The sequence below is a fragment of the Haemophilus haemolyticus genome (genome assembly GCF_003493605.1).
Classification (GTDB): Bacteria; Pseudomonadota; Gammaproteobacteria; order Enterobacterales; family Pasteurellaceae; genus Haemophilus; species Haemophilus haemolyticus_J.
On the sequence record NZ_QQKA01000008.1, the window covers coordinates 1 to 57,671 of the forward strand.

Annotated in this window: 53 protein-coding genes, 1 tRNA gene, 1 rRNA gene and 2 pseudogenes (1 of these 57 running past the window's edge); 36 read left to right on the forward strand and 21 right to left on the reverse strand. The window is 37.6% G+C overall.

What is annotated here, in order from left to right:
* Positions 1-109, reverse strand: a 16S ribosomal RNA gene (locus tag DV424_RS06415); the annotation flags it as partial.
* 294 nt (positions 110-403) lie between these two features.
* The gene (gene tfoX, locus DV424_RS06420) at positions 404-1,057 is read right to left on the reverse strand and encodes a DNA transformation protein TfoX (protein ID WP_118776328.1); all 654 of its coding nucleotides are present in this window, start codon (positions 1,055-1,057) and stop codon (positions 404-406) included.
* A gap of 386 nt (positions 1,058-1,443) precedes the next feature.
* Here tfoX and recA point away from each other — a divergent pair, with 386 nt between their 5' ends.
* Positions 1,444-2,508 (forward strand): recombinase RecA, encoded by a 1,065-nt coding sequence (recA, locus tag DV424_RS06425; protein WP_118859471.1) that lies wholly within the window; start codon positions 1,444-1,446, stop codon positions 2,506-2,508.
* Between the two features lie 79 nt (positions 2,509-2,587).
* A complete protein-coding gene (gene recX, locus DV424_RS06430; RefSeq protein WP_118859472.1) occupies positions 2,588-3,046 on the forward strand; it encodes a recombination regulator RecX in 459 nt (152 codons plus the stop codon).
* On the opposite strand, the gene crcB is transcribed toward recX, so the two are convergent.
* Entirely contained in the window at positions 3,043-3,429 is a 387-nt protein-coding gene (crcB, locus tag DV424_RS06435; RefSeq protein WP_105904809.1) for a fluoride efflux transporter CrcB, read from the reverse strand. The genes recX and crcB overlap by 4 nt on opposite strands.
* The gene (locus DV424_RS06440; protein ID WP_118859473.1) at positions 3,429-4,247 is read right to left on the reverse strand and encodes a Cof-type HAD-IIB family hydrolase; all 819 of its coding nucleotides are present in this window, start codon (positions 4,245-4,247) and stop codon (positions 3,429-3,431) included. Before DV424_RS06440 ends, crcB begins: the two co-directional genes overlap by 1 nt.
* 413 nt (positions 4,248-4,660) lie before the next feature.
* Here DV424_RS06440 and DV424_RS06445 point away from each other — a divergent pair, with 413 nt between their 5' ends.
* From DV424_RS06445 to cpdB, 8 genes are all read left to right on the forward strand, one after another.
* A complete protein-coding gene (locus DV424_RS06445) occupies positions 4,661-5,665 on the forward strand; it encodes an ornithine carbamoyltransferase (protein ID WP_118859474.1) in 1,005 nt (334 codons plus the stop codon).
* A 9-nt stretch (positions 5,666-5,674) separates the two neighbouring features.
* The gene (gene arcC / locus DV424_RS06450) at positions 5,675-6,607 is read left to right on the forward strand and encodes a carbamate kinase (protein WP_046953375.1); all 933 of its coding nucleotides are present in this window, start codon (positions 5,675-5,677) and stop codon (positions 6,605-6,607) included.
* Positions 6,608-6,712: 105 nt separating this feature from the next.
* The gene (locus DV424_RS06455) at positions 6,713-8,242 is read left to right on the forward strand and encodes a YfcC family protein (RefSeq protein ID WP_005658950.1); all 1,530 of its coding nucleotides are present in this window, start codon (positions 6,713-6,715) and stop codon (positions 8,240-8,242) included.
* A gap of 89 nt (positions 8,243-8,331) precedes the next feature.
* Positions 8,332-8,799 carry an Lrp/AsnC family transcriptional regulator gene (locus DV424_RS06460; protein ID WP_046949263.1) on the forward strand — a complete coding sequence of 156 codons (468 nt, stop codon included), beginning with the start codon at positions 8,332-8,334 and terminating at the stop codon, positions 8,797-8,799.
* Positions 8,800-8,880: 81 nt separating this feature from the next.
* Complete coding sequence (gene pepE, locus DV424_RS06465; protein WP_162790760.1) at positions 8,881-9,585, forward strand: dipeptidase PepE; 705 nt, start codon at positions 8,881-8,883, stop codon at positions 9,583-9,585.
* 17 nt (positions 9,586-9,602) lie between these two features.
* The gene (dcuC, locus tag DV424_RS06470) at positions 9,603-10,898 is read left to right on the forward strand and encodes a C4-dicarboxylate transporter DcuC (protein WP_118859475.1); all 1,296 of its coding nucleotides are present in this window, start codon (positions 9,603-9,605) and stop codon (positions 10,896-10,898) included.
* Between the two features lie 71 nt (positions 10,899-10,969).
* Complete coding sequence (locus DV424_RS06475) at positions 10,970-12,241, forward strand: M20 family metallo-hydrolase (RefSeq protein WP_118859476.1); 1,272 nt, start codon at positions 10,970-10,972, stop codon at positions 12,239-12,241.
* 92 nt (positions 12,242-12,333) lie between these two features.
* Complete coding sequence (cpdB, locus tag DV424_RS06480; RefSeq protein ID WP_118859477.1) at positions 12,334-14,307, forward strand: 2',3'-cyclic-nucleotide 2'-phosphodiesterase; 1,974 nt, start codon at positions 12,334-12,336, stop codon at positions 14,305-14,307.
* A gap of 86 nt (positions 14,308-14,393) precedes the next feature.
* Here the strand turns inward: cpdB and DV424_RS06485 are convergent, their stop codons facing one another.
* Both DV424_RS06485 and DV424_RS06490 read right to left on the reverse strand, forming a co-directional pair.
* Positions 14,394-14,786, reverse strand: a complete 393-nt coding sequence (locus DV424_RS06485) for a MerR family transcriptional regulator (protein ID WP_105904805.1) — start codon at positions 14,784-14,786, stop codon at positions 14,394-14,396.
* Positions 14,787-14,810: 24 nt separating this feature from the next.
* Complete coding sequence (locus DV424_RS06490; RefSeq protein WP_118859478.1) at positions 14,811-15,488, reverse strand: cation diffusion facilitator family transporter; 678 nt, start codon at positions 15,486-15,488, stop codon at positions 14,811-14,813.
* A 509-nt stretch (positions 15,489-15,997) separates the two neighbouring features.
* On the opposite strand from DV424_RS06490, the gene mnmG reads away from it, so the two are divergent.
* Positions 15,998-17,887 carry a tRNA uridine-5-carboxymethylaminomethyl(34) synthesis enzyme MnmG gene (gene mnmG / locus DV424_RS06495; protein ID WP_118859479.1) on the forward strand — a complete coding sequence of 630 codons (1,890 nt, stop codon included), beginning with the start codon at positions 15,998-16,000 and terminating at the stop codon, positions 17,885-17,887.
* A gap of 74 nt (positions 17,888-17,961) precedes the next feature.
* On the opposite strand, the gene DV424_RS06500 is transcribed toward mnmG, so the two are convergent.
* Complete coding sequence (locus DV424_RS06500) at positions 17,962-18,813, reverse strand: SDR family oxidoreductase (protein WP_118859480.1); 852 nt, start codon at positions 18,811-18,813, stop codon at positions 17,962-17,964.
* Positions 18,814-18,980: 167 nt separating this feature from the next.
* On the opposite strand from DV424_RS06500, the gene DV424_RS06505 reads away from it, so the two are divergent.
* The 11 genes from DV424_RS06505 (at position 18,981) to DV424_RS06555 (ending at position 26,985) form a co-directional block, all read left to right on the forward strand.
* Entirely contained in the window at positions 18,981-19,340 is a 360-nt protein-coding gene (locus DV424_RS06505) for a winged helix-turn-helix transcriptional regulator (RefSeq protein ID WP_118859481.1), read from the forward strand.
* A 56-nt stretch (positions 19,341-19,396) separates the two neighbouring features.
* A complete protein-coding gene (gene rsmG / locus DV424_RS06510) occupies positions 19,397-20,008 on the forward strand; it encodes a 16S rRNA (guanine(527)-N(7))-methyltransferase RsmG (protein WP_118859482.1) in 612 nt (203 codons plus the stop codon).
* 125 nt (positions 20,009-20,133) lie between these two features.
* A complete protein-coding gene (locus DV424_RS06515) occupies positions 20,134-20,508 on the forward strand; it encodes an ATP synthase subunit I (protein WP_118859483.1) in 375 nt (124 codons plus the stop codon).
* 33 nt (positions 20,509-20,541) lie between these two features.
* On the forward strand, positions 20,542-21,339 hold the full coding sequence (atpB, locus tag DV424_RS06520; protein ID WP_005632216.1) for a F0F1 ATP synthase subunit A: 798 nt from the start codon (positions 20,542-20,544) through the stop codon (positions 21,337-21,339).
* A 48-nt stretch (positions 21,340-21,387) separates the two neighbouring features.
* Complete coding sequence (gene atpE / locus DV424_RS06525) at positions 21,388-21,642, forward strand: F0F1 ATP synthase subunit C (RefSeq protein WP_005632219.1); 255 nt, start codon at positions 21,388-21,390, stop codon at positions 21,640-21,642.
* Between the two features lie 38 nt (positions 21,643-21,680).
* Positions 21,681-22,151 (forward strand): F0F1 ATP synthase subunit B, encoded by a 471-nt coding sequence (atpF, locus tag DV424_RS06530; protein WP_005638363.1) that lies wholly within the window; start codon positions 21,681-21,683, stop codon positions 22,149-22,151.
* Between the two features lie 12 nt (positions 22,152-22,163).
* Entirely contained in the window at positions 22,164-22,697 is a 534-nt protein-coding gene (gene atpH / locus DV424_RS06535) for a F0F1 ATP synthase subunit delta (protein ID WP_005649413.1), read from the forward strand.
* Between the two features lie 12 nt (positions 22,698-22,709).
* On the forward strand, positions 22,710-24,251 hold the full coding sequence (atpA, locus tag DV424_RS06540) for a F0F1 ATP synthase subunit alpha (protein WP_114908422.1): 1,542 nt from the start codon (positions 22,710-22,712) through the stop codon (positions 24,249-24,251).
* Between the two features lie 15 nt (positions 24,252-24,266).
* Positions 24,267-25,136 (forward strand): F0F1 ATP synthase subunit gamma, encoded by an 870-nt coding sequence (gene atpG, locus DV424_RS06545; RefSeq protein ID WP_118859484.1) that lies wholly within the window; start codon positions 24,267-24,269, stop codon positions 25,134-25,136.
* A gap of 16 nt (positions 25,137-25,152) precedes the next feature.
* Entirely contained in the window at positions 25,153-26,526 is a 1,374-nt protein-coding gene (gene atpD / locus DV424_RS06550; RefSeq protein ID WP_005629235.1) for a F0F1 ATP synthase subunit beta, read from the forward strand.
* 30 nt (positions 26,527-26,556) lie between these two features.
* Positions 26,557-26,985 carry a F0F1 ATP synthase subunit epsilon gene (locus DV424_RS06555; protein WP_118859485.1) on the forward strand — a complete coding sequence of 143 codons (429 nt, stop codon included), beginning with the start codon at positions 26,557-26,559 and terminating at the stop codon, positions 26,983-26,985.
* 44 nt (positions 26,986-27,029) lie between these two features.
* Here the strand turns inward: DV424_RS06555 and DV424_RS06560 are convergent, their stop codons facing one another.
* The 3 genes from DV424_RS06560 to selA are packed head-to-tail and all read right to left on the reverse strand — an operon-like array spanning position 27,030 to position 31,153.
* Positions 27,030-27,893, reverse strand: a complete 864-nt coding sequence (locus tag DV424_RS06560) for a DUF3298 domain-containing protein (protein WP_118859486.1) — start codon at positions 27,891-27,893, stop codon at positions 27,030-27,032.
* 18 nt (positions 27,894-27,911) lie between these two features.
* The gene (selB, locus tag DV424_RS06565; RefSeq protein ID WP_118859487.1) at positions 27,912-29,771 is read right to left on the reverse strand and encodes a selenocysteine-specific translation elongation factor; all 1,860 of its coding nucleotides are present in this window, start codon (positions 29,769-29,771) and stop codon (positions 27,912-27,914) included.
* On the reverse strand, positions 29,768-31,153 hold the full coding sequence (gene selA / locus DV424_RS06570; RefSeq protein ID WP_118859488.1) for an L-seryl-tRNA(Sec) selenium transferase: 1,386 nt from the start codon (positions 31,151-31,153) through the stop codon (positions 29,768-29,770). Before selA ends, selB begins: the two co-directional genes overlap by 4 nt.
* A gap of 70 nt (positions 31,154-31,223) precedes the next feature.
* On the opposite strand from selA, the gene DV424_RS06575 reads away from it, so the two are divergent.
* The 6 genes from DV424_RS06575 to DV424_RS06605 all read left to right on the forward strand — a co-directional run bounded on the left by DV424_RS06575 (position 31,224) and on the right by DV424_RS06605 (position 35,462).
* Positions 31,224-31,318: transfer RNA gene (locus tag DV424_RS06575), tRNA-Sec, on the forward strand.
* A 142-nt stretch (positions 31,319-31,460) separates the two neighbouring features.
* A complete protein-coding gene (locus tag DV424_RS06580; RefSeq protein WP_239993576.1) occupies positions 31,461-32,348 on the forward strand; it encodes a DUF927 domain-containing protein in 888 nt (295 codons plus the stop codon).
* A gap of 710 nt (positions 32,349-33,058) precedes the next feature.
* Positions 33,059-33,373, forward strand: a complete 315-nt coding sequence (locus DV424_RS06590; protein ID WP_118859489.1) for a helix-turn-helix domain-containing protein — start codon at positions 33,059-33,061, stop codon at positions 33,371-33,373.
* Between the two features lie 162 nt (positions 33,374-33,535).
* The gene (locus DV424_RS06595; RefSeq protein ID WP_118859490.1) at positions 33,536-33,874 is read left to right on the forward strand and encodes a type II toxin-antitoxin system RelE/ParE family toxin; all 339 of its coding nucleotides are present in this window, start codon (positions 33,536-33,538) and stop codon (positions 33,872-33,874) included.
* Positions 33,871-34,179, forward strand: a complete 309-nt coding sequence (locus DV424_RS06600) for a helix-turn-helix domain-containing protein (RefSeq protein ID WP_118859491.1) — start codon at positions 33,871-33,873, stop codon at positions 34,177-34,179. Before DV424_RS06595 ends, DV424_RS06600 begins: the two co-directional genes overlap by 4 nt.
* Before the next feature lie 194 nt (positions 34,180-34,373).
* The gene (locus DV424_RS06605; RefSeq protein WP_118859492.1) at positions 34,374-35,462 is read left to right on the forward strand and encodes an ATP-binding protein; all 1,089 of its coding nucleotides are present in this window, start codon (positions 34,374-34,376) and stop codon (positions 35,460-35,462) included.
* A 359-nt stretch (positions 35,463-35,821) separates the two neighbouring features.
* Here DV424_RS06605 and pepD read toward each other — a convergent pair whose 3' ends face one another.
* On the reverse strand, positions 35,822-37,276 hold the full coding sequence (gene pepD / locus DV424_RS06610; protein WP_118859493.1) for an aminoacyl-histidine dipeptidase: 1,455 nt from the start codon (positions 37,274-37,276) through the stop codon (positions 35,822-35,824).
* A 110-nt stretch (positions 37,277-37,386) separates the two neighbouring features.
* On the opposite strand from pepD, the gene gpt reads away from it, so the two are divergent.
* On the forward strand, positions 37,387-37,854 hold the full coding sequence (gene gpt / locus DV424_RS06615; RefSeq protein ID WP_005632242.1) for a xanthine phosphoribosyltransferase: 468 nt from the start codon (positions 37,387-37,389) through the stop codon (positions 37,852-37,854).
* Positions 37,855-37,936: 82 nt separating this feature from the next.
* Here gpt and DV424_RS06620 read toward each other — a convergent pair.
* The 5 genes and pseudogenes from DV424_RS06620 to glpT all read right to left on the reverse strand — a co-directional run.
* Positions 37,937-38,101 (reverse strand): annotated as a pseudogene (locus DV424_RS06620) (glycerol kinase); the annotation flags it as partial.
* Positions 38,095-38,634, reverse strand: a pseudogene (locus tag DV424_RS06625) (MIP/aquaporin family protein); the annotation flags it as partial. The pseudogenes DV424_RS06625 and DV424_RS06620, both read right to left, overlap by 7 nt.
* Positions 38,635-38,865: 231 nt before the next feature.
* Complete coding sequence (gene glpQ, locus DV424_RS06630; protein ID WP_005626929.1) at positions 38,866-39,960, reverse strand: glycerophosphodiester phosphodiesterase; 1,095 nt, start codon at positions 39,958-39,960, stop codon at positions 38,866-38,868.
* A gap of 18 nt (positions 39,961-39,978) precedes the next feature.
* Entirely contained in the window at positions 39,979-40,890 is a 912-nt protein-coding gene (locus DV424_RS06635; RefSeq protein ID WP_118859494.1) for a hypothetical protein, read from the reverse strand.
* Between the two features lie 131 nt (positions 40,891-41,021).
* A complete protein-coding gene (glpT, locus tag DV424_RS06640) occupies positions 41,022-42,464 on the reverse strand; it encodes a glycerol-3-phosphate transporter (RefSeq protein ID WP_118859495.1) in 1,443 nt (480 codons plus the stop codon).
* A 292-nt stretch (positions 42,465-42,756) separates the two neighbouring features.
* On the opposite strand from glpT, the gene glpA reads away from it, so the two are divergent.
* The 6 genes from glpA (at position 42,757) to cydC (ending at position 53,201) form a co-directional block, all read left to right on the forward strand.
* Positions 42,757-44,448 (forward strand): anaerobic glycerol-3-phosphate dehydrogenase subunit A, encoded by a 1,692-nt coding sequence (gene glpA, locus DV424_RS06645; protein ID WP_118859496.1) that lies wholly within the window; start codon positions 42,757-42,759, stop codon positions 44,446-44,448.
* Positions 44,438-45,736, forward strand: coding sequence for a glycerol-3-phosphate dehydrogenase subunit GlpB (gene glpB / locus DV424_RS06650; RefSeq protein WP_118859497.1), 1,299 nt, complete (start codon positions 44,438-44,440; stop codon positions 45,734-45,736). Before glpA ends, glpB begins: the two co-directional genes overlap by 11 nt.
* Positions 45,737-45,747: 11 nt before the next feature.
* Positions 45,748-47,028, forward strand: a complete 1,281-nt coding sequence (gene glpC, locus DV424_RS06655) for an anaerobic glycerol-3-phosphate dehydrogenase subunit GlpC (RefSeq protein ID WP_118859498.1) — start codon at positions 45,748-45,750, stop codon at positions 47,026-47,028.
* A gap of 231 nt (positions 47,029-47,259) precedes the next feature.
* The gene (locus tag DV424_RS06660; protein WP_118859499.1) at positions 47,260-49,677 is read left to right on the forward strand and encodes a TonB-dependent hemoglobin/transferrin/lactoferrin family receptor; all 2,418 of its coding nucleotides are present in this window, start codon (positions 47,260-47,262) and stop codon (positions 49,675-49,677) included.
* 127 nt (positions 49,678-49,804) lie between these two features.
* Positions 49,805-51,550, forward strand: coding sequence for an ABC transporter ATP-binding protein/permease (locus DV424_RS06665; protein WP_118859500.1), 1,746 nt, complete (start codon positions 49,805-49,807; stop codon positions 51,548-51,550).
* Positions 51,543-53,201 carry a thiol reductant ABC exporter subunit CydC gene (gene cydC / locus DV424_RS06670; RefSeq protein WP_118859501.1) on the forward strand — a complete coding sequence of 553 codons (1,659 nt, stop codon included), beginning with the start codon at positions 51,543-51,545 and terminating at the stop codon, positions 53,199-53,201. The genes DV424_RS06665 and cydC overlap by 8 nt, the downstream gene beginning before the upstream one ends.
* Positions 53,202-53,300: 99 nt before the next feature.
* Here cydC and DV424_RS06675 read toward each other — a convergent pair whose 3' ends face one another.
* The 3 genes from DV424_RS06675 to DV424_RS06685 all read right to left on the reverse strand — a co-directional run bounded on the left by DV424_RS06675 (position 53,301) and on the right by DV424_RS06685 (position 55,968).
* On the reverse strand, positions 53,301-53,768 hold the full coding sequence (locus DV424_RS06675) for a hypothetical protein (RefSeq protein WP_118859502.1): 468 nt from the start codon (positions 53,766-53,768) through the stop codon (positions 53,301-53,303).
* Positions 53,769-53,834: 66 nt separating this feature from the next.
* Positions 53,835-55,244 carry a multicopper oxidase domain-containing protein gene (locus DV424_RS06680; RefSeq protein WP_118859503.1) on the reverse strand — a complete coding sequence of 470 codons (1,410 nt, stop codon included), beginning with the start codon at positions 55,242-55,244 and terminating at the stop codon, positions 53,835-53,837.
* A gap of 1 nt (position 55,245) precedes the next feature.
* Positions 55,246-55,968 (reverse strand): 1-acylglycerol-3-phosphate O-acyltransferase, encoded by a 723-nt coding sequence (locus DV424_RS06685; RefSeq protein ID WP_118788576.1) that lies wholly within the window; start codon positions 55,966-55,968, stop codon positions 55,246-55,248.
* An 85-nt stretch (positions 55,969-56,053) separates the two neighbouring features.
* Between DV424_RS06685 and lpxH the strand changes: the two genes are divergently transcribed.
* Positions 56,054-56,767, forward strand: a complete 714-nt coding sequence (gene lpxH, locus DV424_RS06690) for a UDP-2,3-diacylglucosamine diphosphatase (protein ID WP_118859504.1) — start codon at positions 56,054-56,056, stop codon at positions 56,765-56,767.
* A gap of 32 nt (positions 56,768-56,799) precedes the next feature.
* On the opposite strand, the gene DV424_RS06695 is transcribed toward lpxH, so the two are convergent.
* Both DV424_RS06695 and cysE read right to left on the reverse strand, forming a co-directional pair.
* The gene (locus DV424_RS06695) at positions 56,800-57,615 is read right to left on the reverse strand and encodes a shikimate 5-dehydrogenase (protein ID WP_118859505.1); all 816 of its coding nucleotides are present in this window, start codon (positions 57,613-57,615) and stop codon (positions 56,800-56,802) included.
* Positions 57,616-57,624: 9 nt separating this feature from the next.
* Positions 57,625-57,671, reverse strand: the 3' end of a protein-coding gene (gene cysE / locus DV424_RS06700) for a serine O-acetyltransferase (protein ID WP_005692742.1). 757 nt of this gene lie beyond the right edge of the window; the window shows 47 of its 804 coding nt (coding positions 758-804); its start codon lies off the right edge, out of view; its stop codon occupies positions 57,625-57,627.

The window sequence follows — 57,671 nt, forward strand, 5'->3', positions numbered from 1 at the left end:
TCCGCCACTCGTCAGCAAGAAAGCAAGCTTTCTCCTGCTACCGTTCGACTTGCATGTGTTAAGCCTGCCGCCAGCGTTCAATCTGAGCCATGATCAAACTCTTCAATTCAAGTTCAATCGCTCAATAAACTGCTTAGCTATAAATAAAAACACTACTTAAAAAAGTAATGATGAATTTTCAGTTAAGCACCTATTAAGACTTCAAAATTAAAAATATTTTAAAACAAGTCAATCAACAAGTGCCCACACAGATTGTCTGATACATTGTTAAAGAGCAAAAAACAACGACGCACTTGTAAATTTAAATACTTCACAACAGTGCGTCGTTGTGTGCGGTGCATTATAGGGATTTTCAAATCCCTTGCAAGTACTTTTTGCAAAAAATTATTTGAATGAACAAATTTTATTCGTCATCTAATTTTCTATAGCCTTTCAAGCCATTCTTTCTCAATATTTCGTTTAATTTCTTTAATAAACGCTCTTTTTCCGATTGACTTAAAAATTGACTATTTTTATTTTGCAAAGCACATACTAACTTCCAATAAAAATCTAAAGTTGCTCCGCTGCCGCTTTTCTTTAATTCCACCAATGCATTTTCTGCACCAATTTCTCTTAGCATTGCAACATCAGTAATGCCAACTTTTATTAGCGCTCTTTCATGCTTGATAGTTAAATTGGGTAAATCCTTTAATCTATTTAGCTTTCTTAAAGTACGATCTAACTTCTGATTGCGAATTTGCTGAATAGAAAGAATAATCAACTTTCTACACAACATATTATTACGCATCACCTGATCTGAAAGTGCATAATATTGAGAAAGTACAAATCGCTTATTCAACTCATTTGTTGTAAACGGTTCACAGCCTAATTTACTTAATTGAATTGCAAGTTCATCCTCACCACGTAGATAAAGTTTTTTATTCTGCCAAATGGCAAACATTGTCTCTTCCTTGTGAAACAAACCGTAACCTGTAAAAAGATTTTTAAAGGTAACATTTCCTACTAACTGATCTAATATAGAGCAAACATTATCTATATGCTCGTCTTTTATATTCATATAAATCTCCTATGAATAACAATTTTAAAGATGGTCAGTAGAAGTACTTCTGATTTGGTTTATACCATGAAGTTTTTAATCTGACTAAGAATAAATTTCAGATTTGTGAAGCTGATCGTAAATTTGAAATTTATTTTTATGTAAACAATTGGTTTATATATAAATATACTATATTTAAAAATTTTCTTACCATTATGCTTTATATATAATTTAACCTAAAAAGTCAATTAACAAGCTTTTATCATAACCTCCTCATTTTAAGGTTTAGATCTGCTTTTTTTGGAATACATATCCCATATTTTTCCAAATATGAATATTTTTCTTGACCTGTACATCAATACAGATATAATCACAAAAAACTTGAACATTCAAACAGGAATTCACTTATGGCGACTAAAGAAGAAAAACAAAAAGCACTAGCTGCAGCATTAGGACAAATCGAAAAACAATTTGGTAAAGGCTCAATTATGAAATTAGGCGATACCAAAACGTTGGATGTAGAATCTATTTCTACCGGATCACTTGGCTTAGATGTTGCACTAGGAATTGGTGGTTTACCAATGGGACGAATTGTAGAAATTTTCGGGCCTGAATCATCTGGTAAAACCACATTAACTCTTTCCGTCATTGCTCAAGCGCAAAAAGCGGGAAAAACCTGTGCATTTATTGATGCAGAACACGCCCTTGATCCTATTTATGCAGCAAAACTTGGGGTAGATGTAAAAGAACTTTTTGTTTCTCAACCAGATAATGGTGAACAAGCACTTGAAATCTGCGATGCATTAGTTCGCTCTGGCGCAATTGATGTAATCATTGTGGACTCCGTCGCCGCACTGACACCAAAAGCTGAAATTGAAGGGGATATGGGTGATTCCCATATGGGGCTACAAGCTCGTTTAATGTCACAAGCTTTACGTAAACTTACTGGCCAAATTAAAAATGCAAACTGTTTAGTTGTATTTATTAACCAAATCCGAATGAAAATAGGTGTGATGTTTGGTAACCCTGAAACCACCACTGGCGGTAATGCATTAAAATTCTATTCTTCTGTTCGCTTAGATATTCGTCGCACAGGTTCTGTAAAAGATGGCGAAAATATTATTGGAAATGAAACCCGCGTAAAAGTAGTAAAAAACAAACTAGCGGCACCATTCCGTCAAGTAGATTTCCAAATTCTTTATGGCGAAGGTATCTCAAAAGCAGGGGAATTATTAGAACTTGGTGTAAAACACAAGCTTGTAGAGAAATCAGGTGCATGGTATGCCTATAATGGAGAAAAAATTGGCCAAGGTAAAACTAACTCAATGAAATGGCTCAATGAAAATCCAGAAAAAGCTGATGAATTAGAAGCACGTTTACGCGCAGAATTAGTGGCTAATCCAGAACAAGCTTTAATGGCTGACATTGAACAATCTGAAAATAGTTCAGAATCAGAAATTGATTTTGAATAAATCAAATCATCAACGCCAAAAGTGCGGTCATTTTTAACCGCACTTTATATCAACTCAATAAAAATAAAGGAATCATTCCTTGTCATCTCTTACTTTTAATTACATAGTTAATCTTCTTTCTCGCAGAGAATATAGTGAATTCGAGCTCCGCAATAAAATGCAGGAAAAGAACTTTTCGGAAGAAGAAATTGATGATGCATTATCTTTATGCCAGGCAAAAAATTGGCAAAGTGATCGTCGTTTTTCAGAAAATTATATAAATTCACGCGCACAAAAAGGTTATGGTGTAGGAAGAATTCGACAAGAATTACTCCAATTAAAAGGTGTGTCTTCTGATATTATTGATGAAGTTTTAATGGAATCAGAAATTGATTGGTATGAAATAGCTGAGAACTTGTTACGTAAAAAATTCCCAAATTACAACGAACAGCAAACGCCTAGAATGAAACAAAAAATTTGGCAATATATGCTATCACATGGATTTCGTAGCGATGAATTTGCTGATTTAATTGGGCAAAACCAAAATGAATGGGATTAATGTAAAAGTTGAGAACAAATTTTATATATCCAAATGCCCAACACAGTCATAGCTAAACATCCGAATAAATGCATCATCAATACACAAAATCCATTTAACCACTTGTCATTAAAAAATAATTCCACAACTTCGGAAGAAAAAGAAGAAAATGTGGTTAGCGATCCTAAAAAACCGGTAATTAAAAATAACCGCCATTCAGCACTAATTTGTGGGAATTGCCAAAAAAGCCCAAGCAATACACCAATAATTAAACAACCAAGCAAATTAGCGATTAAAGTTCCAAAAGCAAATGAGGAAAATAAAGGATTAAATAACAATCCTATAGTCCAACGCAATGACGCTCCTAATATTGCACCACAACTTATGAATAATAATGCCTGCATTAATAATCTAATCCAAATTGGGTTCGCAAATAACGAGCGACAGATTCTTCTTTATTTGAGCCAATAACTTCTAACTCTGGACAAGCTTTTTTTAAACGAGCATCTGCATCTTGCATGATACAGCCTTTACCAGACCAAGAAAGCATTTCTACATCATTCATTCCATCACCAAAAGCAATACAGTCCTTTAACTCATATTCTCGCGATTCGAGTAAATGTTTTAATGCATCCCCTTTTGAAACATTCTTATTCATTACTTCCAAACAAGCTAATGCAGAATAAACAATTGTGGTTACGTCACCAAACTTATCTCGTAAATAAGTTTCTACTTCAACTAAATCCTCAGGAGTTTTACCAATAAAAAAGACTTTTTCTGTCCCACGTCCATGATGTTTAGAGAAATCGACAACGTTATAATCAAATCCAGATTCTTTGTGGAACTGACGCATTGCAGGAATATCTTTATTAGTAAACCAACCTTCATCTTGATAGCTATTCATGCATACTTTGGAAGTATCAAATGGCGTTTTGTAAAGCTCGAGAACTAATTCTTCAGGCAAGCTGTTGCTATAAAGCAAATTACCCTGTAAATCCCGTACACGAGCACCATTTGATGTAATCATAATCGCACGTTCCGCACCAATTTTTCCAAGAATGGATAACACATCGGTATGGTTACGCCCCGTTGCCAAAATTATATCCACGCCATTTTGCTCTAATGCTCTCAGCGTATCAATGGTAAGATCACCGACTAAATGTTCAGGAGTTAAAAGTGTGCCATCTAAATCAGACACCATTGCTTGAAAAGGTAAATTCATAAAAACCTCAAAAAATAAACTATGTTTATCATATCACTAAATATACAAATGGTACTTGTTGAAGATCAATGTATTAAAACTGTAATAAAAATAACCGCACTTTTATTAAGCATCAATAGACACATCACTCTTTGTCTAATAATAAGCTAAAACATATTTTCGTTTAAATTCATCTACTGTTAGAAATCAAACAAATACCAATAAAGAGTTAGGTTATTTTTATTGAAATGAATATAAATTCTAATAAAGCTAAAAACCTCGCAATAAAATTCGATATCTTTACATTAACAGCTGAAATTTGATAACAAATTTCATTTTACCTCTCTTATAATGCAACTGTTCGAACAACAAGCAGTATCTCGAATGATGTATGTTTATTCCCTAATAGATAGTCAAAACACAAGGAGATTATTATGGCTTTCAATATGAAAAACAGACATTTACTCAGTCTTGTTCATCACACAGAACGTGAAATTAAATATCTCTTAGATCTCTCTCGAGATTTGAAACGAGCCAAATATGCAGGCACAGAGCAACAAAAATTAAAAGGCAAAAATATCGCGCTCATCTTTGAAAAAACCTCCACTCGCACACGCTGTGCATTCGAAGTCGCCGCTCATGACCAAGGCGCACAAGTCACCTACATCGACCCTAACTCCTCCCAAATTGGCCACAAAGAAAGTATGAAAGATACCGCTCGCGTATTAGGCAGAATGTATGATGGCATTGAATATCGTGGCTTTAAACAAAGTATCGTTCAAGAACTTGCTGATTATGCTGGTGTTCCAGTATTCAATGGTTTAACCGATGAATTCCACCCAACACAAATGCTTGCCGACGTACTTACCATGATTGAATATTGTGACAAACCATTAAGCGAAATTAGCTATGTATATATTGGGGATGCTCGCAATAACATGGGTAATTCACTTTTATTAATTGGTGCAAAATTAGGTATGGATGTGCGGATTTGTGGACCTAAAGCATTATTACCAGAAGCAAGTCTTGTGGAAATGTGCGAAAAATTTGCTAAAGAAAGTGGTGCTCGTATTACTGTAACTGAAGATATCGACAAAGCTGTTAAAGGTGTAGATTTTGTCCATACTGATGTGTGGGTTTCAATGGGTGAACCATTAGAAACCTGGGGCGAACGCATTAAATTATTACTTCCTTATCAAGTCACACCTGAATTAATGAAACGCACTGGTAATCCAAAAGTGAAATTTATGCACTGCTTGCCAGCTTTCCATAACAGCGAAACCAAAGTTGGTCGTCAAATTGCTGAAAAATATCCAGAATTAGCGAATGGTATTGAAGTGACTGAAGATGTATTTGAATCGCCAATGAACATTGCTTTTGAACAAGCAGAAAACCGTATGCACACAATTAAAGCGGTAATGGTAGCAAGTTTGGCATAAGGAGGCTGTATGAGAATAGTTATTGCATTAGGCGGTAATGCGTTATTAAGACGCGGAGAACCGCTGACAGCCGAAAATCAACGACAAAATGTTCGCATTGCTTGTGAACAAATTGCTAAAGTTTGGCCAAACAATGAATTAGTTATTGCGCACGGTAATGGCCCACAAGTGGGTTTGCTCGCTTTACAAGGTGCAGCTTATACTGATGTGCCAACCTATCCTTTAGATGTATTAGGTGCAGAGTCAGTAGGAATGATTGGTTATATGATTCAACAAGAACTCGGTAATTTAGTTCCATTTGAAGTGCCATTTGCAACCTTATTATCTCAAGTAGAAGTTGATATCAACGACCCAGCTTTTAAAAATCCAACTAAACCAATTGGCCCTGTTTATACGAAAGAAGAAGCTGAACGTTTGGCAAAAGAAAAAAATTGGTCTATCGCACAAGATGGCGATAAATATCGTCGAGTTGTGCCAAGCCCATTGCCAAAACGTATTTTTGAAATTCGTCCAGTCAAATGGTTGCTTGAAAAAGGCAGTATCGTAATTTGTGCGGGTGGCGGTGGTATCCCGACCTATTATGATGAAAACCATAATTTACAAGGTGTTGAAGCCGTTATCGACAAAGATTTATGTTCTGCTTTACTTGCAGAAAATCTTGATGCGGACTTATTCATCATCGCAACTGATGTTTCCGCAACCTTTGTAGATTGGGGAAAACCAACTCAAAAAGCAATTTCAGTTGCATCACCTGAAGCAATTTCAGAACTTGGTTTTGCAGCAGGTTCTATGGGGCCAAAAGTACAAGCGGCAATCAACTTTGCGAAACAAACAGGAAAAGATGCGGTCATCGGCTCTTTATCCGATATTGTGGACATTGTAAAAGGTAAAGCTGGTACACGTATTACGAAAAAAGCTGAAGGCATTTCTTACTATGCTTAAATAATAAAGGAACTTTGAGAAGCTATTCTCAAGGTAAAAAGTGCGGTTGGTTTAACCAATGTTTTTATCAACCGCGCTTTAAACGTTAAACATAAGGAGCTCGCTATGGATGCGTCCAAAAAGAAAAAAACGTTTAATTTCCCATCAGCGTTTACAATTTTATTTGCAATATTAATTCTCGCTGTTGGATTGACCTGGGTTATTCCATCCGGTTCATATTCAAAATTAACATATAACTCCACTGATAATGTTTTTGTAGTCAAAGCTTATGGCGTTGACGATAAGACTTATCCCGCCACAACAGACACTCTTGATAATCTCAATATCAAAATTAAACTCTCCAATTTCACCGAAGGCGTGATCAAAAAACCAATCGCTATTCCTGGTACTTATCAACGTGTAGAACAACACCATAAAGGCATTGAAGATATCACCAAAAGTATGGTTGAAGGTACAATTGAAGCCGTTGATGTTATGGTCTTTATCTTTGTATTAGGTGGTATGATTGGTGTCATTAACCGCACTGGTTCTTTTAATGCCGGTTTAATGGCTCTAGCGAAGAAAACCAAAGGCAATGAGTTTTTTATTGTATTCAGCGTATCCGTCTTAATGGTGTTAGGCGGCACGACCTGTGGTATTGAAGAAGAAGCAGTGGCATTCTATCCGATTCTGGTGCCAGTATTCTTGGCCCTGGGATATGATGCGATAGTCTGCGTAGGGGCAATATTCCTTGCTTCATCTATGGGAACTGCATTCTCTACAATTAACCCATTCTCCGTTGTTATCGCATCAAATGCAGCTGGTATTCAATTTACTGAAGGTATTGGTTTCCGTGCTCTAGGTTTAGTTTTAGGGGCAACTTGTGTAATCGCATATCTTTATTGGTACTGTAAAAAAATCAAAGCTGACCCAAGTTTTTCTTTCACTTACGACGATCGCGAAGAATTTCGCCAACGTTATATGAAGAACTTTGATCCAAATGCAACTATCGCATTCTCAGCTCGTCGCAAATTAATCTTAACGCTTTTCTGTATTGCATTCCCTATTATGATTTGGGGTGTAATGGTGGGCGGATGGTGGTTCCCTCAAATGGCTGCATCTTTCCTTGCCATTACTATCATCATTATGTTTATCAGTGGCTTGTCTGAAAAAGATATTGTGGAATCCTTCACAGAAGGTGCATCAGAATTAGTAGGTGTGTCCTTAATCATTGGTCTTGCTCGTGGCGTAAACTTAGTGCTCGAACAAGGTATGATTTCTGACACCATCCTTGATTATATGTCTAATGTAGTTAGTGGTATGCCAGGTAGCGTATTCATCTTAGGTCAATTAGTCGTATTTATTTTCCTAGGATTAATCGTGCCGTCTTCTTCAGGCTTAGCCGTGCTTTCAATGCCAATAATGGCTCCACTTGCTGACTCAGTGGGTATTCCACGCGATATCGTGGTTTCCGCTTACAACTGGGGACAATATGCAATGCTATTCTTAGCTCCAACAGGATTAGTGTTGGTGACACTCCAAATGTTGCATATTCCATTTGATAGATGGGTTAAATTCGTCATGCCAATGATTGGATGCTTATTACTAATCGGATCTATTTTACTGGTAGTACAAGTATCCTTATATAGCGTTTAATTAGTCAAATTGCCGCCTAGATCACAGTTTTTCTAGGCGGTTTATTTTATACTAGGTTATCTTTTTTGTTAGCATAAAAAGGATTTACTATGCTTAAAAAACGCTTTGATAATATTGATACCCGTATTCTTAAAGCATTGCAACGCAATGGTCGATTACAAAATAATGAACTTGCCAACGAAATAGGGCTTTCAAATTCAGCTTGCTTACGCCGAGTAAATCAACTGGAAGAAAGCGGCGTAATTGATAGTTATGTTGCCTTATTGAATCCCAAGAAAGTAAATTGTAATCTCATCGTTTATGCATTAGGCTCTTTCTTTGAAGAAGATCCTGAATTAAAAGAGCGGTTTATTTTTGAGGTAAAATTAATCCCACAGATCATCGAATGTCATTTTATGGCAGGAACTTTCGATTTTCTTCTGAAACTTTGTGTATCAGATTTAGAAGAATTTAACCACATTAAAACCACTTATCTCAATTCTAGGCTTGGCATTAAAACATTAAAATCAGAAGTAACACTAAAAACGGTTAAATCAACAACTGAGTTACCTTTATAAAAATCCAGCTTTTATGCTGGATTTTGTTTTTAGCTTCGGCATAATAGCAATAATGTTTCATCCCTAAAAAGGATTATAAATATGAAAAACATGTTACTGCTCAGTAGCTCAAAATACAAGAACACAGGTTATCTTGAACACACCATACCTTGGTTACAAAATTTCCTGACTGATTATCGTGGTAAAACAATTGCTTTTGTGCCTTATGCTGGGGTACGCCGCACTTTTGATGAATATGAAAAAACTGTGCAAAATGCACTTTCTGATTTAGGGATGAATATTGTTTCCGTTCATCATGGTAAACAGCATCGAGATATCATTGAACAAGCAGATGTCATCGCTATTGGCGGCGGGAATACATTTTGTTTGTTAAAACAACTTTATGAACACAATTTGATTGATATCATTCGTGAAAAAGTAAATAACGGTACGCCTTATTTTGGTTGGAGTGCTGGAGCCAATGTAGCTGGCGCATCTATTATGACAACTAATGATATGCCGATTACTTATCCTCCTTCATTTCAAGCATTACAACTTTTTCCTCATCAAATTAATCCGCACTTTATTTCAGGTAAAATGCAAGGCCACAATGGTGAAAGCCGAGAAGAACGTTTGGCAGAATTTTTACTCGTTAATCCAACTGCATTTGTATATGCCTTACCTGAAGGTTCAGCACTTCATATACAAAATGAAATGGCAACCGTATTGGGTGAAAATCCTATTTTGTGCTTCAGTGAAAATATGGAATGTGGCACATTTGATATCAATACAACTTTTTCTTATTAACTTAAAGGGAACATATAATGGAATTATTTAAATCCATCGTTGCAGTGATTGGCATTATTGCCACAATTTATTTTCTGATTAAAAAAGCCGAAACCCGAACTGTTTTGATTGGTGTAGGCTTAATTATGTCCATTCTGACGCTTAATCCAATGGGCGCATTAGATGCTTTTGCCAAAAGCATGACATCTGGCGGATTAATTATGGCTATCTGTTCTAGTATGGGTTTTGCTTATGTAATGAAATACACTCAATGTGATACTCATCTAGTGCATTTACTTACCAAACCATTAAGCGGATTAAAATTCTTCTTAATTCCGATTGCAACCGTCATCACCTTTTTCATCAATATTGCTATTCCTTCTGCTGCTGGTTGTGCAGCTGCGGTTGGCGCAACATTGATTCCTGTTTTAAAAAGTGCGGGTGTTCGACCAGCTACTGCTGGGGCAGCTATTTTAGCAGGTACTTTTGGATCAATGATGAGCCCGGGTTCTTCTCACTCAGCAATGATTAGTGAAATGTCAGGCTTAACTATCACTCAAGTAAACCTTTCACATGCGCCATATAGCATGATTGCGGGAGCAATAGGTGCGGTTGTTTTAACAATTCTTGCGCTTGTTTTTAAAGATTATGGTGAACAACATCGCCAAGCTTATCTTGCAGAACAAAAAGAAAGTGAAATTAAAATTGTTGAAGGCGTCAATGTACTTTATGCCCTTGCACCATTAATACCATTAGTTATTTTAGTAATTGGTGGAACATCATTACAACAAGTGCCAGGTCTTGAATGGACTAAAATGGGCGTTCCTCAAGCGATGCTGATTGGTGCAATTTACGGCATTATCGTCACTCGTATTTCCCCAGTAAAAATCACTGAAGAATTTTTCAATGGTATGGGAAATTCTTATGCAAACGTACTTGGTATCATCATTGCAGCCAGCGTATTTGTAGCAGGATTAAAATCTACGGGCGCAGTTGATGCTGCAATTTCTTTCTTAAAAGAATCTAACGAATTTGTACGTTGGGGTGCAACAATTGGACCATTCTTAATGGGGTTAATTACAGGTTCTGGCGATGCAGCAGCGATTGCCTTTAACAGTGCCGTCACACCACATGCTGTAGAACTCGGCTACATTCATGTAAATCTTGGTATGGCAGCAGCCATTGCTGGTGCAATCGGTCGTACAGCTTCACCAATTGCAGGTGTAACCATTGTTTGTGCAGGTCTTGCGATGGTAAGCCCAGTAGAAATGGTAAAACGTACCGCACCAGGCATGATACTTGCTGTTTTATTCTTAGCATTATTTATGTTGTAGAAATAGTAAAAAATTGACCGCACTTTATTTAAGTGCGGTCTGTTTTTATAGACTTTTAAAGGAGAAAAAAAATGAACTTAGATTTAAATCAACTTGTTAAATGGCGTCGTGAATTTCATCGTTTTCCAGAAATTGGTTGGAGTGAATTTTGGACAACTTCTCGCATTGCGGATTACTTAGAAGACTTAGGTTGTTTTGAAATTTTTCTTGGTAAACAAATTATAAACCCTGACTTTGTTCGTGGACGAAAACAAGCCGTAGTAGATAAAGGCTTAGCTAATGCAAAAGCCTATGGAGCCAATGAAAAATGGCTCGAAAAAATGGAAGGGTATACTGGTTGTGTGGCATTATTTGATTCAGGTAAACCAGGAAAAACCATCGCGTTACGTTTTGATATCGACTGTGTGAATGTAACTGAAACTCGCTCATCCGAACATATTCCAAATAAAGAAGGTTTTGCCTCAATTAACGATGGATTTATGCATGCTTGTGGACATGATTCACACATTACAATAGGTTTAGGCGTTGCATTATGGATCGCTCAGAACAAAGATAAACTCACTGGAAAAGTAAAAATTGTATTCCAACCAGCAGAAGAAGGTGTTCGTGGTGCAGCAGCCATTGCACAAAGTGGCATAATTGATGATGCAGATTATTTTGCTTCTTCACACATTAGTTTTTGCGCGAATACAGGCACAGTTATTGCTAATCCAAGAAATTTTCTTTCCACTACAAAAATTGATATTCGCTATAAAGGTAAACCTGCGCACGCAGGTGCTGCGCCCCATTTAGGTCGTAATGCTTTATTAGCTGCAGCGCATACAGTCACTCAACTTCATGGTATTGCACGCCATGGTGAAGGCATGACAAGAATTAATGTGGGGGTGCTAAAAGCGGGTGAAGGACGAAATGTCATTCCATCCTCTGCTGAATTACAATTAGAAGTGAGGGGAGAAAATAAAGCAATTAATGAATACATGACTGAACAAGTCATGCAAATAGCCAAAGGTATCTCCATAAGTTTTGATGTAGCGTATGAAACTGAAATTGTAGGTGAAGCAGTGGATATGAATAATGATGTTGAACTTATAAAACTCATCGAAGAAATATCTCTTGAACAACCACAAATAAATAACGTAAATTCAGATTATGCTTTCAATGCAAGTGAAGATGCGACTATCTTAGGTAGACGTGTACAAGAACACGGAGGCAAAGCAATTTACTTCATTCTTGGCGCAGATCGCACAGCAGGTCATCATGAAACTGAATTTGATTTCGATGAAAATCAATTGCTTACTGGGGTTAATATTTATACTTCTTTAGTACAAAGATTATTAGCTTAATTAAATAAAAATATTTTTACTCCTTTCTTTTAAGAATCCTCTATTTTTCTTAGAATAAAGGCAATATTTACCCACCTTATAAGGAAAACTCAATGATTAATAGACGTCATTTTATTCAAATCGGTGCAAGCAGTATTCTTGCATTAAGTGCAAGCCGTTTTGCGACAGCAAAAGGTAAACATGATGTAGATTTACGTATTGTTGCTACTACTGACGTTCACAGCTTTTTAACAGACTTTGATTATTACAAAGACGCCCCAACCGAGAAATTCGGATTTACTCGTGCAGCAAGCCTTATTCGTCAAGCACGTGCTGAAGTAAAAAATAGCGTATTGGTTGATAACGGGGATTTAATTCAAGGTAACCCTATTGCAGACTATCAAGCTGCACAAGGCTATAAAGAGGGTAAATCTAACCCTGCGGTCGATTGTTTAAATGCGATGAATTATGAAGTGGGTACATTAGGTAACCATGAATTTAACTATGGTCTCAATTATCTTGCAGATGCCATCAAACAAGCTAAATTCCCGATTGTGAATGCGAACGTAGTAAAAGCAGGAACAGAAGAACCTTATTTCACACCTTATGTCATTCAAGAAAAATCTGTGGTGGATAATAGTGGCAAAACACATAAATTAAGAATCGGTTATATTGGTTTTGTACCGCCACAAATTATAGTTTGGGATAAAGCGAACCTTCAAGGCAAAGTGGAAACCCGTGATATTGTAAAAACAGCACAAAAATATGTCCCTGAAATGAAGAAAAAAGGGGCTGATATTATCGTTGCATTAGCTCACACTGGCCCGTCTGATGAACCATACAAAGAAGGTGCTGAAAACTCGGCATTCTATTTAGCGGATGTTCCACATATTGATGCGGTTATTTTTGGTCACTCACACCGTTTATTCCCAAATAAAGAATTTGCGAAATCACCAAATGCAGATATCGTAAATGGTACAGTAAAAGGTGTACCAGAAAGTATGGCTGGTTACTGGGCAAATAATATCAGCGTGGTAGATTTAGGATTAACAGAACACAAAGGCAAATGGATTGTTACCTCTGGAAAAGCGGTTCTTCGTCCAATTTATGATGTAGAAACCAAAAAAGCACTTGCAAAAAATGACCCAGAAATCACCGCTCTTTTAGCACCAGTTCACGAAGCAACACGTAAGTTTGTGTCTCAACCTATCGGCAAAGCTACAGACAATATGTATAGTTACCTTGCATTAGTGCAAGATGATCCAACCATTCAAATTGTAAACCAAGCACAAAAAGCATACGTTGAAAAAGTGGCATCCAGTGTGGCAGAAATGGCTGGTTTGCCTATTTTAAGTGCAGGTGCTCCATTTAAAGCGGGTGGTCGTAAAAATGACCCAACGGGATATACCGAAGTGAACAAAGGTGAATTAACTTTCCGTAATGCGGCAGACTTATACCTTTATCCAAATACGCTAGTGGTTGTTAAAGCGACAGGCGAACAATTAAAAGAATGGTTAGAATGTAGTGCTGGTATGTTTAAACAAATTGACCCTACAAGTGATAAACCACAATCATTAATCGACTGGGAAGGTTTCCGCACTTATAACTTTGATGTGATTGATGGTGTCAATTATGAATACGATCTAACCAAACCTGCTCGTTACGATGGTGAATGTAAATTAATTAACCCAGAATCGCATCGTGTAGTAAATCTCACTTATCAAGGCAAACCAGTTGATCCAAAAGCAGAATTCTTGATCGCAACGAATAACTATCGTGCTTACGGTAATAAATTCCCAGGTACTGGTGATAAACATATTGTTTACGCTTCGCCTGATGAAAGCCGTCAAATTTTGGCTGATTATATTAAAGCAACCAGTGAGAAAGAGGGTTCAGTCAATCCAAATGCGGATAAAAACTGGCGTTTTGTGCCTATCACAGGTAACGATAAATTAGATGTCCGTTTTGAAACCTCGCCAAGCGAACAAGCGGCGAAATTTATCGCTGAAAAAGCACAATATCCGATGAAACAGGTGGGTACTGACGAAATCGGTTTTGCAGTGTATCAAATTGATTTGTCTAAATAATAGCTAGAAAAATAAAATGCCGTCTAAATATTAAAATTTAAGCGGCATTTTTTCTTCCTAAAGAGCGGTCAAATTTCTGAGTATTTTTACAAATTGCATTCGCTTTTCAATCCTTCTATTGCTTTACATTCCTCTTCATTATGTTCACTTTCGGTAACAATAGACTGTAAAAAATCTTTGATTTCTAATAATTGAGATATTTTATTTTCCACTTGAATCAGTTGATTAAGTACTAATTGATCTGCTTGATAATGATCTTTCATACTAAATTTAATACGATTGAGTACCTTAATATTCTCTAAAGAGAAACCCAACGTTCGACATTTTTTGATGAATTTTAATTGTTCTACACTTTCTTCATCATAATATCGATAACCATTAGACAATCGCTTAGATGGCTGCAATACTCCTTGCTTTTCATAGTAGCGGATAGTTTCAATATTAGTATGCGTAGATTTACTTAATTCACTAATTTTCATTATTTCCTCAAGCAATTTTTTACTTTAATGAGAATGATCATCTAATAAGAAATGTGTATTACTATCATACAATGATTTAACAGCTTGAAAAACTGTAGAAATACCGCTGTATAAGACAAAAAGACTTAAAATACCACTAGCGACTACATCAACCCACTGCCAATTTAACCACCAAGCACTTATTCCTGCAATAATAGCAACAACCGAACCAAATAAATCTACTAAAACATGCAAATATGCTGCACTAATATTCAAATTATGGCGATTACTTTTTAGCATTATAAAAGCTACCAACAAATTAATCCCAAACCCTAGTAAAGCTACACCTAACATTGGCAAAGCAGCTATTTCTATCGGAGCCTGCCAACGTGTTACAGCCTCGATAAAAATCCAAATAGCGACCCAAACTAATGAAATTCCATTGATTAAAGCCAACCATTTTTGCCATTTTAGACTTAAAAATAACCCAATCCATGCTAAAAAAATAGATAAACTATCATTTGCCATATGCCCAGCATCAGCCATCAAAGTAAGACTGTTAAACCAATATCCCCCTAGAAATTCAACAACCATATAAAAGGTAATAATTGCAAAACTAATGCCTAATACCATTTTATTTTTAGATATTTGACTATGAGGGCAAGATGCATGCTGCTGATATTCTTTAGGGGGATTATTTTGTACTGTAGAAATTTTTTTCATTTTGCTTCCTTTACTATTTGATTTACTTTACAAGAAGCATAAAATCTGTAGTAACTACAATGTCAAGTCATAAAACGTACATTTAATAAAATTAATTGTTTAAAAAAACTAAATTATAGGGATTTCAATAAAAATTCATTTTTATCTGTGGATAACTCATAAATAATCTGTCATAAAACTGTTTTTACTCACTTGGTAACTTTGAGAAAAAATAAAGTTGTTAATAACTTTCCATTTTACACACAAGATTTTTAAAGAAAATGATCGCATTTTCACAAGATCTTTGGATCCTATAACACCAGTTTCCATAAGGATCGAATAAGGTTACTCACAACCAAAAAAGATCTTAATAGTAACAATAATAAGATCTTTCTATATAAAAAGAGATCTTATTTACTAATACAAATCTGATCTTTCAAAGGATCAATAGATCCATTCTTTTTTTGTCAGGTGTTTTAAATTTCTGTAGAATAACGCCAATTTTTTAATCCGAATAAATAGAGATAGATATGTTTTACACTGAAACTTATGATGTGATTGTGATCGGTGGTGGTCATGCGGGTACAGAAGCTGCGCTTGCACCAGCTCGAATGGGATTAAAAACCCTTTTATTAACGCATAATGTAGATACTTTAGGGCAAATGTCTTGTAACCCTGCAATTGGTGGGATCGGTAAAGGTCATTTAGTAAAAGAAGTAGATGCAATGGGCGGATTAATGGCCCATGCTGCAGATAAAGCAGGGATCCAATTTCGTACTTTAAATAGCAGTAAAGGCCCAGCAGTGCGTGCTACTCGAGCTCAAGCTGACAGAGTTCTATATCGTCAAGCTGTTCGTACAGCATTAGAAAATCAACCCAATTTAGATATTTTCCAACAAGAGGCGACAGATATTCTAATTGAGCAAGATCGAGTTACAGGCGTTAGCACAAAAATGGGATTAACTTTTCGTGCTAAATCAGTGGTATTAACTGCAGGTACTTTCTTAGCTGGTAAAATTCATATTGGTTTGGAAAATTATGAAGGTGGTCGAGCTGGAGATCCTGCTTCTGTAAATCTTTCACATCGGTTAAGAGATCTAGGATTACGTGTAGATCGCCTTAAAACAGGTACACCGCCGCGTATTGATGCACGCACGATCAATTTCGATATATTGGCTAAACAACATGGTGATGCCGTATTACCGGTATTCTCTTTTATGGGATCAGTAGATGATCACCCTCAACAAATTCCTTGTTATATAACTCATACCAATGAACAAACCCATGAAGTGATCCGTAATAACTTGGATCGCAGTCCAATGTATACCGGTGTGATTGAAGGGATAGGCCCACGTTATTGCCCATCCATTGAAGATAAAGTGATGCGTTTTGCAGATCGTAATTCACATCAAATTTATTTGGAACCAGAAGGCTTAACCAGTAATGAAGTCTATCCAAACGGGATCTCTACCAGTTTGCCATTTGACGTACAAATGGGCATTGTGAATTCTATGAAAGGTTTGGAAAAAGCTCGCATCATTAAACCAGGTTATGCCATTGAATATGATTATTTTGATCCACGCGATTTAAAACCAACATTAGAAACTAAAGCTATTTCTGGTTTATTTTTTGCGGGTCAAATTAACGGTACAACAGGTTATGAAGAGGCGGCGGCACAAGGCTTATTGGCGGGGATTAACGCAGGTCTTTACGTACAAGAGAAAGAGGCATGGTATCCACGTCGCGATCAATCTTATACAGGCGTATTGGTGGATGACCTTTGCACGCTTGGTACCAAAGAACCGTATCGTGTATTCACTTCTCGTGCAGAATACCGTTTGTTATTACGTGAAGATAATGCAGATATTCGTTTAACGCCAATTGCCCATGAATTAGGTTTGATTGATGAGGCTCGTTGGGCGCGCTTTAATCAAAAAATGGAAAATATTGAACAGGAACGCCAACGCTTACGCAGTATTTGGTTGCATCCGCGTTCTGAATATTTAGAAGAAGCGAATAAAGTGCTTGGTAGTCCACTTGTGCGTGAGGCCAGCGGTGAAGATTTATTACGCCGTCCAGAAATGACCTACGATATTTTGACTTCTTTAACGCCATATCAACCGGCAATGGAAGATAGAGAAGCTGTAGAACAAGTGGAAATTGCCATTAAGTATCAAGGCTATATTGAGCATCAACAAGAAGAAATTGAAAAACAAAAACGCCATGAAAATACGGCAATTCCGACTAACTTTGATTACAGCAAAGTGTCTGGTTTATCTAATGAAGTACGTGCGAAGTTGGAACAGCATCGTCCAGTTTCCATTGGTCAAGCAAGCCGAATTTCAGGTATAACGCCTGCTGCTATTTCAATTATTCTGGTGAATTTGAAAAAACAAGGTATGCTGAAGCGTGGGGAATAATGTTTTCTTAATTTAAATGTAAAAGTGCGGTGAATTTTCACCGCATTTTTTATAGACTAATTTAAAAAATATAATTAATGGTCAAGAGCCTTTTTTACTGCTACATCCAATCCTGCTGTTGGGCGACCAAGCAATTTCTCAAGGGTTTTGTCTTCTGATAATAATGCACCGTTTGATGCATCTACATCCCATTGTGCAATTAAGCCTGCAAAACCTTCATCTAATCCTGCTTGCACAAGTGCTGCGGCATAATCTGCTGCAGGAATATCCACGTAAGTAATATCTTTACCTGTTTGTTTGCTGATTTCTGCTGCAAGATCAGCTAATGCCCAGCTGCTTGATCCAGCAAGCTCGTAAGTTTGGTTTTTATGACCTTCACCTAGTGCCACATTTACTGCAGCTTCAGCAAGTTCTGCACGAAGTGCGGATGAAATTTTGCCGTTTTTTGCTGAACCATAGAAAGCATTGTTTGCTAATGCAGCTAGAACTGATTCAGTGTAGTTTTCGGTGTACCAACCATTGCGTAAAATGGTGTAAGTAATGCCCGAAGCTTTTAATGCGGCTTCAGTTTCAACATGCTCACCGGCAAGAGATTTCACTGTGTTGTCGTTGGTGGCACCGAGTAAGCTGGTGTAGATAATATGTTTCACGCCTGCTTTTTTCGCTGATTCAATCACGTTGTTGTGTTGTACTGCTCGCTGACCGACTTCATTACTTGAAACAAGAATTAAAGTATCTACGCCTTGTAATGCTTCTACTTGACCTTCTGTTTTTGAATAATCAAATTTGCGAGTTTCTACACCTGAAATTTTTGCAGGATTACGTACAAGCGCGATGACGTTTGCGTGTTTTGCTTTTAATAAGTCTAATGCGATTGCGCCAAATTGACCTGTTGCACCAGTAATTGCGATAGTTTTAGTTATCATGGTATTTTCCTTCTTGTTAAGTTGAAATGATATTTGAACATTTGATTGTTCGCTTGATGTGGCGTATTATATTTTAATACTTACTTTTGAGAAGTACTTACATAAACGTAAGTTTTGGGATTTTTTTTAAAATAAATTTTAACCTGTTGATTTTTAAGGAATTAAAAATGGAAAAAAATTTAAATCGTGGGAATATTCTGGCTTCAGCTTGCCCTTCTCGCCAAATTTTGCAGCATTTAACCAGTCGTTGGGGCGCATTGGTATTAGTAAGTTTACATTCAGGCACCAAGCGTTTTAGTGAACTTCGTCGTGCGATTGATGGTGTGAGTGAGCGTATGTTGACTAAAACCTTGCAGGAATTGGAGGCTGATGGCATGTTAATTCGTAAATCCTATAATACCGTGCCACCGCAAGTGGATTACACATTAACAGAATTTGGGACAGAAGCATCTAATAAGATGTTTGAGTTGGTGGATTGGTTGGAAACAAATTTGACAGGAATTTTGGCTGCAACAAAAAAACATTAAGGAAATCTACCGCACTTTTAAGTAAAATAGCGCAATTTTCCAAAGAGACAATAAATATGAAAGCCAAATTAGTCAGTTTACTTGCGCAAGCAAATATAAAAATAAGTGATCAACAAATTCAGCAGCTTATTGATCTGGTCAATTTACTCAATAAATGGAATAAAGCTTATAACTTAACCTCTGTACGTGATCCGCAAGAAATGTTAGTCAAACATATTTTAGATAGTCTTGTAGTAAGTCCTTATTTACAGGGTGATCGTTTTATTGATGTCGGTACTGGCCCTGGATTGCCTGGTTTACCTTTGGCAATTATTAATCCTTCCAAACAATTTGTCCTCTTAGATAGCTTAGGCAAGCGCATTAGTTTTATTCGAAATACTATACGTGAGCTTGGACTAACTAATGTAATCCCTGTTTTAAGTCGAGTAGAAGAATACCAACCTGAAGATAAATTTGATGGTGTATTAAGTCGTGCTTTTGCTTCGTTAAAAGATATGACAGATTGGTGTCATCATTTACCAAAAGAAAATGGATATTTTTATGCATTAAAAGGTATTTATCAGGAAGATGAAATTAATGAATTGAATGAAAAATATACTATTCAAGAAGTGATTGAATTACATGTTCCAGAACTTATAGGTGAACGACATTTAATCGTTTTGCGTTAAATAGTTACAATTTTGTAAAAAAATTTCTAAAAGTGTGATTTATATAACACTTTTTATGTGTTTTTAAGTTGAATCTAAAGCCAGCAAAGGTATAATCAGCGGGCTAAAATTATTTTGTAAAAGTGATGTCGCGCATTTTATCTCACGCTAAAAAAAACTACAGAAAAGCTATTGTTATTGAGAGTCTTTTGCTTGTAGTTTTTTATTTGCTTATTTATGGATGGCAACGCCAAAGTGCGGTAGATTTTAGCTATGGTTTTTTTAGTGCCTTTTTGCCTTTTTGTACATTTATATTTATCATTTTTTACAGAAAACAAAATTTTTCAACAAAACTGACCGCACTTTATCGTGCTGAAGCAATAAAGTTTATTTTAACGATGGTTTTTATCATTATTGCCATCAAATGGTTATTCGTTATCAATTTTATTGCGTTTTTTGTTGGTTTTTTATTGGCATTAGTGCTGAATAATATTATTCCACTTATTCTCAATAAAATTTAACTTTGGGTTATTCTTCAGAACAAAGGATCGATTATGTCTGGACAAACTTCAATTGAATATATCCAACACCATTTAACTTATCTTACAGCAGGTGAAGGTTTTTGGACGTTTAATCTTGATACGTTTTTCTTCTCTGTGTTGTGCGGTTTCCTTTTCTTAGCTATTTTTCGTAAAGTGGCTAAAAAAGCAACAGCAGGTGTGCCGAGTAAACTACAATGTGCTGTTGAAATGGCTGTAGAATGGATTGATGGTGTGGTAAAAGAAAATTATCACGGTAAACGAGATGTGATAGCGCCATTGGCTTTAACCATTTTCGTATGGGTGATGATTATGAATACTATTGATTTGGTACCTGTGGATTATATTCCTCAGTTGTTTGCTATTATTACAGGTGATCATCATATTCCTGTACGAGCTGTGCCGACTACGGATATGAATATGACATTTGCAATGTCGATTTCAGTATTTGTATTGATCCTTTTTTATACGATTAAATCTAAGGGTATTAAAGGTCTTGCAAAAGAATACACTTTACACCCGTTCAATCATTGGGCATTTATCCCTGTTAATCTTCTTCTTGAATCCGTGACGTTGATCTCAAAGCCTGTTTCATTAGCACTTCGTTTATTCGGAAATATGTATGCTGGTGAGCTGATCTTTATTTTGATTGCCGTGATGTATTCAGCCAATGCGTTTGTGGCTGCACTGGGTGTGCCATTGCAGTTGGTGTGGGCGATTTTCCATATTTTGGTTATCGCATTACAAGCCTTCGTCTTTATGATGCTTACTGTGGTTTACCTGAGTATTGCATATAATAAAGCGGAACATTAATTTTTATTTTTTATTTAACAACTCAACTCTCAACAACGGAGAAAATTTATGGAAACTGTAATTAGTGCAACAATCATTGCTTCTGCGATTATGCTTGCTTTTGCTGCGTTAGGTACTGCAATTGGCTTTGGTCTTCTTGGCGGTAAATATCTTGAGTCTGCCGCTCGTCAGCCTGAATTAGCTAATTCACTACTTACTAAGATGTTTATTGTTGCAGGTCTTCTTGATGCGATTGCGATGATCGCGGTAGGTATCGGTTTATATTTCGCATTCGCAAATCCATTTGCTGCATTATTAGGTTAATAAACAACAAATTTCCTAATTAACGAAGGAGGTATGTTGTGAATATTAATGCAACATTAATTGGTCAAACCATCGCCTTTATTATTTTTGTATGGTTTTGTGTGAAATTTGTTTGGCCACCAATTATTAATGCGATTGAAACACGTCAAAGCCAAATTGCGAACGCTTTAGCGTCAGCTGAAGCAGCTAAAAAAGAGCAAGCAGATACGAAAAATCTTGTTGAACAAGAACTTTCAGCTGCAAAAGTACAAGCTCAAGACATTTTAGATGCTGCGAATAAACGTCGCAATGAAGTATTAGACGAAGTGAAGGCAGAAGCCGAAGAACTAAAAGCAAAAATTATTGCTCAAGGTTATGCAGAAGTAGAAGCAGAACGTAAACGTGTTCAAGAAGAATTACGTCTTAAAGTGGCTTCATTGGCAGTGGCTGGTGCTGAGAAAATTGTGGGTCGTTCTATTGACGAAGCGGCAAACAATGACATTATTGATAAATTAGTTGCAGAGTTATAAGAGGCTTAGCTTATGTCAGAATTAACTACAATAGCTCGCCCTTATGCAAAAGCTGCATTTGACTTTGCCATTGAACAAAGTGCGGTCGAAAAATGGACTGAAATGTTAGGTTTTGCTGCAGCCGTAGCTGAAGATGAAACGGTAAAAGCTTACTTAAGTAGTTCTCTTTCTGCACAGAAATTAGCTGATACAGTAATTTCTATTTGTGGCGAACAATTGGATCAATATGGGCAAAATCTTATTCGGTTAATGGCTGAAAATAAGCGTTTGAGTGCTATTCCTGCGGTGTTTGAAGAATTTAAACATCACGTAGAGGAACACCAAGCTATTGCAGAAGTTGAAGTAACGTCTGCGCAACCATTGAATGCAACACAAATCGAAAAAATTGCAGCTGCAATGGAAAAAAGATTAGCTCGCAAAGTGAAATTAAATTGCAACGTGGATAACGCACTTATTGCTGGTGTGATTATTCGTACTGAAGACTTTGTGATTGACGGAAGTAGCCGTGGGCAACTTACTCGTCTCGCAAACGAGTTGCAATTATAAGAGGAATACAAGATGCAACTAAATTCAACTGAAATTAGTGAATTGATTAAAAAACGCATCGCTCAATTCGACGTGGTCAGTGAAGCGCGTAATACAGGGACAATTGTTTCTGTAAGCGATGGTATTATTCGCATCCACGGTTTAAGCGATGTGATGCAAGGTGAAATGATCGCCTTACCAGGTAATCGTTATGCGATGGCACTTAACCTTGAACGCGATTCTGTTGGTGCTGTAGTTATGGGACCTTACGCAGATTTAGCGGAAGGTATGGAAGTTCAATGTACAGGTCGTATTCTTGAAGTACCAGTTGGTCGTGGTTTATTAGGTCGTGTAGTTAATACGCTTGGTCAACCAATCGATGGTAAAGGCGAAATTGAAAATGATGGTTTCTCACCAGTAGAAGTTATTGCTCCAGGTGTTATCGATCGTCGTTCTGTTGATCAACCTGTTCAAACCGGTTATAAAGCCGTTGACTCAATGGTGCCAATCGGCCGTGGTCAACGTGAATTAATCATCGGTGACCGTCAAACTGGTAAAACTGCGTTAGCAATCGACGCTATTATTAACCAACGTAATTCAGGTATTAAATGTATCTATGTTGCGATTGGTCAAAAAGCCTCTACTATCGCAAACGTCGTGCGTAAATTAGAAGAACATGGTGCGCTTTCAAATACTATCGTGGTAGCTGCATCAGCATCTGAATCAGCAGCGTTACAATATTTAGCACCTTATGCTGGTTGTGCGATGGGTGAATATTTCCGTGATCGCGGTGAAGATGCGTTAATTGTTTATGATGATTTATCAAAACAAGCCGTAGCTTATCGTCAAATTTCATTATTATTACGCCGTCCACCAGGTCGTGAAGCCTATCCAGGTGATGTATTCTATTTACATTCTCGTTTACTAGAACGTGCTTCTCGTGTAAACGAAGATTACGTAGAAAAATTTACTAAAGGTGAAGTGAAAGGAAAAACTGGTTCTTTAACCGCACTTCCTATTATTGAAACCCAAGCTGGTGACGTTTCTGCGTTTGTTCCAACCAACGTAATTTCTATTACTGATGGTCAGATCTTCTTAGAATCTAACTTGTTTAACTCAGGTATTCGTCCTGCGGTAAACCCAGGTATTTCGGTATCTCGTGTTGGTGGTTCAGCGCAAACTAAAGTTATCAAGAAATTAGCGGGTGGTATTCGTACCGCGCTAGCTCAATATCGTGAATTAGCAGCGTTTGCACAGTTTGCATCAGATCTTGATGATGCGACTCGTAAGCAACTTTCTCACGGTGAAAAAGTAACTGAATTATTAAAACAAAAACAATTTGCTCCATTATCTGTTGCAGAACAAGCGGTTGTATTGTTTGCTGTTGAATTTGGTTATTTGGATGACGTGGAATTATCAAAAATTGCAAGTTTTGAGACCGCACTTTTAGATTATTCTAACCGTAATCACGCTGAGTTTATGCAAGAGCTTACTAAAACCGGTAACTATAATGACGAAATCAAAGATACATTAAAAGGTATTTTAGATAGTTTTAAAGCGAATAGTGCTTGGTAGTAACGGAGAGATAAGATGGCAGGTGCAAAAGAGATAAAAACCAAAATTGCCAGTGTACAAAGTACACAAAAAATTACTAAGGCAATGGAAATGGTGGCGACCTCGAAAATGCGTAAAACGCAGGATCGTATGGCTGCATCTCGTCCGTATTCTGAAACTATCCGTAACGTTATTAGTCATGTGTCTAAAGCAAGTGTCGGTTATAAACATCCGTTCTTAGTTGAGCGTGAAGTGAAGAAAATCGGTATCTTGGTTATTTCAACAGATCGTGGTATGTGTGGTGGTTTAAATATTAATTTATTCAAAACCACACTTAACCAAATCAAAAATTGGAAAGAACAAAATATTTCTACAGATTTGGGTTTAATAGGTTCAAAAGGGATTAGTTTTTTCCGTTCCTTTGGATTTAATATCAAAGGTCAACTTTCTGGTTTAGGCGATACGCCCGCTCTAGAAGAATTAATTGGTGTTGCAAATACAATGTTTGATGCTTATCGTAATGGTGAAATTGATGCAGTTTATATTGCATACAATAAATTTGTTAATACGATGTCGCAAAAACCTGTTGTACAACAATTAGTTCCTTTACCAGAATCTAAAAACGATCATTTAAATGAAAGACAACAGACTTGGGATTATCTTTATGAGCCAGAACCAAAAGTACTATTGGATAGCCTTTTAGTTCGTTATTTAGAATCCCAAATTTATCAAGCGGTTGTAGATAATTTAGCTTCAGAACAAGCGGCTCGAATGGTAGCAATGAAAGCAGCAACTGATAATGCAGGTAATTTAATTAATGATCTGCGGTTGGTGTATAACAAAGCTCGTCAAGCAAGTATCACAAATGAATTGAATGAAATCGTAGCCGGTGCGGCAGCGATTTAAGAAAAGAGGAACGGTAATGTCAGCAGGAAAAATTGTACAAATCATCGGTGCGGTGATTGACGTTGAATTTCCACAAGATGCAGTGCCAAAAGTTTACGATGCATTAAAAGTTGAATCAGGTTTAACACTTGAGGTGCAACAACAATTAGGTGGCGGTGTGGTACGTTGTATCGCATTAGGTGCTTCTGACGGTTTAAAACGTGGTTTAAAAGTAGAAAACACGAATGATCCGATTCAAGTACCGGTAGGAACAAAAACCCTTGGTCGTATAATGAATGTATTGGGTGAACCAATTGACGAACAAGGTCCAATCGGTGAAGAAGAGCGTTGGGCTATCCACCGTTCTGCACCAAGCTATGAAGAACAATCAAACAGTACGGAATTATTAGAAACTGGTATCAAAGTTATCGACTTAATTTGTCCATTCGCAAAAGGTGGTAAAGTTGGTTTATTCGGTGGTGCTGGTGTAGGTAAAACCGTTAACATGATGGAATTAATCCGTAACATCGCGATCGAGCACTCAGGTTACTCTGTATTTGCGGGTGTAGGTGAACGTACTCGTGAGGGTAACGACTTCTATCATGAAATGAAAGATTCTAACGTATTAGATAAAGTATCTTTGGTTTATGGTCAGATGAATGAGCCACCAGGTAACCGTTTACGTGTTGCGTTAACCGGTTTAACCATGGCAGAAAAATTCCGTGATGAAGGTCGTGATGTATTATTCTTCGTGGATAATATCTATCGTTATACCCTTGCTGGTACTGAAGTATCTGCGTTATTAGGTCGTATGCCATCAGCGGTAGGTTATCAACCAACCTTAGCTGAAGAAATGGGTGTGTTACAAGAACGTATTACATCAACCAAAACAGGTTCTATTACCTCTGTACAAGCGGTATATGTACCTGCGGATGACTTAACTGACCCATCTCCAGCAACAACCTTTGCGCACTTAGACTCAACCGTTGTATTAAGTCGTCAAATTGCATCTTTAGGTATCTACCCAGCTGTTGATCCATTAGATTCAACTTCACGTCAGTTAGACCCACTTGTTGTTGGTCAAGAGCATTATGATATTGCTCGTGGTGTACAAGGTATTTTACAACGTTATAAAGAATTGAAAGATATTATCGCAATTCTTGGTATGGACGAATTATCTGAAGAAGATAAATTAGTGGTAGCACGTGCACGTAAAATTGAACGTTTCTTATCACAACCGTTCTTCGTTGCTGAAGTATTTAACGGTACTCCGGGTAAATATGTTCCATTAAAAGAAACCATTCGCGGCTTTAAAGGTATTTTAAGCGGTGATTACGACCATATCCCAGAACAAGCGTTCTATATGGTAGGTTCAATCGACGAAGCGCTAGAAAAAGCCAAAAATATGTAATCACTTCAAGTCATTTGAAGGAGAACAAAAATGGCGACATTTAATTTAACAATAGTAAGCGCAGAGCGAAAAATCTTTGAAGGTGAAGTAAAACAAATCCAAGCAACAGGTGTTGAGGGGGAATTAGGCATTCTCCTTGGACACACCCCATTGTTAACGGCAATTAAGCCAGGGATTGTTAAATTTACCCTTCAAGATGGAAATGAAGAAGTTATCTATGTTTCCGGTGGTTTTTTAGAGGTTCAACCAAATATTGTTACGGTACTAGCAGATGTTGCTATCCGTGGTAGTGAATTAGATGCTAATCGTATTCGCGAAGCAAAACGTAAAGCTGAAGAGAACATTGTATCTCATGCATCAGATGTAGATCATGATTTACTGGTTGCGAAACTTTCTAAAGAGTTAGCAAAACTTCGAGCTTATGAATTGACTGAAAAACTCTTGAAAACAAGACGGTAATAAAAAAGTGCGGTGAATTTTCACCGCACTTTTTGTTTGTTTCCTTAAAGAAATTTTACATAGTTACTTTGCTTAAATTCTGGTTTAAATAATTCTTCTAGTTGCCCAAAATAGAGCAATAAATCCTGCTCTCCTGCTGCGTAAGGGGCGATTTCATAGACATCATAAATAAAATGTACACCTCTAGAATCTAAGTAAATATTGTTCGATAAATTAAAACTATCGACTCCAATAATAGGTTCATATTCCTTATTGCTATTATTATATTGCTCCCATAAAAGTGTTTTTACTTTCGGTAAATCTTTTTCATTAAATAAATCATTTAATGTCAAAATATGGCGTGTAGTTAGATCAATCGTGAAATAGCGATTACCTTCTATTCCATGAGCACCGCCTTCATAGTCATAAAAACTAATAGAAAAGGTTGCAAGTTTTTCTTTTTGTCCGACAAAATTTGTCCACATGGAATGAGAAATACCAAGAGATGGTGTTTCTTTTACTTCTTTTTTATCTTCCTCAAAAGCTGTTTGATAACGTGCTACAAATTGTTCACGAGAAATATTTTTCGTTTCTTCGTTTTCAGTCAATTTTTTCCACAATAGATCATTAAGCCAATCAATATTAGTTTTTATTGTTGAAATTGAATACTCAATTTTGGTTTCTTCAGGCTGGTAATCTTCTTTTGATTTAGGATGTTTAATAATTTCAGATTGATTAAATATTTCATCATTTTCCACAAAAATTGCGGGGACTGTTTTTTCTATTTGCTCTTTTAATTTAGTATTTTCAGCACTGAGTTGTGCTACTGTTTGATTTAGTTGTTTTATTTTTGCTTCAGTATCTTTATCTTGGCAGCCTGCGAGTAATATGACAGAACTAATTAATGCAGCAACGAGCGTTTTTTTCATACTCTTTTCCTTTTTAAATCATAAATCAAAAACATTCTTATCGCGCAGAATATGGTCATTGCCTTTGCGACGCAAAAATCCCATTCGGTCGAAATATTCCATCAGTTGAACGGTAAGTTTGCGCCCGAAATTCAATTTATCACGTATTTCATTTACTGAAACTTTACCTTGTTCTTCCGCTATTTGTTTGATGAGTCTTGCATAAGCATAGATGGTTTCAGTTAAGAAAAATCTATCTTTCACGATTGGCGTGAGGTAACCAAGTTTCCCCGATTTATACATAAAATTACGCATAATTGATTCATCAATAGCGAGTGCATTTGCCATATCGCGCACCCAAATTGCTTGACCATTTGCTTTTTCAAACTCGTTTAATACATCCGTCCAACGTGATTTTTCTTCAGTATTAAACTGAATTTTATGCTCTGGTAGATGAATCCAGCCACGCGTTTGTTGTAATCGTCCATCATCAAGCATTTCATCGATAAAATGATGAATTAGATTTTCTGGCTGGTTCAATGTTGCCATTCGATATAATCTGGCTTTGCTTACACCAAGTTGATCATTATGTTGCTCGTGATAGGTATTAAGCGCGGTTAAAATTTGCTGCGTTTTTTCTTGTACGTAATTAGTATTAAAACACCAATCTTGATAACATACAGCGTCCCGCTCAGCGAGTGCTTTATCTAATTGCAAGGAAGTCAGTTGTTCCGTCCACATTAATTGGCGTGCTGTTGTCGCCTTATGTTGAAGGGTAAGAGCAATACGTTGCGAAGCATTCTCTGCCAATGCTAAATTGGCTAAGAAATTTAACCGAACTTCAGTACGTTTATGACGTTTTGGCGAGTTAATTTCCAATACTCTTGCGCCGGCAATTAAGGTTTTTGTATCGCCACTGCGTAAAATAAGTTTGTCTCCGAAAGACAAGAATAATGGTGAATCTAATATGATTTCAGCCAAAGTGCGGTCATTTTTAGCGGCATTTTTTCCCTGTAATAAGGTGAGCTTACCCGTAGTGCGACTCGCGCCGTGATAAATATGCACAGGTTGGCTTTCATTTAATGGTATTTCAGCCAAAATTTGTACACTAATGCGATCTGTTGGTGGGAGGGGTTCATCCTGCAATAACCAATCGCCTCGTTTCATTGGTGTGCGGTCTAAATCAGCATTTAAATTTAACGCTAAACGTTGCCCCGCAATACCTTGTTCGCTTGATGTATTTTGTGCGTGAATCGCTTTTATACGAACTTTCTGTCCTGTGGAAAGATAAATTTCATCGTTGACTTTCACTGTTCCTGAAAAGGCTGTGCCTGTCACGACGGTACCCGCTCCTTTTACGCTGAATACTCGGTCTATTGCATAGCGGAAAGGTTTCTGGGTATCAGATAATTCAGGTAGATTCGCTAAGTAATGACGTAATTCACTAATTCCTTGTCCCGTTTCTGCAGAGGTAACGAAGTAATTAGCATCACGTAAAAAACTATAATTTTGTTTAATTGCTTGGATTAACGATTCAATTTGCTCTGGATTTGTACGATCTGCTTTTGTGATGACAACAATAATTTCGTGGAATTGAAGTTGGCGTAAGATTGCTAAGTGTTCTTTCGTTTGCGCTGCAATACCTTCATCCGCAGCCACAATTAACATTGCATAATGCACACCACCTAAACCCGCCAGCATATTTGACAAGAATTTCTCGTGCCCAGGTACATCAATAAAGCCAAGTACTTTGTTTTCTAAAGGCAGATAGGCGTACCCCAAATCAATGGTCATCCCGCGTTTTTTTTCTTCTGGTAAATGCGCGGTACTTGTACCAGTTAATGCTTTTAATAATGCTGTTTTGCCGTGATCAACGTGACCTGAAGTAACAATAATCATAGTTCATCCAATGTATTTAATAATGTTTCAATATCTGCAAGGCTACGTAAGTCTAGCCAAATTTTTCCATTTTCCATTCGCCCAATAATAGGTTGAGAAAGTTGTTTAAAACGAGCTGAAAGTGCGGAAAGTTTTACGTTTGTTTTTTCTGCAATAGTAACAGCCACAGAAGGGATTCTTTCCATTGGTTGTGAGCCACTACCGATTTGTGCCTGGCTATCTTCAATTTGAATTTCAAATTGTGAATTCAAGCAAGATTCTAACCGCTCTTTTAGACGCGTAGCATTTATTTTGAGTTGTTCTAATGGTTGCGTGAGTAAGCGCAGAGTTGGTAATTTTTCAGTTAATTTTTCAGGATTTAAATATAAACGTAATGTGGCTTCTAAGCCGGCTAAAATGACTTTATCGCAACGTAATGCACGCTTGAGAGGATGGGCTTGTAATTGTTCGATCCATTCTTTTTTACCCACAATAATGCCTGCTTGCACGCCACCAAGCAATTTATCGCCAGAGAAAGAGACCAAATCCACACCTTGTGCGACTTTTTCTTGCACGGTTGGTTCTTTTGGTAAACCATATTGGCTTAAATCAACTAATGCGCCGCTGCCTAAATCAGTGACTACGGGTACATTCATTTCTTGACCTAGTTCCGCAAGCTCTTCTTCTGAAACTGAAGAGGTAAAACCACAAATTTGATAATTGCTGCTATGCACTTTCATTAAAAAAGCCGTATTTTCAGTGATAGCATTACGATAATCTTTCAGATGGGTACGATTAGTGGTGCCCACTTCCACTAAATAGCATCCAGCTTGTTCCATAATATCTGGAATACGAAATGCGCCGCCGATTTCAATTAATTCGCCACGAGAAATAATTACTTCTTTACCTTGAGCAAATGTTGCCAGCATTAACAATACCGCAGCCGCGTTGTTATTCACTATACAGGCAGCTTCAGCACCTGTGAGTTTGCATAATAATTCACTGATGTAATTATCGCGATGACTACGCTTACCTTCATCTAAATCATATTCAAGCGAAACATTTTTTTGCATCGCAGAAAGCACAGCCTGTTGTGCTGCTTCAGACCAAAGTGCCCGCCCAAGATTTGTGTGTAACACCGTACCAGTCAGATTATGCACAGCTTTGATTTGTACTTGGTTTTGTTTTTGTAAGTGAGAATGAATTTCTACAAAAGTGCGGTCAAAATTGGAAAAATATTCAGGAAGTTGATTATTTTTTTGAATAAATTGACGAGCTTGCGTTAATAATTCTCGACACGTTACCACGACGGCAGTGTGACCAAATTCGGTAATGAGTTGTAAGCCTTGAGGTGTTTTGAGAATTTTATCAACGGAAGGAAGTTGTTGAAAAAGTGCGGTCATTTTTGAATCCGTTTAAAATAACGTTGAATTGCCGATTAATTTACGCTAAAGTAACTGCAATTTCAACCACGGAGGGGCGTCATCTCCGGTGAGGTGGCAGGATTTCAAATCCTGTTGAGGACGCCAGCGTTCTTGGGTGGGTTCGACTCCCATTCCCCTCCGCCAATCCATATAAACCTACATAAATCCACGTAAATAATCCACCAGCAAAACTCAGTTAGAATAAGGCTTTATTCCTCTTGATGAAATCGGACAAGGGGCAAGCAAAAAGCACGTAGAGCAAACCGCCTACACGTTATTTAATGGCGTGGGAAAAATACAAGGCGCAAAAGACGGTGGAAATAGAGAATTAAACCGCTGGCGCATTTTGGCATTTTCTACAGGCGAGCAAGATTTAGAGCTTTATTTAAAGCAAGACAATATCAAAACCAACGCAGGGCAATTAGTCCGCTTGTTAAATATCCCTATTACACCGTCTGGCACGTTTTATCATTTTGGCAATGGTAAAGCCCACGCTGACCATTTAAACGCAATGGCGAGACGTTACTACGGCACAATGGGTAGAGCATGGATAGAATGGTTACTTGAAAATAAAAGTGCGGTAACGGTTGAATATGAGCGTTTAAGCGAACAATGGCAAGCGATGCTACCAAATGACGCAAGCTCACAAGTAAAACGAGTAGCGGGGCGATTTGCCATTTTAGAAACCGCTTTACAGCTGGCAGCGCATTTAACAGGCTGGGAAACGAGCGAAAATAAAACCGCACTTCTGCATGGATTTAATGAATGGATAAATGAATATGGGCTATATTCTCGAGAAGAAAATCAAATCATTGAACAAGTGAATGGCTGGCTTTTGCGTAATGGGGCGAGATTTTTAGATTTTCCTTTCAATCCGAACCAGAAAGAACCGAACGATACGGCAGGTTATCGCCAGTTAGCCGACAGTAAAGAACAGCAAGAGGGCGATAAATATTGGGTATTTCCGAAAGTTTATATTCAAGATGTCATTAAAGGCTTTAATGAAAAGCAGGCAAATGAAATCTTATTGGGTGCAGGAATGTTAATACAAAGAAAAGAGAGAGGCCGTAAATACCTCAACCGTTTACCCAAAACAATAAGCGGAGGGAAAACTATCCGATGCTATGTACTGGAAATCTTAAACGAGGACGAGGAAAGCGAAGATATAGAATAAAAAGCCTATTTTGAATAGGTGTAGGCTATCAATAATAAAGAGCAGATCATAATCGATTTGCTCTTTTTTTTATTCCACTGACGGAAAGAACAAGAAAAATTTTTTCCGTGTGTAGATGAGTTAAAAAATATTGGGCATTTTGGGCACGGAAACAACAAAATATAGATATATCAATCATTTATAAAAAATAGCGTGCCCAAATTACCCCTTTCCGTGCCCAATTTTAGGGCTTCCGTGCCCAGTCAAAAAATAACCAATTTACCATCGTGCCCAATTTGTGCCCAGCCGTGCCCAGTGCGTTGGGCACGAAAATCACATTTAAGTTATTGATTTTAAAGGTGCGTGCCCAAATGCCCAGCGTGCCCAGCGTGCCCAGTGTTTTTTAGTTATCTATACACTTTTTTATTTTTTAGGTGGTGGATAGCTCTGGTTGATCTATAGGTAAAACTTTAAATACTTTCATTGCTTATATACTATTAACGAGTATAATAAATAAAAACTTAATAATGAGAATAAAAAATGAAACTGGCTTTTGTAGAACTTCCATTTTTTGAAAAGTATCGGGCCGAGTATTTATCAGATGATGAATATAGGGCTTTGTAAAATGAACTATTAGATAATCCTGAAAAAGGCGATTTAATCCAAGGTTCAAACGGCTTGAGAAAAATCCGAGTTGCTAATAGCATCAAGAAAATAACAGGAGCAACACAATGACAAAGCGCAATTTATTTGAGGAATTAAAACAAGGTTTTGAAGAAATGGGGCTGCACTTAGAGGGAAAAATCACGCTAAGAACAGAAACATTAGAAAAGCCCTCTCCTATCACGATCACACCTGAAGAAGTTAAGGCTATTCGCCAACGCCTGAATTTATCTCAAGCAGTATTTGCACGAAAATTAAGAACCAGCGTAAGAACCTTTCAAGCGTGGGAACAAGGACAAACCAAACCAAGCCAACAAGCCGCCCTGCTTTTGCGAATGGTGGAGCGTTCGCCGCAGATTTTTGAAGAATTGGCAAGAGTATAGAATAACGATTAACAAGGCTTAGTGAAATGCATTGAGCCTTTTTTATTGAGTTTTGTCATCAGTACGCGCGTACGCGCGCGAGGAAATGAGCATTGAATAAAATGTTTACTTCATACCCTTAAAGCGTATAATGAGCAACAAATAACATTTAGCTTATTTATCGTGAAACTATCGTTTATTGAATTACCGCCCTTTGAGCGTTACAGAAAAGCACATTTATCTGATGATGAATATCGGGCTTTCCAGAATGAGCTATTAGAAAACCCCGAAAAGGGAGACGTGATACAGAACACGAGCGGATTGAGAAAAATTAGAATCGCTGACAGTGAGAGAAACAAAGGTAAACGTGGTGGCGCACGAGTGATTTATTACTATCTCATACGTAAATCGCGGATATTACTCGTTACCGCTTACAGTAAAAACAGATGCGAAGATTTAAGCACAGAGCAATATAAAATTTTAGCTAAACTGGTGAAAGAGATAGAGGAGCTAGAGCAATGAGTGAATTATTTGATGAGCTTATAGAGGGGCTAAATGCCTATAAAGACTTTACACAGGGGAAAATAACGCTCAGAGTAGAGACGCGTGAACGAATTGAGCCTGCAAGCATTACGGCAGAGGAAGTGAAAGCAATTAGAGAGAAATTAAACCTTTCTCAAGCTGTTTTTGCGCAGAAATTACGAACCAGTGTAAGAACCTATCAAGGCTGGGAGCAAGGCAAAACTAAACCTAGCGCGCACGCCTCTTTATTGTTGCGCATGGTGGATAAAGCCCCGCAAACATTTGAACTTATTGCAGGGGTATAATAATCAATTATCAACGCAATTAATGATAGAACGCCTAATTTAGGCGTTTTTTTTATTGATTTTTGCGACCAGTACGCGCGCGAGGGGAATAAATGCATGACAGCCAACAGAAACAGTATAAAGTTTTATACATTTTTATACGTTAAACGTATAATTATACATAGAGAGTATAAAACAATATAAAGAGGCTAAAAATGACACAGGTAGACCCGCTTTATTTCCCCCGTTCTGAATTAGCAGAGCGATTACTATCAAGCCTAAAAGACGGAATATTACACGCCATAACCCTTTTTGCTCCCCGTAGAATGGGAAAAACCCAATTCTTGCTTAATGACGTAAAGCCGAAAGCAGAGAAATTAGGGTTTAATGTGTTCTATTTTAGTTTTATGGATAGGACTAGTAACGAATTGAGCCATGTTTTTACACGTGAGCTAATACACTTTCTTGATGTGGTGGACGGCAAAACCAATAATTTGTTTGATAAACTAAAAGCCATTGACTTAATGGGCGTAGGCATTGAATTACAAGATAAAAATCAAACTAAACTTGATGAATTAAGCCTTGTTCAGATTATTAATGCCATTACAGAATCTAGCGATAAACCTATTTTAATGTTACTTGATGAAGTTCAAGAACTGGCAAGAGTGAGCCATACTATAGGGTTAATCCGTTCATTGCGCACTGGTTTAGATATAAATCAACAAAAGATAAAAGTGATTTTCACAGGGAGTAGCACAAATGGATTACGGGCAATGTTTAATGATAACAAAGCACCGTTTTTTCATTTCGCACACCCTTTAGATTTCCCAAATTTAGGCAAGGATTTTACTGATTTTCTAGCTGATATTTATCACAGCAGAACAGGGCAAGAAATCGACAAGCATCAGTTTTATGAACTCTTTGAACGATTTAATTTTACCCCTCTTTATATGCGTTCAATTGCTCAAGATATGATTATCAACCCTAATCTATCACTTAAACAGGCATCAGAATATAGACTTGCTCAAATGAGTGAATTAGGCGACAGTGTGAAGATATGGCGCGAATTAAGCTCAATAGAACGGGAAATATTAAAGAGCGTTGTAAATGGTGAAAATGCGCTATATAGCAAAGAAAAACGCGCCTATTTTGCTAAAGTGTTAGGGGTAGAAGATATTAGCTCAAGCACAATACAAGGGAAAGTGCGAAAGCTAGAGAGAAAAGAGCTGATTACACGTAACACGAACGGTACAATAAAAATAAACAGCCCACATTTTCAAACGTGGATTAAGGAAAACAGCTAGAGCAAATATTAAGTAATAAAGTGCGGTCAAATAGATCGCATTTTTCTTTTTTGCTGGTGGCTTTTAGATGTTTAAAGTTTGATTTTGGGCATTGGTAAATCATCATTTAAGGTTGCTTTTAGGTTTGGTTAAAAAGTAATCAAAAATCAACGAAAAAAATTTTTTAGTACCATATTTTGTACTATATTTTTGATGCTAAAAAATAATATCCTTATTTTTCATAAAGTTACATTTGAAATTCAACTCCCATTCCCTCCGCCAACTCTATATATTTCATTTTTATCATTTCTATTATCTATAAAAATAAAAGCGGTCAAAACTGTTTTTAATTTTAACCGCTCTTTAGGACTAATGCCTAATTACTTTGCTGGAATGTCTGCAAGTACTCTTGTCAATAAATCCCAATAGGTTTGTACCGTTGCAATTTCCACTTTTTCATCTGGTGAGTGAGCATTTCGGATTGTTGGCCCAACAGAAATCATTTCTATGTGTGGATAATGTTCTTTTAAAAGACCACATTCTAATCCTGCGTGAATGACTTTCACTACAGGTTGCTCGCCTAGCACTTCAGCATAATGTTTGCGAGTAACGTCTAAGATAGTTGAGTCATTTACTGGTTGCCAGCCTGGATAAGGTGCAGAAAACTCGACTTTTGCATTTGCTAAGATTGCAAGTGAGCTAAGCATTTCAGTCACGTAATATTTACCGCTTTCAATTAATGAACGAATTAAAATGGTGCTTTTTACAACATTACCTTCTGTTTTCAATACGCCAACGCTTAATGAACTTTCTACAACATTTTTAACTACATCACTATTGCGGATTACGCCGTTTGGCAATACGTTGAGTGCGTTAATTACCGTTTGAGTACTTTGTGCTGTGAATACTGTTACAGATTTTTCTACAAATTCTACAAAAAGTGTGAGATTTGGTTCGGCAATGGCTAATTCTTCTTTAAGCACAACTGCGAGATTTTCTACCGCACTTTCTATGGCTTTTACATCGCCATTAAAGGATAATACAGCCACAGCTTCTCGTGGAATTGCATTACGAATTGAGCCGCCACGAATTTCAGAGAGAGCAAAGTGCGGTTGATTTTGAGAGAGTTTTGCTAATACTCGTGCTAACACTTTAATTGCATTTGCACGCCCTGTATGAATATCAACACCAGAATGACCGCCGCGTAAACCTTTAAGCGTAATTTGTACACTATGCTCAAACGTATTGGTTTCATATTGAACAGGAATTTCAAAGTTTGCGTTAATCCCGCCCGCACAACCAATGTAAATTTCGCCAATTTCTTCGGTATCTGTATTGATTAAAATTTCAGATTGTAACCAGTTATGACGCAGGTCTTTCGCACCATCCATCCCCGTTTCTTCTGTCATTGTTAAAAGCACTTCAAGAGGTGGATGCACTAAATCATTGCTTTCTAACACAGCTAGAGTAGAGGCTAAACCGATACCATTGTCAGATCCTAATGTTGTACCTCGCGCTTTTACCCATTCTCCATCAATATAAGGTTGAATAGGATCTTTGGTAAAATCATGCGGGTTACCTTCATTAGCCTGTGGCACCATATCTAAGTGCGCTTGTAGAACAACAGGTGTGTGATTTTCCATTCCTTTCGTTGCGGGTTTACGAATGAGAACATTGCCTACTTCATCGCGTTCCACAAAAAAATGCTTTTCTTTCGCCCAATTTACAATAAAGTTAGCCAACGTATCTTCATAATGAGAAGGATGAGGGATTGCACAAATTTGATCAAACCATTTCCATAACAATGAGGGTTGAAGTGTTGTAATTTCAGACATAATTGCTCCTTTTTACTGAAAAAATTTACGAAATAATAGCATAAAACGCCATTTCAGGTTATCCTTACGCAATTTTTTATTTCTCGATAAATTTAAACTAAGGTGCAATTATGAGCGAAAAATATGTGGTGACTTGGGATATGTTTCAAATGCATGCCCGCAAATTATCAGAACGTTTACTTCCAGCTTCCCAATGGAAAGGTATTATTGCGGTAAGTCGCGGTGGTTTGTTTCCAGCGGCTGTGTTGGCTAGAGAATTAGGTCTTCGCCATATTGAAACCGTTTGTATCGCAAGCTATCACGATCATAATAATCAGGGAGAACTACAAGTTCTTCATGCTGCTCAAGTGCCAAATGGCGGCGAAGGATTTATCGTAGTAGATGATTTAGTTGATACGGGTAATACGGCGCGTGCGATTCGTCAAATGTACCCTAATGCAAAATTTGTCACTGTATTTGCAAAACCTGCAGGTGCGGAATTAGTGGATGATTACGTAATTGATATTCCACAAAATACTTGGATTGAGCAACCTTGGGATTTGGGTTTAACCTTTGTTCCACCTCTCTCTAGAAAATAATTTTTATACAGATACAGAATAAAAGAGCGGTCAAAATAAAAGAAGTTTTGACCGCTCTTTTGTATGAGAATTAATTTATAAATTATTCTTCATCTTCTTTTGCCCATTCTAATGAGCGTTTAACTGCTTTTTTCCAGCCTTTGTAGCGACGTTCGCGTTTTTCATTGTCGCTGTCTGGACTGAATGTGCGTTCTACACGGGCTTTATCTCGAAGCTCGTCTAAATCTTTCCAAAAGCCTGTAATAATGGCGCAAGTGGACCACGTGGCACACCGTTTCCATCGTCAGTTAATGCCATAATTAATGCCATAAGAATTGCAGTAATCACAAATTCCACAGCAAAGGCACCACCAACGCTTAAACTTGGATGAGGATAAGTGGAGAATGTTCCCGCAAGGCTTAAACTTTCTTGTGTACCACGAATAATGTTGTGAGCAGCTTCATAATCGATAAAAACATTACGATACAAGCCATAAACTAATGCTGCAGCAAAGAATGCGCCGAGCATTTGTGAAATGATGTAAGGAATTACTTTTTTGCCGTCAAAGCAAGCAAATTTCCAAAGGGCAATGGTTACTGCAGGGTTTAGATGTGCACCAGATAAACCAGCGGTTGCATATACTGCAAGTGCAACGCCCATCCCCCACATAATGCTGATTTCCCACAAGCCAAAACTAGCGCCAGCTACTTTTAGTGCTGCAACGCAGCCCACACCAAAGAAAATCAATAAGGCTGTACCTAAAAACTCGCCGATACAGTTCGCTTTTAATGATTTATCCATAGATCACTCCTTAGAAGTGCGGTTGAAATGAAGGGTGTTTTCCCTAAATAAAAGGGAAGAAGAATTTATTAGAAAAGAATACGGAGTGTTTTGAAATAGCCTCCTTATTTGAATTCTAGGTTAGAACACCTAGATTGATTATGATGTTACTCTGTTAGAGTAGATTGTTAGCTTCTACGATATAGAAACCTAGCTAACCGTGGATATGTTTACCCACGGTTGTGAGGGATATTATTTTTTCCCTTTTAAGAATTCCACGCCAGTATCTGGGAAATCAGTAAATACGCCTGTTGCACCTGATTTATTCAATAATGCATCGTACATTTGATTTACATCTGTGAAGAATTCTGGCAATGCGTCTTTACGCACTGTATATGGATGAAGTTCAACTTTGTATTGAGCAAGCTCTTTTACTAATGGTGTGTATACAATGTTGCCTGGTTTAGATTGTTCTTTATCTACTAACATATACCAACCTGGACCAACACCATCAGCATATTTCACCACTTCTGCCATTGCACCTGGTTTAAACATCCAATCGTAATCGTAGTTTACCCATTTACCTTTCGCATCTTTTTCTTGCGTTTCTTTCCAATCTGTATAAGCCACTAATTGAACTAATTTCAAATCCATGCCCATTTTTGGAAGTAATTCAGTTTTGATACGTTTTAACTCATTAAAGTCGAAAGTTTGTAAGTAAACCATATCGGTTTTCTTATCATAGCCATATTTTTTCAACACTTTGAGCGTTTCAGCGGCAATATCTTTGCCATTTTGATGGTGGAACCAAGGTGCTTTGATTTCTGGATAAATCCCTACTTTTTTGCCAGTAGATTTTTCTAAGCCTTGGATAAATTCAATTTCATCTTCAAAGGTGTGAATTCTGAAGTGTGATTTCCAAAGTGGGAAACGACCAGGATAAACTTGTGCTTGTTTTCCATCTTTGGTTTCAAAGTTTTCTGTCATTTCTAAACTTTGAATTTCTTTTAAGGTAAAGTCGATGACATAGTAACGACCATCTTTACGGTGACGATGTGGGAATTTTTTCGCTACATCAGTCAATCCATCTAAAAAGTGATCGTGAATAACCACTAAACGACCATCTTTAGTCATTGCTAAATCTTGCTCTAAATAATCAGCGTGTTGTGCAAACGCAAGTGCTTTAGATTCTAAAGTATGTTCTGGTAAATAACCGCTAGCACCACGGTGAGCAATAATGATTTTGTCTGATTTCATTTGGGTGTTTGCCATGCTTGATGAATGGCTGCTACAACCTGCAAGTACGCCAGCTGCTAACAAAGAAAGCGCTAAAGTTTTAAGTTTCATAAGTATTTTCTCCTTGATTTACTTATTACATCTTGGTTTCATGTCGTAAAAATAGATTTCGCTAATTTCACGGTCATAACCTGGATAAAATCCTTTTGGCATCCCTAACACAATTTGTTTGCCTCGGTTTGCATGGACAAGTAGTTGTTTTGTTTTCGGATTAATATTCAAGCCTTCGATTTCGCCGACATCTCGAATATCATCTAAGGTTTTTTCTAAAACAACTCGAGCTTCATTATTTTTATCTGAGATTTCTACACGATAAATATGATCAGGTTCTTTTTCATCTGCCGTACCGTCATCAGCGGTGACATAGAGATCACCGTTGTAGGCATAAACCCCTTGAATCCATTGTGGAACAGGTTGTAAATGCACTTTTCGTTTATATTTACCTGTTGAAAGATCATATTCATATAAATAACGGCCACTTTCCTCACCAACCCAAGAAGCCATCCAAACTGAATTGTGAACGGTATCTACGGTGATGCCGGAAACTTCGACTTGACCTGACTCAGGATTAAAATCAACAGATCTTTTTAATGCGAGGGTTTCGGGATCATGAATCGCAATTTGAATATTTTTCCCTACGCCAGAATCAAACCATTCGGAGGAAACATAAAGTTCATTGTTGTAGATATCAATGTCGCCAATGTGGTTAGCTTCTTTTTGATAGCCCACAAAAGGATCCTTATTTTCTTTAATCAGTTTTCCATTCATATCATATTTAGCGAGGGTTTTGCTTCCGGATACATAAAGATGCTTTCCATCAGTTGTAATACCTTGACGTCCATTTACTTCTAATACTTTATCCAATTTATAAGTATATTTAGGTAAAGCTGAATGATAAGGCGCTTCGCAAGTTTGATTTGCCGACACAGATATCGCAAAAAGTGTGCAACCTAATCCAATAGTAATCGATGATAATTTCATAATTATTGTCTCCTTAAATATATGATTTATTTTGTGGGAAAGGAATCAAGATGCTCTATATCAGAAATAAAATTAATTTTAGTTACAAAAAAGGCGACGAAGCATTTGCCCGCCGCCTTTTTTTAAGCTAATTATTTAGTACCGTAAGTATCGCCTAATTTCGCTTTGTGTTTTCCTTCTTCAACCATTACGACTAAGAGTAATAACACTGCTAATACGCCACCGCCGATCATTACGTAGAAACCACCGTCCCATCCGTAATGTTGAGCAGCCCAACCGATAACTGCTGATGCAGAAACTGTACCACCTAAGTAACCGAATAAACCGGTGAAACCTGCTGCAGTACCTGCTGCTTTTTTCGGCGCTAACTCAAGCGCATGTAAACCGATTAACATTACAGGACCGTAGATTAAGAAACCGATTAAAGTCATTAAAATGAAGTCAGTTAATTGGTATGGGTTTTGATACCATGCGCTATAGTTTGCTAATTCAGCTTCTGGTGTAGCTGGGTTCATCCAGTATGCAACAACCGCTGCAGTGGTTAAGATCATGAAGATGAAACCTGTTAAACCACGTTTACCTTTGAATACTTTATCTGATACCCAACCACATAATAATGTACCCGGAACCGCTGCTAATTCATAGATTGTGTATGCCCATGCGGTACCTTTGATGTTGAAGTGTTTTACTTCGCTCAAGTAAACCGGAGACCATTTTAATACGCCGTAGCGGATTAAATATACGAATACGTTAGCAATCGCGATGTACCATAACAATTTGTTTTTTAATACATAAGTTACGAAGATTTCTTTTGCAGTTAAATCGTTTTCGTAAGTTTTTTCGTTATAGTCATCTGGGTAGTCATTACGCCATTTTTCGATTGATGGTAAACCACAAGATTGTGGCGTATCACGCATCACGAAATACACAGGAATAGCACAGATCATTGCAGCAATACCAGGGAAATATAATGATTGTTGCCAAACATCTTTCGCCTGTGCTTCAATACCGTGAGTACTGAAGAAAATTGCACTAGCTAATAACACCATTGCACCTGGCATCATACCACCGATATTATGCGCCGTATTCCAAATTGATACGATAGTACCGCGTTCAGATTTAGACCACCAATGCACCATAGTACGACCACATGGAGGCCAACCCATACCTTGGAACCAACCATTTAAGAAGATCATTACCCACATAATGGCAATGCCGGAAGTTGCCCATGGGAATAGACCCATTAAGGTCATACATAAACCAGAGAGCAATAAACCAAATGGTAAAAATACACGAGGATTAGAGCGGTCAGACATACCTGCCATTACGAATTTTGATAAACCGTAAGCAAGACCAGCTGCAGAGCCGATAACACCTAGTTCCGCTTTTGAGTACAAGCCAGCTTGAATTAAACCTGGTTGTGCTAAGTCAAAGTTTGCACGCACAAAATAATATGCAGCATAACCGAAGAAGATCCCTGCAAACACTTGCCAACGTAAGCGTTTATACGTGGAATCAATTTTTTCCGCTGGAAGTTCCGCAATATGCGGAGCGGGTTTGAATGGTCCAAACATAATTTTTTCTCCAACTTTTTAATTATGTGTCATCTAAATTTACCCTTTTGAAGCAGTAAGGGATTTGCGAATCATAAAAGAAAATAAAAAATAAGAAAGTAAAAAAAATCAAAAATGTGAAGTGTTTCACAAAATTTTTACACCGTTTGAGCGAATACGAAAATTATTGTGATCAATATCACAAAATCGTTTTCTTTTACGCTCAAAATGTTGTTAATTTTGCCGTACTTCTCTACAATAATTACACTTTTTATATTATTTTTTATTACATTTTGGGAATCGGGGGTAAACAATGGGATTATCGCCTAGTATCTATAAAGATGTTGGAGATCTTTCGCCACTTAGCACTGATGTGATTATTATTGGTGGTGGTGCAACAGGAGCAGGTATTGCGCGCGATTGCGCACTTCGTGGCATTGATTGTATTTTATTGGAACGTCGAGATATTGCGACAGGTGCCACAGGACGTAATCACGGATTATTACACAGTGGCGCACGTTATGCCGTGAACGACCAAGAATCTGCTGAAGAATGTATTAAAGAAAACCGCATTTTACGCAAAATTGCGCGTCATTGCGTAGATGAAACGGAAGGCTTATTTATCACTTTGCCTGAAGATTCTCTCGACTATCAAAAAACTTTCCTTGAGAGCTGTGCAAAATCTGGAATTGATGCACAAGCCATTGATCCTGAACTAGCTAAAATTATGGAGCCTTCAGTAAACCCAGATTTAGTGGGCGCTGTCGTTGTGCCAGATGGTTCGATTGACCCATTCCGTTTAACCGCCTCTAATATGATGGATGCGACAGAAAACGGCGCAAAAATGTTCACTTATTGCGAAGTAAAAAATTTGATTCGTGAAGGTGGAAAAGTGATTGGTGTGAACGTGTACGATCACAAAAATCGTAGAGAACGCCAATTTTTTGCACCGCTTGTTGTGAATGCTGGTGGTATTTGGGGACAAGGGATTGCGGAATATGCCGATCTCAAAATCAAAATGTTCCCTGCGAAAGGTGCATTGCTCGTAATGGGCCATCGTATTAATAAACTTGTAATTAACCGCTGTCGTAAACCAGCTGATGCGGATATTCTAGTTCCAGGCGACACAATTTGTGTTATTGGTACAACGTCAAGTCGTATTCCTTATGATCAAATTGATAACATGCAAGTGACGCCAGAAGAAGTAGATATTCTTTTCCGTGAAGGAGAAAAACTTGCGCCTAGTTTGCGTCATACTCGCGTATTACGTGCTTACGCTGGGGTGCGACCACTAGTTGCGAGTGATGATGATCCATCAGGTCGTAATGTGAGCCGTGGTATTGTGCTACTTGACCACGCAGAACGTGATGGATTAGATGGCTTTATTACAATCACTGGCGGTAAGTTAATGACTTATCGTTTAATGGCTGAATGGGCGACCGACCTTGTTTGTAAAAAACTCAATAAAACAGCTCGTTGTGTCACTGCGGAGCAACCTTTGCCTGGCTCTACTGAAAGCCGTCAAGAGACCAATCAAAAAGTCATTTCATTACCAAGTACTATTCGTTATTCTGCTGTGTATCGTCATGGTTCACGTGCTACTCGTTTGCTTGAAAAAGAACGTTTAGATCGTTCAATGGTTTGCGAATGCGAAGCGGTGACGGCGGGGGAAGTTCGTTACGCTGTTGATGAACTGGATGTAAATAATCTCGTCGATTTACGTCGTCGCTCCCGAGTTGGAATGGGAACTTGTCAAGCTGAACTCTGTGCTTGTCGTGCTGCTGGACTTATGAATCGTTTTGAAGTGGCAACACCACGTCAATCAACCACTCAACTTTCTGCTTTTATGGAAGAACGCTGGCGTGGTATTGAACCGATTGCTTGGGGGGAAGCTATTCGCGAAGCCGAATTTACATCTTGGATGTATGGTAGCGTATTAGGTTTAAATGATGTGAAACCGCTTGATGAACAAGCACAACAAGGGACGGATAGCAATGAATTTTGATGTAGCCATTATTGGCGGTGGTTTGGCGGGTTTAACCTGTGGCATCGCCCTTCAACAACGCGGTAAACGTTGCGTGATTATCAACAACGGTCAAGCAGCTATTGATTTTGCATCTGGCTCTTTAGATTTATTAAGCCGTATGCCATCAACGACATATGGGGAAAATCGCGCGGTAGAAAATTTAAAAGAAAATATTACCGCACTTCGCAATGAATTACCTGTCCACCCTTATAGTTTATTGGGGGCAGAGAAAGTACTTGCTAAAGCACAAGATTTTGAACGTTTAGCCAATGAATTACATCTTGATTTAATTGGTTCTACGGAAAAAAATCACTGGCGTGTAACAGGCTTAGGCAGTTTACGCGGTGCGTGGCTTTCGCCAAATAGCGTGCCAACTGTGCAAGGCAATGAACCTTTTCCGCATAAACGTATTGCGGTGCTTGGTATTGAAGGTTATCACGATTTTCAACCTCAACTTTTAGCAGCAAATTTGGTATTAAATCCACAATTTGAACATTGTGAAGTAACAAGTGGTTTCTTAAATATTCCACAATTAGACGAGCTTCGTAAAAATGCCCGAGAATTCCGTAGTGTGAATATCTCTCAACTTCTAGAACATAAACTTGCTTTTAAAGATTTAGTGAAAGAAATCATAGAATCATCGCAAGGTGCAGAAGCGGTATTTTTACCTGCTTGCTTTGGTTTAGAAAACCAAGAATTTATGACCGCACTTCGTGATGCAACTAAACTTGCATTATTTGAATTACCAACGCTGCCCCCATCATTGCTCGGTATGCGCCAACGTATTCAATTACGTCATAAATTTGAATCCCTTGGTGGTTTAATGATTAATGGCGACAGTGCATTGAATGCAACATTTGAAGGAAATAAAGTACGTTGTATCAATACTCGTTTACTCGAAGATGAAGAAATCACTGCAGATAATTTTGTATTGGCTTCAGGAAGTTTCTTCAGCAAAGGGCTTATTTCCGAATTTGATAAAATTTATGAACCTGTTTTTGAATCCGATATTATCGGTGTTGAAGGTTTTAACCAGAAAGATCGTTTCACTTGGACTGTTCATCGCTTTGCGCATCCACAACCTTATCAATCAGCAGGCGTAGCAATTAATGCTCAATGCCAAGTGCAAAAGTGCGGTCAATTTTTAACGAATTTATATGCCGTCGGTAATGTGATTGGTGGTTTTAATGCCCTTGAACTTGGCTGTGGTTCGGGTGTGGCTGTTGTAACTGCCTTGGCAGTGGCAGATGAAATCTTAGCGAAATAAGGGGGAATAATATGGATAATAATATTCAACGACTCATTGATAGTGCAAAACAATCCCTTAATTCGCCTGAAAGCCATAAATATATCGACGAAAGTTTTGAAAGCTGTATTAAATGTACGGCTTGTACTGCTGTTTGTCCGGTTTCACGCAATAATCCGCTTTATCCAGGGCCAAAACAATCAGGGCCTGATGGCGAGCGTTTACGCTTAAAATCAGCAGAACTTTATGATGAAGCACTTAAATATTGCACCAACTGTAAACGTTGTGAAGTGGCGTGTCCGTCTGATGTAAAAATTGGCGATTTAATTGTACGTGCGCGTAATAATCACTTAGCACAGTCTAAAAAACCGTTAATGAATAAATTGCGTGATGCGATTTTAAGTAACACAGATGTAATGGGTAAAATTAATACTCCACTTGCACCCATTGTGAACACCATTACGGGTCTGAAAGCCACCAAATTTATGTTGGAAAAAACCCTTAAAATCAGTAAAGAACGTACTTTACCTAAATATGCGTTTGGTACGTTCCGTAGCTGGTATATGAAAAATGCGTTACAAGAGCAACAAAAATTTGAGCGAAAAGTAGCATATTTCCACGGTTGTTATGTTAATTATAATAATCCACAGCTTGGCAAGGAATTCCTTAAAGTGTTCAATGCAATGAACATTGGGGTAATGTTATTAGAAAAAGAAAAATGCTGTGGCTTACCATTAATGGTAAACGGTTTTCCTAATCGCGCTCATAATATTGCACAATTCAATACCGATTATATAGGAAAAATGGTAGATGAAAATGGAATAGATGTGATTAGTGAGGCATCAAGTTGCTCGCTTAATTTACGCGACGAATATCATCATATTTTAGGTATCGATAACGCCAAAGTCCGTCCGCATATCCATATGGTAACCCCATTTTTATATCAGCTTTTCAAAGAAGGTAAAACATTACCGTTGAAACCACTCAAACTCCGAGTGGCTTATCACACTGCTTGTCACGTAGATAAGGCGGGTTGGGCACCTTATACTTTGGAAGTGTTGAAAAAAATTCCGGGTTTAGAAATCATTATGTTACCTAGTCAATGCTGTGGTATTGCGGGAACTTATGGGTTTAAATCAGAAAACTATGAAATTTCACAATCTATTGGTAAAAACCTATTCGATAATATTAACGAAGGTGGGTTTGATTACGTCATATCGGAATGCCAAACCTGTAAATGGCAAATTGATATGTCATCCAATGTGACCTGCATTCACCCATTAACCTTACTCTGTATGTCGATGGATGCTTAATAAGAAAAATGCACTTTGTAATGAAAGTGCATTTTTTGTTTTTATAAGTAGACAAAAGTGCGGTAAATTTTTTACCGCACTTTGGGTTTTAATGAGAGTTAAAACTTAATTTGAATAGATGCTCTCTAAATTCTTGATTTAGATCAAAATAAAAATAATTCTCAAAAATACTATTCAAAAATAAATTTATTTTTTATAATCCATCTGTTTATTAACTTGAGGAAATCATAAATGAAACAACATAAATTAACCCCTTATGCTCTGTTGATGATTGCTGCGGGCATGTCTGTTACGAGTTATGCTTTGGCTGAGGAGCAATTAGAGACGATTAATGTTTCTACGGAATTGGATAGCTCTACAAAGGCTAATCATTCTGAAAAGAAAACAGCGAAAATTATTCAACAAGAATTAATTCAAAATAATAAAGATCTTGTGCGTTATAGCCCTGATGTTGGGGTGGTCGATCAAGGTCGTCATCAAAAAGGTTTTGCTATTCGTGGTGTAGAAGACAACCGTGTCGGTATTAGTATTGATGGTGTAGCTTTGCCTGATTCTGAAGAAAACTCACTTTACAAACGTTATGATAATTTAAATACTTCTCGTCAGAGCATTGATCCTGAACTTGCTCGTACGATTGATATTGCTAAGGGCGCAGATTCTTTCAATCAAGGAAGTGGTAATATTGGCGGGGGGGTTAATTATCGCACCCTTGAACCTTTTGATATTGTTAGAAACGGTCGAAAATTTGGTGCGTTATATCGTACGGGATACGCTTCTCGTAATACTGAATGGGTAAATACTTTAGGTGTGGCCTATGCTGGTGAAAAAGCGGAAGCCTTATTACTTTATTCTAATCGCCACGGGCATGAAATGAAAAGTGCGGGTGGTTATACCATTCCCGAAGATTCACTTTATACTCGTTCTCGTGGTCGTAATAAACAAACTCCAGATGATTCAACACATAATAATCATAGCTATTTAGCGAAGTTTGCATATCGTTTTAATGATAGTCACCGCATTGGCGTTTCTTATAATGGTTCACGTAATAAAAATTATGTTATTGAAGATTCAGCAACTGCTACTCCGTCAGCTTGGCGTGAGGCAGATGATCGTGCTAAACGTGATACTGTCAATGTTTTTTATGAATATTTACCAAATTCAAAAGTAATTTCATTGGTTAAGCTAGATTTAGATTATCAGAAAACACAAACCGCATCTTATAATTATGAGGGTTTTCGAGCTAAAAAAGATGGTGGAACTCTTTATGAAAATAGAACACCAAATGATAAGAACCTAAGATTTTTTAATGCGAAATTTAATCGTATTAATTTAGGTATTGATAGCCAGCCATTAGATTTTTTTAATACAGTCCATACTTTTTTATTAAAAACATCATTTTCAGAAAGAAAATTTGATGTTTTAAACAAAGATTCTTATTTTGATACAAATACGTGGTCTTATGGAGCGGAAACTTTAGAAACTATGATGATGCCAGTTGAAAGTTATCATCACTTTGTGTCTCTAAAAGATAATATTGAATTTAACCCTGAATTAAAAGGGCATTTAGGCTTGCGTTATGATTGGGCTAAGCATGAGCAGAAAAGTTTAAATGGATTAGCTTGTAAATTTTGTAGAAAAGCTGAGAATGCTAAATTTCATAACATTAGTTGGACAGCTGGAATAGAGAAAATGATCAACGATGAGTGGAAATTAGGTTATAACATTGGTACTGGTTTCCGGATTCCAAATGCATCTGAAATGTATTTTGATTACAGAGATAATGCATCTGGTGCTTGGATGTCAAATCCTAGCTTAAAAGCAGAAAAGAGTTTGACACAAAATATTAATCTTATAGGCAAGGGGCATTTAGGAGAGTTTTCACTTAATTTGCATCATACTCGTTATAAAGATTTTCTTTATGAACAAGAGACTTGGGCTTATTACAATTATTATAAAGATCTTTGGCGTTGGCGTCCTGTTCAACAAATGCAAAATATTGATTCTGCCAAAATTTATGGTGTTGAATTTACTGGAAGACTTAACTTAAATGAAGTTACGCCAATGCCAAATGGCTGGAAATTATTTGCTTCTTTAGGCTATAGCAAAGGAAGCATGTCTAATAATGCAAGTTTAATGTCACTTCAACCAATTAAAGCTATTGTTGGATTAGATTATGAGGATCCTAACGGTAAATGGGGGATTTTCTCTCGTTTAACATACTTGGGGGCAAAAAAAGCAAAAGATGCTCAATATTTGAAAAATCAAAGAGAGCGTTGTGTGAAAAAAGAACTTAAAAAGAATCCATATTATGAATATTATGGGATTGGTCCTGAATATCAAGAAGAATGTTCTGAATATGTACATGAGACAACTTTAGCAACATGGAAACATTTAAATTCAAAAGCCTTTATTTTCGATATGTTTGGTTTCTATAAAGTGGCAGATAATGTTACTTTACGTGCTGGTGTTTATAATCTATTTAATCGTAAATATCATACTTGGGATGCGTTACGTGGTTTAGATAATACTGGAGGTATAGGTAATTCCGTAGGTCTTGATCCTAATGAAAAATATGGTGGTTATCCTGGGCTTCAACGCTATTATCAACCAGGTCGTAACTTCGCAGCCTCTGTAGAAATTCGATTCTAATTAATTTGTAGGGTGGGCTTCAGCCCACCAACAAATAATCGTGAGATATTTTGGTGGGCTGAAGCCCACCCTACATTAAGTACGCATAATTCTATGCGTACTTCTTTTTATTTTAGGAGCAATCATTATGATGATAGATAAACGCCTAATTAACACGGTGGCTGACAGCAAAAAATGGATTGGCGTCACGGTGTTGTGGAATTGGGTGGCATTAGTTGGCGGGATTATTAGTGCCGTCGTGTTTTCTTATATTTTACAGGCCGCTTATTTTAAAGAGTTAACGATGTCAAGTGCGGTGGGTTTAGGTGTGATTTTAATTGCGGCACTGGCATTGCGTGCTTTTGCTGGGAAAAAATCGGTGAAGGCCTCTTATTTTGCCAGCACAAAAGTGAAGCATGAATTGCGTAGCCTTATCTACCGTAAATTGGCTTCTATGCCGCTTAACCAAGTGAACCAGCAATCCACCTCAAGCATTATTCAAGTGGCATCAGAAGGTGTGGAACAGCTTGAAATCTACTTTGGGCGTTATTTGCCGCAGCTTTTTTATAGCTTGCTTGCACCGCTTACCCTCTTTGCTTTCTTGATCTTTTTCAGCTTTAAAACAGCCGTGATTTTGTTGATTTGTGTGCCGCTTATCCCAATGTCGATTATCGCAGTAAATAAAATCGCGAAAAAACTTTTGGCAAAATATTGGTCGATTTATGTGGGGTTAGGCAGCAGTTTTTTAGATAACTTGCAGGGTTTAATTACGCTAAAAATCTATCAAGATGATGCTTATAAAGCGAAAGCGATGGATAAAGAGGCTGAGCATTTCCGTAAAATTACCATGAAAGTGCTTACTATGCAGCTTAACTCGGTTTCTCTTATGGATTTACTTGCTTACGGCGGCGCGGCAATTGGGATTTTAACCGCACTATTACAATTCCAAGATGCGCAACTCAGCGTGTTAGGCGTGATTTTATTTATTCTCCTTTCCTCCGAGTTCTTTATTCCCCTTCGTTTGCTTGGTTCATTCTTCCATGTGGCGATGAATGGCAAAGCGGCTTCAGATAAGATCTTTACATTACTTGATACGCCAGTGGAAACCCAACAAAGTGCGGTGGATTTTGAAGCCAAAAATAACGTTCAAGTGGAAATTAAAGATCTGCATTTTTCTTATAGTGAAGAAAAACCAGCAATTACAGGTTTAGATTTGAGTATTCTACCAAATCAGCTTACGGTATTTGTGGGTAAAAGTGGTTGCGGTAAATCAACCTTAGTTTCGTTGTTGATGGGTTTTAATCAAGCACAACAGGGTGAGATTTTGTTTAATGGACAAAACGCCCTCAATATTGACCGCACTTCTTTCTATCAAAAAGTATCGTTGGTAAGCCATAGCAGCTATGTGTTTAAAGGCTCGCTGCGTGAAAATATGACGATGGCGAAAATCGATGCAACAGACGAGCAAATTTATGCGTGTTTAGAACAAGTGAATCTCGCCCAATTTGTACGCGAAAATGGTGGATTAGATATGCCGCTATTAAGTCGTGGCGCGAATTTATCGGGCGGTCAAATTCAACGTTTAGCCTTAGCACGTGCTTTATTGCACAATGCCGAGCTTTATATTTTTGATGAAGCGACCAGTAATATTGATGTGGAAAGCGAAGAAATTATTTTGCAGTTCATTCAACAATTTAAACAACAAAAAACCATTGTGATGATTTCTCACCGCTTGGCAAATGCGGTAAATGCCGACTGTATTAACGTACTTGACCAAGGCAAATTGATCGAGCAAGGCACTCACGAAACCTTAATGGAAAAACAAGGTGCGTATGCTGAAATGTTCCAACAACAAAAAGATTTAGAACAAATTAGAGAGGTGGTAAATGCGTAAAAATGGTTTTGTTGTAATGGGGCATTTGTTGAAATTAGTGACCCCTCTGGCGCACATTATGGCGTTTACCATCACGATGGGAACGCTCGGTTTTCTGGCTGCCATCTTTATTATGGTGCTGGGTGCGATGGGGTTAGTGAATCTTCTTAACTTTGACACCCATTTAAGTTTTTCTGGCATTTTGACCGCACTTATCGTATTAGCGGTGGCTCGTGGCGTATTGCGTTATTTAGAGCAAATGTCAGGGCATTATATTGCTTTTAAATTATTGGCATTATTGCGTGACAAAGTGTTTTCTTCTTTGCGTCGTTTGGCTTTTGTGAAGTTGCAAGATAAACAAGCAGGGCAATTAGTGTCTTTGGTGACTAACGATATCGAATTGCTCGAAGTATTTTATGCGCACACCATCGCACCAATTATGATCGCGTTCTTTACCTCTGCGATTTTATTGTTGGTTTTTGCTCATCTTTCAGGTTGGTTTGTGCTTGTGGCATTGACTGCGTATTTGACGGTGGGTGTGATTTTACCGATTATCACGACCAAATTGGCGCGTGAAGATGGCAGACGCTATCGCGAATTAGTGGGCGAAATGAATGACTTCTTCCTCGACAGCGTGCGTGGTATGAAAGAAATTCAGCTTTTTGGCTATGCACAACAACGCTTAGCAGAAATCCAACAACGTAGCCAAAAAATCGATATGGCTTTTGAGCGCATTAAAGACCAAGAAGCGAAAGTGCGTGTTTATACTGAAGTGGCGGTATCTGTTTTCAACATCATTATGCTGTTTACTGGCTTAATTTTATTTAGCTTAGATAAAATTGATTTCTCAGCCTTTTTAGTTGGTGTGATTTTATTAATGTCGAGCTACGGGCCAGTTATCGCCTTAAGTAACCTTTCAAGCAACTTGTTACAAACTTTGGCTTCAGGTGAGCGAGTATTAAGTTTATTAGCGGAAGAACCGGAGTTAAAAGATGTAGAAAGTGCGGTGGATTTAAAAGATGTTTCTCGCATTGATGTTGAGAGAGTAAGTTTTGCTTATGGTGAAGAACAAATCTTATCAGATGTGAGTTTATCAGTGAAAAAAGGTGAAATCTTAGGGATTCACGGCAGAAGTGGCAGCGGTAAAAGTACCTTGTTGAAATTGCTGATGCGTTTTTACGATCCTAAATCAGGTAGCATTAAAATTAATAGCGAAACCTTACCGAACATCAACACCCGCAGTTTGCGTGACAATATGGCATACATTACTCAGCAAACCTATATTTTCAACGAAACCATTGAGGAAAATATTCGCCTTGCTCGCCGTGATGCAACGTTAGAAGAAATTATGGAAGCGGCGAAGAAAGCCTCAATTCATGATTTCATTTTAAGCTTACCACAAGGTTATCAAACGAAAATGACCGAATTAGGCGGCAATCTCTCTGATGGTGAAAAACAACGTATCGGTATTGCCCGAGCATTCTTGCATAATGCACCGATTATTTTACTCGATGAGCCAACCAGTAATTTGGATAGCTTAAACGAAGCAATGATTTTGAAATCATTACTCGATGCTAAAGCTGAGAAATTGATTATTCTCGTCAGCCATCGCCAGTCTACGATGGCAATTTGTGATCAGGTGATTGGTATAGAAAACGGCAGAATGTCCTAAACTAAGACAACAAAAAATCGCACTGGTAAGGTGCGATTTTTTTATAGACAGACAAAGAATAAGCCTGTTTTAATAGGGAAATAATTTACGTGTGGATTCTTATTTTACAACGTTAAATGTCAACGGGTCATAAACAATCTCACCCACTTGAACTTGGATTGTATATTGACCTATAGGATCTTTTTCATCAAATTTCCAGCAATTTACTACCGTTTTACCTTGGTTTAATGCATCACGAGTTGTTGTGATTGTGTGGGTCTTTTTATCTTCAGAAACTTTAACTGCATTTGGATTTTCTGATACAGAAAAGGTCGTTTTTTCAGGCGATTTAAAGACTTCGGTAACAGTAATTTGTTTCGCAAAATTACCATTAGCTACCCAGCAAAGTTGGTGTGCTTTAGCTGAACGAGAAATATCTTTTTTACCTAAATCCGTTGGCGTTTTCCCAGACATATCATAGGTTGAAAGGTAAAGTGTTGGTTGCGGTTCTTGTGGAACATCGGACGCGGCAAATACAGATGATGCTGCGCATAAAGAAAATACAGCTAATGTTAATGATTTTTTCATTACGATTTTCCTCTTTAAATAAAGTATGAATGATTAAAATTCATGGTGTTTTTAGGATAGTTAAAACTATTGTACCACCAGTACGCCAATGCATCCCATATCTTCTAGCATTAAATTTGATACCCCAAATAAGAATGGGTAGTTGCCAGAAGATGTTTGATCAAATTTCACTAAAATTTGAGTTTTGTTTTTTACCCAAACTGTATCTTTCCAAGCTAATTCTTTAGCTTGGAATTGATGTTCTCCTTGGCTTTCTACCACAAATTTGGCACCTTGAATAGTAAATCCAACAGGTAAACTTGCATTTAAAATCCAGCGTTCAATTGTTCCTTTTCGGGCTATTACATCAACTTTGCGTGGGTCAAAACGTCTTTGGTTAATTAAGCCGTTTGTGACATCAATATTAAATTCTCGAGTTTGTGCAACGGCTTGTTGTAACATTGCTGGCGCATCCGTTTCGAAAGTGAGGTTTGGTTGTTTATTAAATGCTGACATTTCTCCTTGAGCACGTAATTCAAGGACGGTGTTATCAGCGAGTTCATCGCTTGAGATCAACATATTTTTCATTTTGTCGTACAAGCCACGTTTGCTTCCACTAATGAGAGATACGTTGTCAATTTCATTCATATTAACGAGTATTTCTGCACGTTCTCCTGGCGAGAGAACCAAAGATTTGACTGATTTAGCTTTGGGTAAGAAACCTAAATCTTGTGCAATAAGCAGCATTTCTTGATCATTATCCAAGCGTAAATAATAAGCACGAGCTAATGAGGCATTGAGCAAACGTAAACGAATCCAGCCCCGTGTGACATCTAAATATGGTGCTTCAATACCATTTACTAATAAGCGATTGCCTACAAAGTGCGGTTGATTTTGTTTGAATAATTGGAGACCATCATTATTAAATTCCATATCTTGTAAAATCAATGGAATGTCATCTACGCCGTATTTATTGGGCAGATTCGCTTTTAGGCTTTGGTCATCTTCAATTAACCACATTCCAGCTAAGCCACGATAGGTTTGATAGGCTGAGTTGGCTAATGTTGCGGAACGATACCAACAGCTTGCTGCGGGTTGTTCAATAGGCACGATGGGTGCCCAAGACTCGCCTTTTTTTAGTATTCTAGCTGCGCCACCAAACAGTTCACCTGATGCTTGTAAGCCTTGAATAGACAAGGCAACGGATTGAGGCAAATTGTTATGATAATTAAGTTTGGCAAAGCTACCTGATTTGATTTTAATGGTTGGGCCAAGATAATTACCGTTGAATCCCCATACTGTCACATTGTGTGAGCCATCTAGGGGATAATTCATTTCCTGCATTGTTAATACAATCGGGCGACCGCGACGAACTTCAATTAGTGGTGGCGCAACTAATTTTTCACGGCTTGCCGCTAACAATGGTGCGGGCACAGTGGAAAGTGCGGTAGAAATCGCAGCTGTTTTTAATAATTGACGGCGGGAAAGGCGTGGCATTTTAGTTTCCTTTTGCTATCTCTTCATCAAGTTCGGCAATGCGTTTTTCCATTAGATCGTGACAATAAGCCGCAAGATCTCGAACATTGTCTTTGGTATAGCCTGAAACATCGATTGGATCCATTATTTCGCAAATCACTTTGCCATTATCCCAGCGATTTAAATTAATTTTGTTATGTGTGGTTGAGCAAACCACTGGAATAATCGGTACACCTGCTGAAATCGCCGCATGGAATGCACCCGTTTTAAAGGGTAATAAACCACGACCGCGACTGCGAGTGCCTTCTGGGAACATCCAAATAGATAAATTATCTTCATTAATTCGTCGTGCGAGTTGCGACATTGTACTGTGTGCTTTTGTGCGGTTTTCTCTATCCAAGAAAATATTGCCCGTTACCCAATACAGAATGCCGAAGAAGGGGATCCAAATTAAACTTTTTTTACCCACACTTACTGTGCGAGGTTGCACCATATAAGAGATTGTCACCATATCATAATTGTTTTGGTGATTACCGATATAAATGGCACGGCCAATCTGCTCTTGATTTTGAGGAATACGATGTTCTACTTTTAAGCCAAAAAGTGGATATAAACGCCCAAACCAACGTGCAACAATGCCTACGTTACTTGGATTTTTAAAGCGGATAAAAGAATAAATCGTACCCAGTACACAAATTAGAATACAGCAGATTAATACGAGGAAGATTCGAAGTAGTTTTAACATGAGGATGCCCTATACAAAATTTCGTTAAAGTATAGCAAATTCAATATCAATATGTGCTAATCTAAACAAAAATCGTGGAATTTTTATGAAACATAGCTATTTTATTTCTGATTTGCATCTAAGCGAAAATCGGCCTGAATTGACCGCACTTTTCGTTGATTTTATGCAGAATCTTGCCCCACAGGCTGAACGGCTTTACATTTTAGGTGATCTTTTTGATTTTTGGATTGGTGATGACGAGCAATCCGCATTGATTCAACAAGTTAAAGATTTAATTAAGTCTGTAAGAAATCAAGGTGTGCAATGTTATTTTCAGCACGGCAACCGTGATTTCTTAATTGGTGAACGTTTTTCAAAAGAAACGGGCGTTCAGCTTTTACCTGATTATCAATTAATCGCACTTTATGATAAAAAAATCTTACTTTGTCATGGCGATACGCTTTGCATTGATGATGAGGCTTACCAACAATTTCGTCGTAGAGTGAATCAAAAATGGCTGCAGCGTTTGTTTTTGTGTTTACCATTAAAAGTGCGGGTGAAAATTGCGGAGAAAATTCGAGCAAAGAGTAATCAAGATAAACAAGCCAAATCACAGGAAATCATGGATGTAAATCAAGCCTTTACGACAGAAAAAGTACAAGAGTTTGGTGTAAATTTATTAATTCACGGGCACACACACCGTGAGGCGATTCATCAACAAGAAGGATTTACCCGAATTGTATTAGGGGATTGGCGAAAAAATTACGCGTCAATTTTAAAAATGGATGAAAGCGGAGAATTTGGTTTTATTAAAGATTAGAAGTGCGGTGAAAAACCACCGCACTTTTGATGTTAAGATTTAGCTCGAGCAAACGCCGCGGCTTCTTCTATTAATTCATCGCTTGGGCGTTGATGTGTATAAAGTTCAAATTGTTCTACAGCCTGAAGTACAATCACTTCTGCGCCAGAAATGGTTTGTTTTCCTTGTGCTTGAGCATAACGAATAAAGGGCGTTTCAGCAGGCATAGCCACTACATCAAACGCGACACTAGCATTATCTATGAGCGCTTTGGGAAAGGCTAAATCCATTTCTTCCTTTCCCCCTTTCATGCCGATTGGCGTAACATTAACCAAAATGTCTGCCTGTTGGTTTTCTAAGGAATCAATGTATTCATAGCCGTAAACTGCGGCGAGATATTGACCTGTTTTTACGTTGCGTGCGTAAATTTTTAACTTTTCAAAACCTGAATTTTTAAAGGCAGCCACAACGGCTTTTGCCATACCTCCACTGCCATGAACAATGACTTTAGCATTTTTATTTAAGTGATATTTTTCAATTAATTTTACGATGGCAATATAATCAGTGTTATATGCGCGCAAAAAGCCATTATCGTTCACGATGGTGTTTACGGATTCAATGGCTTGTGCTGACGGGTGAATTTCATCTAGAAACGGCGTACAAGCTTCTTTGAATGGCATTGAAACTGCACAACCACGAATGCCTAATGCGCGCACGCCTTTGATAGCGTGTTCAATATCTTGCGTGGTGAAGGCTTTATAAATGAAATTCAATCCTAGCTTGTCGTACAAGTAATTGTGAAAGGTAGTACCGAAATTACCTGGGCGACCAGATAAAGACATGCAGAGTTGGGTATCTTTGTTGATCATGGTGTCTCCTTATATGTTTAAATTCATTCCATCATCAATGCCGATAAAATATTGGT

Coding starts and splice junctions, on each gene's coding strand:
- tfoX (WP_118776328.1), bottom strand. CDS start 1,057: ATGAATATAAAAGACGAGCATATAGATAATGTTTGCTCTATATTAGAT.
- recA (WP_118859471.1), top strand. CDS start 1,444: ATGGCGACTAAAGAAGAAAAACAAAAAGCACTAGCTGCAGCATTAGGA.
- crcB (WP_105904809.1), bottom strand. CDS start 3,429: ATGCAGGCATTATTATTCATAAGTTGTGGTGCAATATTAGGAGCGTCA.
- DV424_RS06440 (WP_118859473.1), bottom strand. CDS start 4,247: ATGAATTTACCTTTTCAAGCAATGGTGTCTGATTTAGATGGCACACTT.
- DV424_RS06445 (WP_118859474.1), top strand. CDS start 4,661: ATGGCTTTCAATATGAAAAACAGACATTTACTCAGTCTTGTTCATCAC.
- arcC (WP_046953375.1), top strand. CDS start 5,675: ATGAGAATAGTTATTGCATTAGGCGGTAATGCGTTATTAAGACGCGGA.
- DV424_RS06455 (WP_005658950.1), top strand. CDS start 6,713: ATGGATGCGTCCAAAAAGAAAAAAACGTTTAATTTCCCATCAGCGTTT.
- DV424_RS06460 (WP_046949263.1), top strand. CDS start 8,332: ATGCTTAAAAAACGCTTTGATAATATTGATACCCGTATTCTTAAAGCA.
- pepE (WP_162790760.1), top strand. CDS start 8,881: ATGAAAAACATGTTACTGCTCAGTAGCTCAAAATACAAGAACACAGGT.
- dcuC (WP_118859475.1), top strand. CDS start 9,603: ATGGAATTATTTAAATCCATCGTTGCAGTGATTGGCATTATTGCCACA.
- DV424_RS06475 (WP_118859476.1), top strand. CDS start 10,970: ATGAACTTAGATTTAAATCAACTTGTTAAATGGCGTCGTGAATTTCAT.
- cpdB (WP_118859477.1), top strand. CDS start 12,334: ATGATTAATAGACGTCATTTTATTCAAATCGGTGCAAGCAGTATTCTT.
- DV424_RS06485 (WP_105904805.1), bottom strand. CDS start 14,786: ATGAAAATTAGTGAATTAAGTAAATCTACGCATACTAATATTGAAACT.
- DV424_RS06490 (WP_118859478.1), bottom strand. CDS start 15,488: ATGAAAAAAATTTCTACAGTACAAAATAATCCCCCTAAAGAATATCAG.
- mnmG (WP_118859479.1), top strand. CDS start 15,998: ATGTTTTACACTGAAACTTATGATGTGATTGTGATCGGTGGTGGTCAT.
- DV424_RS06500 (WP_118859480.1), bottom strand. CDS start 18,813: ATGATAACTAAAACTATCGCAATTACTGGTGCAACAGGTCAATTTGGC.
- DV424_RS06505 (WP_118859481.1), top strand. CDS start 18,981: ATGGAAAAAAATTTAAATCGTGGGAATATTCTGGCTTCAGCTTGCCCT.
- rsmG (WP_118859482.1), top strand. CDS start 19,397: ATGAAAGCCAAATTAGTCAGTTTACTTGCGCAAGCAAATATAAAAATA.
- DV424_RS06515 (WP_118859483.1), top strand. CDS start 20,134: ATGTCGCGCATTTTATCTCACGCTAAAAAAAACTACAGAAAAGCTATT.
- atpB (WP_005632216.1), top strand. CDS start 20,542: ATGTCTGGACAAACTTCAATTGAATATATCCAACACCATTTAACTTAT.
- atpE (WP_005632219.1), top strand. CDS start 21,388: ATGGAAACTGTAATTAGTGCAACAATCATTGCTTCTGCGATTATGCTT.
- atpH (WP_005649413.1), top strand. CDS start 22,164: ATGTCAGAATTAACTACAATAGCTCGCCCTTATGCAAAAGCTGCATTT.
- atpA (WP_114908422.1), top strand. CDS start 22,710: ATGCAACTAAATTCAACTGAAATTAGTGAATTGATTAAAAAACGCATC.
- atpG (WP_118859484.1), top strand. CDS start 24,267: ATGGCAGGTGCAAAAGAGATAAAAACCAAAATTGCCAGTGTACAAAGT.
- atpD (WP_005629235.1), top strand. CDS start 25,153: ATGTCAGCAGGAAAAATTGTACAAATCATCGGTGCGGTGATTGACGTT.
- DV424_RS06555 (WP_118859485.1), top strand. CDS start 26,557: ATGGCGACATTTAATTTAACAATAGTAAGCGCAGAGCGAAAAATCTTT.
- DV424_RS06560 (WP_118859486.1), bottom strand. CDS start 27,893: ATGAAAAAAACGCTCGTTGCTGCATTAATTAGTTCTGTCATATTACTC.
- selB (WP_118859487.1), bottom strand. CDS start 29,771: ATGATTATTGTTACTTCAGGTCACGTTGATCACGGCAAAACAGCATTA.
- selA (WP_118859488.1), bottom strand. CDS start 31,153: ATGACCGCACTTTTTCAACAACTTCCTTCCGTTGATAAAATTCTCAAA.
- DV424_RS06590 (WP_118859489.1), top strand. CDS start 33,059: ATGACAAAGCGCAATTTATTTGAGGAATTAAAACAAGGTTTTGAAGAA.
- DV424_RS06600 (WP_118859491.1), top strand. CDS start 33,871: ATGAGTGAATTATTTGATGAGCTTATAGAGGGGCTAAATGCCTATAAA.
- DV424_RS06605 (WP_118859492.1), top strand. CDS start 34,374: ATGACACAGGTAGACCCGCTTTATTTCCCCCGTTCTGAATTAGCAGAG.
- pepD (WP_118859493.1), bottom strand. CDS start 37,276: ATGTCTGAAATTACAACACTTCAACCCTCATTGTTATGGAAATGGTTT.
- gpt (WP_005632242.1), top strand. CDS start 37,387: ATGAGCGAAAAATATGTGGTGACTTGGGATATGTTTCAAATGCATGCC.
- glpQ (WP_005626929.1), bottom strand. CDS start 39,960: ATGAAACTTAAAACTTTAGCGCTTTCTTTGTTAGCAGCTGGCGTACTT.
- DV424_RS06635 (WP_118859494.1), bottom strand. CDS start 40,890: ATGAAATTATCATCGATTACTATTGGATTAGGTTGCACACTTTTTGCG.
- glpT (WP_118859495.1), bottom strand. CDS start 42,464: ATGTTTGGACCATTCAAACCCGCTCCGCATATTGCGGAACTTCCAGCG.
- glpA (WP_118859496.1), top strand. CDS start 42,757: ATGGGATTATCGCCTAGTATCTATAAAGATGTTGGAGATCTTTCGCCA.
- glpB (WP_118859497.1), top strand. CDS start 44,438: ATGAATTTTGATGTAGCCATTATTGGCGGTGGTTTGGCGGGTTTAACC.
- glpC (WP_118859498.1), top strand. CDS start 45,748: ATGGATAATAATATTCAACGACTCATTGATAGTGCAAAACAATCCCTT.
- DV424_RS06660 (WP_118859499.1), top strand. CDS start 47,260: ATGAAACAACATAAATTAACCCCTTATGCTCTGTTGATGATTGCTGCG.
- DV424_RS06665 (WP_118859500.1), top strand. CDS start 49,805: ATGATGATAGATAAACGCCTAATTAACACGGTGGCTGACAGCAAAAAA.
- cydC (WP_118859501.1), top strand. CDS start 51,543: ATGCGTAAAAATGGTTTTGTTGTAATGGGGCATTTGTTGAAATTAGTG.
- DV424_RS06675 (WP_118859502.1), bottom strand. CDS start 53,768: ATGAAAAAATCATTAACATTAGCTGTATTTTCTTTATGCGCAGCATCA.
- DV424_RS06680 (WP_118859503.1), bottom strand. CDS start 55,244: ATGCCACGCCTTTCCCGCCGTCAATTATTAAAAACAGCTGCGATTTCT.
- DV424_RS06685 (WP_118788576.1), bottom strand. CDS start 55,968: ATGTTAAAACTACTTCGAATCTTCCTCGTATTAATCTGCTGTATTCTA.
- lpxH (WP_118859504.1), top strand. CDS start 56,054: ATGAAACATAGCTATTTTATTTCTGATTTGCATCTAAGCGAAAATCGG.
- DV424_RS06695 (WP_118859505.1), bottom strand. CDS start 57,615: ATGATCAACAAAGATACCCAACTCTGCATGTCTTTATCTGGTCGCCCA.